Annotated in this window: 58 protein-coding genes, 1 other RNA gene and 1 pseudogene (2 of these 60 cut by a window edge); 32 read left to right on the plus strand and 28 right to left on the minus strand. The window is 38.5% G+C overall.

The genetic code is table 11. The annotated features are described in order from the left end of the window. The 4 genes from ftsA to GO621_RS04265 all read left to right on the plus strand — a co-directional run. Positions 1-154, plus strand: the end of a protein-coding gene (ftsA, locus tag GO621_RS04250) for a cell division protein FtsA (RefSeq protein ID WP_157564499.1). Its footprint begins 1,196 nt before the window's first position; 154 of the gene's 1,350 nt are visible here — the last part of the coding sequence; the start codon falls outside the window, past its left edge; its stop codon occupies positions 152-154. A 111-nt stretch (positions 155-265) separates the two neighbouring features. Further along, positions 266-1,891 (plus strand): cell division protein FtsZ, encoded by a 1,626-nt coding sequence (gene ftsZ / locus GO621_RS04255; RefSeq protein ID WP_157564501.1) that lies wholly within the window; start codon positions 266-268, stop codon positions 1,889-1,891. Between the two features lie 142 nt (positions 1,892-2,033). After that, positions 2,034-3,275, plus strand: coding sequence for an aminotransferase class I/II-fold pyridoxal phosphate-dependent enzyme (locus GO621_RS04260; RefSeq protein ID WP_157564502.1), 1,242 nt, complete (start codon positions 2,034-2,036; stop codon positions 3,273-3,275). 182 nt (positions 3,276-3,457) lie between these two features. Further along, positions 3,458-3,649, plus strand: coding sequence for a histone H1 (locus tag GO621_RS04265; RefSeq protein ID WP_157564504.1), 192 nt, complete (start codon positions 3,458-3,460; stop codon positions 3,647-3,649). A gap of 46 nt (positions 3,650-3,695) precedes the next feature. Here GO621_RS04265 and dapA read toward each other — a convergent pair whose 3' ends face one another. Both dapA and GO621_RS04275 read right to left on the minus strand, forming a co-directional pair. Further along, the gene (gene dapA / locus GO621_RS04270; RefSeq protein WP_157564506.1) at positions 3,696-4,577 is read right to left on the minus strand and encodes a 4-hydroxy-tetrahydrodipicolinate synthase; all 882 of its coding nucleotides are present in this window, start codon (positions 4,575-4,577) and stop codon (positions 3,696-3,698) included. 433 nt (positions 4,578-5,010) lie between these two features. Beyond that, entirely contained in the window at positions 5,011-5,502 is a 492-nt protein-coding gene (locus tag GO621_RS04275) for a GNAT family N-acetyltransferase (RefSeq protein WP_157564507.1), read from the minus strand. 586 nt (positions 5,503-6,088) lie between these two features. Between GO621_RS04275 and GO621_RS04280 the strand changes: the two genes are divergently transcribed. The 3 genes from GO621_RS04280 (at position 6,089) to GO621_RS04290 (ending at position 9,786) form a co-directional block, all read left to right on the plus strand. Next, complete coding sequence (locus tag GO621_RS04280) at positions 6,089-6,895, plus strand: DoxX family protein (protein ID WP_157564509.1); 807 nt, start codon at positions 6,089-6,091, stop codon at positions 6,893-6,895. Then, positions 6,896-8,059 (plus strand): DUF1624 domain-containing protein, encoded by a 1,164-nt coding sequence (locus GO621_RS04285; RefSeq protein ID WP_157564510.1) that lies wholly within the window; start codon positions 6,896-6,898, stop codon positions 8,057-8,059. Between the two features lie 458 nt (positions 8,060-8,517). Continuing rightward, positions 8,518-9,786: a hypothetical protein gene (locus GO621_RS04290; protein WP_157564512.1), complete on the plus strand. Its 1,269-nt coding sequence runs from the start codon at positions 8,518-8,520 to the stop codon at positions 9,784-9,786. A gap of 46 nt (positions 9,787-9,832) precedes the next feature. Here GO621_RS04290 and GO621_RS04295 read toward each other — a convergent pair whose 3' ends face one another. The 3 genes from GO621_RS04295 to GO621_RS04305 form a co-directional block, all read right to left on the minus strand. Further along, positions 9,833-10,195: a YybH family protein gene (locus GO621_RS04295; protein ID WP_157564513.1), complete on the minus strand. Its 363-nt coding sequence runs from the start codon at positions 10,193-10,195 to the stop codon at positions 9,833-9,835. Between the two features lie 61 nt (positions 10,196-10,256). Continuing rightward, positions 10,257-10,679 (minus strand): rRNA adenine methyltransferase, encoded by a 423-nt coding sequence (locus tag GO621_RS04300; RefSeq protein ID WP_157564515.1) that lies wholly within the window; start codon positions 10,677-10,679, stop codon positions 10,257-10,259. Beyond that, entirely contained in the window at positions 10,676-10,936 is a 261-nt protein-coding gene (locus GO621_RS04305; protein WP_157564517.1) for a hypothetical protein, read from the minus strand. Before GO621_RS04305 ends, GO621_RS04300 begins: the two co-directional genes overlap by 4 nt. Positions 10,937-11,614: 678 nt before the next feature. Here GO621_RS04305 and GO621_RS04310 point away from each other — a divergent pair. The 4 genes from GO621_RS04310 to GO621_RS04325 are packed head-to-tail and all read left to right on the plus strand — an operon-like array spanning position 11,615 to position 13,293. Then, on the plus strand, positions 11,615-11,953 hold the full coding sequence (locus tag GO621_RS04310) for an ArsR/SmtB family transcription factor (RefSeq protein ID WP_157564519.1): 339 nt from the start codon (positions 11,615-11,617) through the stop codon (positions 11,951-11,953). Positions 11,954-11,982: 29 nt separating this feature from the next. Beyond that, positions 11,983-12,405, plus strand: a complete 423-nt coding sequence (locus GO621_RS04315; RefSeq protein WP_157564521.1) for a VOC family protein — start codon at positions 11,983-11,985, stop codon at positions 12,403-12,405. A 4-nt stretch (positions 12,406-12,409) separates the two neighbouring features. Continuing rightward, entirely contained in the window at positions 12,410-12,796 is a 387-nt protein-coding gene (locus GO621_RS04320) for a DoxX family protein (RefSeq protein WP_157564522.1), read from the plus strand. Between the two features lie 20 nt (positions 12,797-12,816). Then, positions 12,817-13,293, plus strand: coding sequence for an SRPBCC family protein (locus GO621_RS04325; protein ID WP_157564524.1), 477 nt, complete (start codon positions 12,817-12,819; stop codon positions 13,291-13,293). A 37-nt stretch (positions 13,294-13,330) separates the two neighbouring features. Here the strand turns inward: GO621_RS04325 and GO621_RS04330 are convergent, their stop codons facing one another. Further along, entirely contained in the window at positions 13,331-13,657 is a 327-nt protein-coding gene (locus tag GO621_RS04330) for a VOC family protein (protein ID WP_157564526.1), read from the minus strand. A 221-nt stretch (positions 13,658-13,878) separates the two neighbouring features. Between GO621_RS04330 and GO621_RS04335 the strand changes: the two genes are divergently transcribed. Continuing rightward, entirely contained in the window at positions 13,879-14,754 is an 876-nt protein-coding gene (locus GO621_RS04335; protein WP_232335587.1) for a GlxA family transcriptional regulator, read from the plus strand. Positions 14,755-14,859: 105 nt separating this feature from the next. Continuing rightward, entirely contained in the window at positions 14,860-15,444 is a 585-nt protein-coding gene (locus tag GO621_RS04340; RefSeq protein ID WP_198170128.1) for a GNAT family N-acetyltransferase, read from the plus strand. Positions 15,445-15,518: 74 nt separating this feature from the next. Here the strand turns inward: GO621_RS04340 and ligA are convergent, their stop codons facing one another. From ligA to GO621_RS04370, 6 genes are all read right to left on the minus strand, one after another. Further along, entirely contained in the window at positions 15,519-17,534 is a 2,016-nt protein-coding gene (gene ligA / locus GO621_RS04345) for an NAD-dependent DNA ligase LigA (RefSeq protein ID WP_157564531.1), read from the minus strand. A 147-nt stretch (positions 17,535-17,681) separates the two neighbouring features. Continuing rightward, positions 17,682-18,074, minus strand: a complete 393-nt coding sequence (locus tag GO621_RS04350; protein WP_157564533.1) for a DUF1634 domain-containing protein — start codon at positions 18,072-18,074, stop codon at positions 17,682-17,684. Continuing rightward, positions 18,071-18,907 (minus strand): sulfite exporter TauE/SafE family protein, encoded by an 837-nt coding sequence (locus tag GO621_RS04355; RefSeq protein WP_157564535.1) that lies wholly within the window; start codon positions 18,905-18,907, stop codon positions 18,071-18,073. The genes GO621_RS04350 and GO621_RS04355 overlap by 4 nt, the downstream gene beginning before the upstream one ends. Positions 18,908-18,955: 48 nt before the next feature. Further along, a complete protein-coding gene (locus tag GO621_RS04360) occupies positions 18,956-20,053 on the minus strand; it encodes an oxygenase MpaB family protein (protein ID WP_157564537.1) in 1,098 nt (365 codons plus the stop codon). A gap of 80 nt (positions 20,054-20,133) precedes the next feature. Beyond that, positions 20,134-20,436: a transposase gene (locus GO621_RS04365; RefSeq protein ID WP_198170129.1), complete on the minus strand. Its 303-nt coding sequence runs from the start codon at positions 20,434-20,436 to the stop codon at positions 20,134-20,136. A 334-nt stretch (positions 20,437-20,770) separates the two neighbouring features. After that, positions 20,771-21,856 (minus strand): mannose-1-phosphate guanylyltransferase, encoded by a 1,086-nt coding sequence (locus GO621_RS04370; protein ID WP_157564541.1) that lies wholly within the window; start codon positions 21,854-21,856, stop codon positions 20,771-20,773. Between the two features lie 234 nt (positions 21,857-22,090). On the opposite strand from GO621_RS04370, the gene recQ reads away from it, so the two are divergent. Further along, the gene (recQ, locus tag GO621_RS04375; RefSeq protein ID WP_157564543.1) at positions 22,091-24,283 is read left to right on the plus strand and encodes a DNA helicase RecQ; all 2,193 of its coding nucleotides are present in this window, start codon (positions 22,091-22,093) and stop codon (positions 24,281-24,283) included. Positions 24,284-24,396: 113 nt separating this feature from the next. Here the strand turns inward: recQ and GO621_RS04380 are convergent, their stop codons facing one another. Beyond that, positions 24,397-26,289, minus strand: a complete 1,893-nt coding sequence (locus GO621_RS04380) for an OmpA family protein (RefSeq protein ID WP_157564545.1) — start codon at positions 26,287-26,289, stop codon at positions 24,397-24,399. Positions 26,290-26,323: 34 nt separating this feature from the next. After that, positions 26,324-26,947 (minus strand): 7-carboxy-7-deazaguanine synthase QueE, encoded by a 624-nt coding sequence (locus tag GO621_RS04385; RefSeq protein ID WP_157564648.1) that lies wholly within the window; start codon positions 26,945-26,947, stop codon positions 26,324-26,326. A 119-nt stretch (positions 26,948-27,066) separates the two neighbouring features. On the opposite strand from GO621_RS04385, the gene GO621_RS04390 reads away from it, so the two are divergent. Both GO621_RS04390 and GO621_RS04395 read left to right on the plus strand, forming a co-directional pair. Then, positions 27,067-27,831 (plus strand): hypothetical protein, encoded by a 765-nt coding sequence (locus tag GO621_RS04390; RefSeq protein ID WP_157564547.1) that lies wholly within the window; start codon positions 27,067-27,069, stop codon positions 27,829-27,831. Then, positions 27,831-28,157: a Rieske (2Fe-2S) protein gene (locus GO621_RS04395; RefSeq protein WP_157564549.1), complete on the plus strand. Its 327-nt coding sequence runs from the start codon at positions 27,831-27,833 to the stop codon at positions 28,155-28,157. The genes GO621_RS04390 and GO621_RS04395 overlap by 1 nt, the downstream gene beginning before the upstream one ends. Before the next feature lie 120 nt (positions 28,158-28,277). Here the strand turns inward: GO621_RS04395 and GO621_RS04400 are convergent, their stop codons facing one another. Further along, the gene (locus GO621_RS04400) at positions 28,278-29,159 is read right to left on the minus strand and encodes a bifunctional 5,10-methylenetetrahydrofolate dehydrogenase/5,10-methenyltetrahydrofolate cyclohydrolase (RefSeq protein ID WP_157564551.1); all 882 of its coding nucleotides are present in this window, start codon (positions 29,157-29,159) and stop codon (positions 28,278-28,280) included. A 90-nt stretch (positions 29,160-29,249) separates the two neighbouring features. Further along, complete coding sequence (lepA, locus tag GO621_RS04405; RefSeq protein WP_157564553.1) at positions 29,250-31,037, minus strand: translation elongation factor 4; 1,788 nt, start codon at positions 31,035-31,037, stop codon at positions 29,250-29,252. 330 nt (positions 31,038-31,367) lie between these two features. Between lepA and GO621_RS19365 the strand changes: the two are divergent. The 3 genes and pseudogenes from GO621_RS19365 to GO621_RS04415 all read left to right on the plus strand — a co-directional run. Continuing rightward, positions 31,368-31,442: pseudogene (locus tag GO621_RS19365) on the plus strand (hypothetical protein); the annotation flags it as partial. Positions 31,443-31,526: 84 nt separating this feature from the next. Next, positions 31,527-31,646 (plus strand): type II toxin-antitoxin system YoeB family toxin, encoded by a 120-nt coding sequence (locus tag GO621_RS18995; protein WP_317163389.1) that lies wholly within the window; start codon positions 31,527-31,529, stop codon positions 31,644-31,646. Between the two features lie 88 nt (positions 31,647-31,734). Continuing rightward, positions 31,735-32,622 carry a fructosamine kinase family protein gene (locus GO621_RS04415; RefSeq protein ID WP_157564555.1) on the plus strand — a complete coding sequence of 296 codons (888 nt, stop codon included), beginning with the start codon at positions 31,735-31,737 and terminating at the stop codon, positions 32,620-32,622. A gap of 135 nt (positions 32,623-32,757) precedes the next feature. Here GO621_RS04415 and GO621_RS04420 read toward each other — a convergent pair whose 3' ends face one another. Both GO621_RS04420 and GO621_RS04425 read right to left on the minus strand, forming a co-directional pair. Next, complete coding sequence (locus tag GO621_RS04420; protein WP_157564557.1) at positions 32,758-33,951, minus strand: TlpA disulfide reductase family protein; 1,194 nt, start codon at positions 33,949-33,951, stop codon at positions 32,758-32,760. A 55-nt stretch (positions 33,952-34,006) separates the two neighbouring features. Next, the gene (locus GO621_RS04425; RefSeq protein WP_157564559.1) at positions 34,007-34,228 is read right to left on the minus strand and encodes a type II toxin-antitoxin system HicB family antitoxin; all 222 of its coding nucleotides are present in this window, start codon (positions 34,226-34,228) and stop codon (positions 34,007-34,009) included. A gap of 93 nt (positions 34,229-34,321) precedes the next feature. Here GO621_RS04425 and GO621_RS19270 point away from each other — a divergent pair, with 93 nt between their 5' ends. Next, positions 34,322-36,826, plus strand: coding sequence for an HRDC domain-containing protein (locus tag GO621_RS19270; RefSeq protein WP_317163385.1), 2,505 nt, complete (start codon positions 34,322-34,324; stop codon positions 36,824-36,826). Positions 36,827-36,832: 6 nt separating this feature from the next. Here the strand turns inward: GO621_RS19270 and GO621_RS04435 are convergent, their stop codons facing one another. Continuing rightward, positions 36,833-38,125: a DNA polymerase Y family protein gene (locus GO621_RS04435; RefSeq protein WP_317163386.1), complete on the minus strand. Its 1,293-nt coding sequence runs from the start codon at positions 38,123-38,125 to the stop codon at positions 36,833-36,835. A 197-nt stretch (positions 38,126-38,322) separates the two neighbouring features. On the opposite strand from GO621_RS04435, the gene GO621_RS04440 reads away from it, so the two are divergent. Both GO621_RS04440 and GO621_RS04445 read left to right on the plus strand, forming a co-directional pair. Further along, positions 38,323-38,481, plus strand: coding sequence for a hypothetical protein (locus tag GO621_RS04440; protein WP_157564560.1), 159 nt, complete (start codon positions 38,323-38,325; stop codon positions 38,479-38,481). 42 nt (positions 38,482-38,523) lie between these two features. After that, on the plus strand, positions 38,524-39,117 hold the full coding sequence (locus GO621_RS04445; protein WP_157564562.1) for an NUDIX domain-containing protein: 594 nt from the start codon (positions 38,524-38,526) through the stop codon (positions 39,115-39,117). Between the two features lie 40 nt (positions 39,118-39,157). Here the strand turns inward: GO621_RS04445 and GO621_RS04450 are convergent, their stop codons facing one another. Continuing rightward, the gene (locus GO621_RS04450) at positions 39,158-40,042 is read right to left on the minus strand and encodes a 3-keto-disaccharide hydrolase (RefSeq protein ID WP_157564563.1); all 885 of its coding nucleotides are present in this window, start codon (positions 40,040-40,042) and stop codon (positions 39,158-39,160) included. A 219-nt stretch (positions 40,043-40,261) separates the two neighbouring features. On the opposite strand from GO621_RS04450, the gene GO621_RS04455 reads away from it, so the two are divergent. Further along, positions 40,262-40,639, plus strand: a complete 378-nt coding sequence (locus GO621_RS04455; protein ID WP_157564565.1) for a group III truncated hemoglobin — start codon at positions 40,262-40,264, stop codon at positions 40,637-40,639. 241 nt (positions 40,640-40,880) lie between these two features. On the opposite strand, the gene GO621_RS04460 is transcribed toward GO621_RS04455, so the two are convergent. The 3 genes from GO621_RS04460 to rnpB form a co-directional block, all read right to left on the minus strand. Beyond that, on the minus strand, positions 40,881-41,231 hold the full coding sequence (locus tag GO621_RS04460; RefSeq protein WP_157564566.1) for a phage holin family protein: 351 nt from the start codon (positions 41,229-41,231) through the stop codon (positions 40,881-40,883). Positions 41,232-41,430: 199 nt separating this feature from the next. Beyond that, complete coding sequence (locus GO621_RS04465; RefSeq protein WP_157564568.1) at positions 41,431-42,810, minus strand: sigma-54-dependent transcriptional regulator; 1,380 nt, start codon at positions 42,808-42,810, stop codon at positions 41,431-41,433. A gap of 112 nt (positions 42,811-42,922) precedes the next feature. Beyond that, an RNA gene (gene rnpB / locus GO621_RS04470) (RNase P RNA component class A) lies at positions 42,923-43,310 on the minus strand. A gap of 241 nt (positions 43,311-43,551) precedes the next feature. Here rnpB and GO621_RS04475 point away from each other — a divergent pair. Both GO621_RS04475 and GO621_RS04480 read left to right on the plus strand, forming a co-directional pair. Next, positions 43,552-44,151: a DUF4142 domain-containing protein gene (locus tag GO621_RS04475; RefSeq protein ID WP_157564569.1), complete on the plus strand. Its 600-nt coding sequence runs from the start codon at positions 43,552-43,554 to the stop codon at positions 44,149-44,151. A gap of 260 nt (positions 44,152-44,411) precedes the next feature. Next, positions 44,412-45,956: a S53 family peptidase gene (locus GO621_RS04480; protein ID WP_157564571.1), complete on the plus strand. Its 1,545-nt coding sequence runs from the start codon at positions 44,412-44,414 to the stop codon at positions 45,954-45,956. Positions 45,957-46,092: 136 nt separating this feature from the next. Here GO621_RS04480 and GO621_RS04485 read toward each other — a convergent pair whose 3' ends face one another. The 4 genes from GO621_RS04485 to GO621_RS04500 all read right to left on the minus strand — a co-directional run bounded on the left by GO621_RS04485 (position 46,093) and on the right by GO621_RS04500 (position 50,162). Continuing rightward, entirely contained in the window at positions 46,093-46,923 is an 831-nt protein-coding gene (locus GO621_RS04485; RefSeq protein ID WP_198170130.1) for a hypothetical protein, read from the minus strand. A 102-nt stretch (positions 46,924-47,025) separates the two neighbouring features. After that, positions 47,026-48,354 carry an MBOAT family O-acyltransferase gene (locus GO621_RS04490; protein WP_232335588.1) on the minus strand — a complete coding sequence of 443 codons (1,329 nt, stop codon included), beginning with the start codon at positions 48,352-48,354 and terminating at the stop codon, positions 47,026-47,028. Between the two features lie 235 nt (positions 48,355-48,589). Then, the gene (locus GO621_RS04495; RefSeq protein WP_157564576.1) at positions 48,590-49,342 is read right to left on the minus strand and encodes a YdcF family protein; all 753 of its coding nucleotides are present in this window, start codon (positions 49,340-49,342) and stop codon (positions 48,590-48,592) included. Between the two features lie 100 nt (positions 49,343-49,442). Beyond that, entirely contained in the window at positions 49,443-50,162 is a 720-nt protein-coding gene (locus GO621_RS04500) for a glycosyltransferase family 2 protein (protein WP_317163387.1), read from the minus strand. 331 nt (positions 50,163-50,493) lie between these two features. Between GO621_RS04500 and GO621_RS04505 the strand changes: the two genes are divergently transcribed. The 7 genes from GO621_RS04505 (at position 50,494) to GO621_RS04535 (ending at position 56,501) form a co-directional block, all read left to right on the plus strand. Next, the gene (locus GO621_RS04505) at positions 50,494-50,697 is read left to right on the plus strand and encodes a hypothetical protein (protein ID WP_198170131.1); all 204 of its coding nucleotides are present in this window, start codon (positions 50,494-50,496) and stop codon (positions 50,695-50,697) included. A gap of 148 nt (positions 50,698-50,845) precedes the next feature. Continuing rightward, positions 50,846-53,197: a TonB-dependent receptor gene (locus GO621_RS04510; protein WP_157564579.1), complete on the plus strand. Its 2,352-nt coding sequence runs from the start codon at positions 50,846-50,848 to the stop codon at positions 53,195-53,197. Positions 53,198-53,201: 4 nt separating this feature from the next. Further along, positions 53,202-54,710 carry a PepSY-associated TM helix domain-containing protein gene (locus GO621_RS04515; protein WP_157564581.1) on the plus strand — a complete coding sequence of 503 codons (1,509 nt, stop codon included), beginning with the start codon at positions 53,202-53,204 and terminating at the stop codon, positions 54,708-54,710. A gap of 13 nt (positions 54,711-54,723) precedes the next feature. Further along, on the plus strand, positions 54,724-54,930 hold the full coding sequence (locus GO621_RS04520) for a heavy metal-binding domain-containing protein (RefSeq protein WP_157564582.1): 207 nt from the start codon (positions 54,724-54,726) through the stop codon (positions 54,928-54,930). Positions 54,931-54,985: 55 nt separating this feature from the next. After that, the gene (locus GO621_RS04525) at positions 54,986-55,429 is read left to right on the plus strand and encodes a hypothetical protein (RefSeq protein WP_198170132.1); all 444 of its coding nucleotides are present in this window, start codon (positions 54,986-54,988) and stop codon (positions 55,427-55,429) included. Beyond that, positions 55,426-56,079 carry an SCO family protein gene (locus GO621_RS04530; RefSeq protein WP_157564585.1) on the plus strand — a complete coding sequence of 218 codons (654 nt, stop codon included), beginning with the start codon at positions 55,426-55,428 and terminating at the stop codon, positions 56,077-56,079. The genes GO621_RS04525 and GO621_RS04530 overlap by 4 nt, the downstream gene beginning before the upstream one ends. Then, the gene (locus GO621_RS04535) at positions 56,076-56,501 is read left to right on the plus strand and encodes a c-type cytochrome (protein WP_157564587.1); all 426 of its coding nucleotides are present in this window, start codon (positions 56,076-56,078) and stop codon (positions 56,499-56,501) included. The genes GO621_RS04530 and GO621_RS04535 overlap by 4 nt, the downstream gene beginning before the upstream one ends. Positions 56,502-56,600: 99 nt before the next feature. Here the strand turns inward: GO621_RS04535 and GO621_RS19015 are convergent, their stop codons facing one another. Next, positions 56,601-56,982, minus strand: partial view of a protein-export chaperone SecB gene (locus GO621_RS19015; RefSeq protein ID WP_157564589.1) — the 3' portion only. It continues 35 nt past the right edge of the window; only the last 382 of its 417 coding nucleotides appear in the window; its start codon lies off the right edge, out of view; the stop codon is at positions 56,601-56,603.

Here is a 56,982-nt window from a genome sequence, read left to right on the forward strand (position 1 = left end):
AGATACAGAAGTACAGCCGGTTACAGAAGTAAAATCTCAGGTTAAACCCGCAAGTGTTACTTCGGAGAAAAAACATGGTTTACTTTCCAGGATGTTGGAGAAGGGAAAGATTTTTATCAAAGATGATATCAAAGATGAAGATTTCTTAAAATAAAAGTTTATAAATCAAAGGTAAATTCATTATAAAAAATAATTTGTAAAAACGTAATATTACGTTTTGTTAATTGAGTCGTCAATATATCTATATAGCTTAAGATCAGGCATTATGCAATTTGAAATGTTAAAAGAAAAGTCGTCTATCATCAAAGTAATTGGTGTAGGCGGCGGCGGCGGCAACGCAGTAAACCACATGTACAAACAGGGTATTACCGGTGTTGATTTTATTATCTGTAATACAGATGCACAGGCTTTAGAGTTAAGCCCGATCCCCAATAAAGTACAGTTAGGTGCAAGCTTAACAGAAGGAATGGGTGCAGGCTCGATCCCGGAAGTTGGTAAAAACTCAGCTATAGAAAATATTGACGATATTAAGCAGATGCTGGGTACTAACACTAAAATGCTGTTTATTACAGCAGGAATGGGCGGCGGCACAGGTACAGGCGCCAGTCCGATTATTGCACAGGCAGCACGCGAATTGGATATTTTAACGGTAGGTATTATCACTACACCTTTTTCTTTTGAAGGCAAACGCCGTAAAATGCAGGCCGAAGAAGGAATGGAAGAACTGCGGAAATATGTAGATTCTTTCCTGGTGATTTCTAATGACAGGCTACGTGAAATTTTTGGCAACCTGACTTTAGGCGCTGCCTTTGCACAGGCAGATGATATTTTAACTACTGCAGCGAAAGGAATTGCAGAGATAATTACACTTCCGGGTTATATCAATGTTGACTTTAAGGATGTGCGTACGGTAATGAAAGACAGCGGCGTCTCTATTATGGGAAGTTATGCTTCTGCTGGCGAGAACCGTGCTTATGAAGCCGTAAGAGGCGCTTTAGCTTCACCATTATTAAAAGATAATGAGATTGAAGGTGCACGATATATTCTCTTAAATATCAGTTCCGGCTCTAAAGAGGTAACGATGGATGAAGTAAGTATCATTACCGATTATATTCAGGAAGAAGCAGGTTTAATGGCAGATTTGATCTGGGGTAATTGCAAGGATGAAAACCTGGGCGAAAAAATCTCGGTAACAATTATTGCTACCGGCTTCCAAACCAAGGATGAGCGCGAGAAAGTGCAAAGCAGCAAAAAAGTTGTTTCGCACCTGATTACCGATAATCAACCTTTGGTTAAAGCAGTAAACGAATTTACGGTTAATACCGGAAGGGAGAATAACCAGGAGCCGTTTTTGAAAGTCAATGATGAAAATCAGGGAAACCAGATGAACAACCCTTTCCAAAAAAGGGAAGAAGCTTCCAGACAAGAACAAAGCGGAACGATCAGATACAAACTTAATGAGGATGATAAAAAGCAGGAAACCGAAAAGGATTCGTCAGGCTTTAGCTTTAAAGTTGCAGAACCGTTAAGTTTTGATAAACCTGCAGAAACTTCCTATATTGCAGAAGCAGGCAGGCCGGAACCGGTAAAACCAGAACCACAACCTGTTGCTTCCGGTGCCGATGATCAGAAAACGGATGAATCTATCGAAGAACAATTGCGTAAATCCAGGGAACGTATTATGCGTTTAAAAGATTTAAGTATGAAATTGAGAAGCGGTAACATCCAGGAACTGGAAAATGTACCGGCATATAAACGTAAAGAAGTTGCTTTACAGCAAAATACACATTCATCAGAATCGCAGGTTTCCAGGTTTTCTTTATTAGCTGATGAAGACGGAAAAACCGAGATCAGGCCAAATAATTCTTTTTTGCACGATAATGTAGATTAAACTTATTGGCCTTAACTTACAGGCCTTTGTTTAAACAAAGGCCTTTTTTGTTGGTTTTAAGTAAGAGTTGCTTGCTTCTTTTGCTGATAAAAAATATTACAGCTATTTTTACCGGGTTACTGTTACATTAAAATAAACTGTTTTGGATTTATTTGATAAAATACAAAAAAATATGGGGCCATTAGGTCAGCACCAAAGCTGGTCGCATGGTTATTTCTCATTCCCGAGATTGGAAGGCGAGATCGATGCCCACATGATGTTCAGGGGAAAGGAACATTTAGTTTGGAGTTTAAATAATTATTTAGGCCTGGCCAACCATCCCGAAGTACGAAAAGCTGATGCAGAAGCTGCCGCTGCTTACGGTATGGCTTACCCAATGGGCGCCCGGATGATGTCTGGCAATTCCACTCAGCACGAAGCTTTGGAGAAAGACCTGGCTAAGTTTGTAGGCAAAGAAGATGCTTTTCTGTTAAATTATGGCTATCAGGGCATGGTTTCTATCATTGATAGTCTGGTTGATAGAAATGATGTTATTGTTTATGATGGCGAATCGCATGCGTGTATTATAGATGGCGTCCGGTTACACATGGGCAAACGCTATGTTTATCAGCATAATGATATTGTCAGTCTGGAAAAGCAGCTTGAACGGGCGGCTAAACTAACCGAACAAACAGGCGGCGGCATTTTGGTAATTACCGAAGGTGTTTTTGGGATGTCTGGTGCCCAGGGAAAAATCAAAGAAATTGTAGCCTTAAAAGATCAATATAAATTCAGGCTGTTAATTGATGATGCGCATGGATTTGGAACGATGGGAAAAAGTGGTGCCGGTACGCACGAAGCTCAGGATTGTATTAATGAGGTAGATGTTTACTTTGGTACTTTTGCAAAATCGATGGCTGGCATTGGTGCTTTTGTTGCTTCAAACCAAACCATTGTTAATTTTTTGCGCTATAACATGCGTTCTCAAACCTTTGCAAAAGCCCTGCCTATGCCAATGGTAATTGGTTTAAGAAAGCGGTTGGAATTGCTGATTAACCGCCCGGAATTGCGCGAAAAACTATGGACCATTGCTACTGCGTTACAAAGTGGTTTAAGATCGCGCGGGTTTGATTTAGGTGTTACCAACACCATGGTTACACCAGTGTTTTTAAAAGGCGATTTAAATGAAGCAACCAGCTTAACAATGGACCTTCGGGAAAATTACAGCATATTCTGTTCGATTGTTGTTTACCCGGTTATTCCAAGAGGCTTGATAGAGTTACGTATTATTCCTACTGCAACCCATACTTTAGAAGATGTACAGCTAACTTTGGATGCTTTTAGCCAGGTTTCAGAAAAGCTAAAAAATGGTTATTACAAAGAAAACAAGTTTGCTTTGGCTTAAAAAATCTGTAATGCTTCTTTTATCGGATAAAAATTAGGAATTATTAATATTTGTACATCTTTAAAAGTTTTAAAAAATACCTCATTAGAACTTATATTCGATTGACTTTTATTCAAAAACAATATATATTAGCTTATACAATTTATTAAAATAATTATTATAAAGCCTAACCCATTATCTTGATGAAAAAATTTGAAGAAGTTAAAAAATTGATAGAAAGTTTGGAAGCAGATGCCGACAAATTTTATAACAAAGGCAATAGTGCAGCCGGAACACGAATTAGAAAAGGCATGCAGGATTTAAAAAATATGGCTCAGGCCATTCGCTTAGAAATCCAGGACACTAAAAATAATGCAGAAGCTGAAAAAAAGTAATGCTTCTTTTATCACCTAAAAATCCGGTCCACCGATCGGATTTTTTTTATGAATTTAAGTTTTTCAGTTCTGCAGCAATCAGGCCGGAAACTTTAGGGCTAACATTAACCAAAGGTAATCTCAGTGTGTTTTCGCATAATCCGGTTAGTTTTAATGCTTCTTTTACACCTGCCGGGTTTCCGTCTATAAACATCAGCTTGGTAAACTCAATTAACTGGTAATGGATAATTCTGGCTGCTTCCCATTTTCCATCCAAACAAAGCCGTACCATATCCGAAAAAAGCTGCGGAACAGCATTGCCAATTACAGAAATTACACCAACGGCACCTAAAGCAATCATTGGTAAAGTAACCGGATCATCGCCGGAGATCAGCATAAAACTTTCCGGTTTGTCCCGCATGATCTGGTTAAACTGGTCAAAATTTCCTGATGCTTCTTTTATGGCAATAATATTTGTACAATCGTGGGCAAGCCTTACAGTTGTTTCTGCAGAAATATTACTTCCGGTACGGCCTGGAACATTGTATAAAATAACAGGCAGTTCAGATTGGGCAGCAATGGTTTTATAATGCTGATAAATGCCTTCCTGTGTTGGTTTATTGTAATATGGACTAACCGAAAGAATGGCATCAAAGCCTTGTTTATCCAGGTTTTTTATGTTTTCTACAACTGCCGCTGTGTAATTTCCGCCAACACCTGCAACTAACGGAACTCGTCCTGCAACAGTTTGTGCCGTAAACTTCCAGATTTCTTTCTTTTCTAAAGAAGTTAAAGTGGCACTTTCACCAGTTGTTCCCAAGGAAATCAGGTAATCAATGCCATTGCCAATCAGGTTTTCAATAATATTTTCCAACCCGGAAAAATCAACAGAACCATCAGTTTGAAACGGAGTAACAATTGCTACGCCGGTACCATAAAATTTTTTCATCAATAAAATAAGAAGCCGCTAAGATAAGATTTTGCGTTTTTACAGGAAGCTAATGTTAAACAATTATTAAGATTTAAGTGACTGATCCATTAAACTTCTAAAAACTTTGATTTGGTGTAATTAAATAGGTGCAATAGTTTGCTGTAACAGTTTAAGAATGAAAAGATAAACTTTTAATGGCCGGATCCGGATGACACAAATATGTTCGTTTTTTTGTAATACTTACAAGTAAATAAACGTGCCTGGATAACTTGCTATTGTACATGGATTTCTAACAGACTTTGTTAATTGGGGCTTATGGCAAAAGTTTGGAATTTGTCTTACTTGACGTGTAAGTAAAAAGGCCGTTTTATTGACGATAGGTTTTGAATGAGTAAACAAGTAAAGTAGCCTCAAATGTCTGTTCTTGTCCTTACGGAACCTAAGGAAGCTATCAGCTGTTGGAATAAATATGTAGTGTCTGATTTGCTATCTCAAGCTTCTTTTGAAAATGAAATCCAAGTTTATTCAGAAGCTTAATCGAATTTACATTACCGGGAATTGTTGTTGCTAAAACTGGATCGCACGCATTAGCTGAGCAAACGATCGATAATATTTCTTTCGTTGCCTCGCAGGCATAACCATTCCCCTGGAATTCTGGAAGAAAAGCAAAACCAATATCAAAGAACTCCAGATACTCCCGTTTAAGAAATGATATTATTCCAATCGGAGTATTCTCCTCCTTTATTCTAACTACCCAATAGTATAAATTTTTTGTGTTCAAGATTTTACCAATATAAGCCACTGCTTCTGCCTTTGAATGAACCTTTCTGTCGCCTATAAATTTGATCCATCCTTCGGAGTTAACCAGTAAGGCCATAAATACATAGTCTTCTTCAGTTAAGGTACTCAGGAAAAGCCTCGTAGTTTCAGCGCTGTTTTGCATCTTAATATTAGGTCTCTTTTTTGGACACTCTTCATTCCCGCAGTTATAGCTTCATGATCACTATTTACAATTGTAAATATTATGAGCCTGTTTAAATTTTATTCAATTTATTTTATATGCTTCTTTTATCAGGCAAAAAACTATAAATTTCTGTATTTCTTGTATCGATGTCATCTCAAAAAACAGAATTTATAGGCATAAAAGAAGCACTGTAATTTTTTAAGATAATAATTTGAACAGGCTCTATGTAAAGCAATTAAAATTAATTAAAAAAATCGCTGTTGAGTAATATCTAACATCATTTCAATGAATTTCGTTTTCAAAACAATCTGTCTTTAAGGAAAGGTCACAGTCGCTTAATTTATTCAATAGAATATTCGATTGCTTCCATTTCAAATTTCCCATTGGTCTCAAAGCTACGAATCAAATTTCCGATTATATATGAGTATTTCCAGTTTAAAACTATTTGAAAAGACGTAATCAGCCACTTTTCCCACTTTGTTCTAACTTGTTCCAATAAGAACAAGCTGGTTATTTGTATTTTATTCTGTTATGCTTGAGATTTGACGGATTAACCTAAGGGTCAATGAATATTGTAACTAAAATGGGCTGCATATTTTATGCAATTGCCACAGCAACGATTGCCGTTCAGCAGATGTTTTATGCAGACTTTTGCCCGATTTTTTTCCCTCCCTGGCCAAATCCAATTCCGGGCTATGCTTTATTTGCTTATCTGTTCAGTCTGACATTAATGGCCGCCTGCTTTTTCATTATCAGAGATAAAAATGCGTATGTGCCCTCGCTTTTACTTGGCGGACTATTACTGCTGATGCTGTTTTTAGGGCAGGTTCCATGGGAATATCTGGTCTTCCCGCATAAGAAGACACATTTAGGTGTATGGGGATTACCACTAAAGGAATTAGCCTGGGCAGGTGGGGCTTTCTGTATTGCGGGAGCCGTTGCGCCAAAAGGTAATTCTGGATGTACCAAATTCCTGACAGTGCGATTTTTAGAGAAATTAGTCCCGTTTGGCCCTTTGTTCTTTTCGACCACCATGATACTTTTTGGCGTGTGCCACATACTTTACACCCAAGGGATTGCTGATATGGTGCCTGCATGGATACCATGGCACTTTTTCTGGACTTATTTTTCCGCCGTTGCTCTAATTGCAGCAGGAGTTTCAATTATAATAAGGGTGTGGATAAGAATATCCAGTCTGCTACTGGGAATAATGATTTTCCTTTGGTTTGTGCTGCTTCACATTCCGGGCGCGTTAAAGTATCCTTTTGCAGACAAAGGCAACCTGGTATTCAGTGCTTTTTCAGCGCTTGCATTTAGCGGGATAGCCCTCGTTATCGCAGGCGCAAATAGCGACAAAAAAATAGTTTATTGAATGAAAAGAATTTATAGTATTGATGTTACCCGAGGTTTGGTTATGGTCATCATGGCCCTTGATCATACGCGTGATCTTCTGCATGTTGATTCAGTAGCTCATTCACCCACCGACTTAAACACTACGACTCCAATCTTATTTTTTACAAGATGGATAACTTACCTGTGTGCCCCCATATTTGTATTTCTGGCAGGGACATCAGCCTATCTTTCACTTAGGAGGAAAAACGATATTGCTCAAAGCAGAGATTTTTTGCTTAAACGAGGAGCCTGGCTTATCGTACTTGAATTTACGGTGGTAAATCTTGGCCTCTTCTTTGATCCTGGTTTTCATTTGGTTCTTTTTGAAGTAATCGCAACAATTGGCTTTGGATTTATCATTTTGTCCATGTTACTCAAGATATCGCCTATAATGCTGGCTACCATCGGCTTGATTATCATCTCCAGCCATGAACTCTTTACTGCCATTCCGTTTGCCCAAGGTTCGCTTGCGTCTAAAATACTTTCACCATTATTTACCCTTACACCATTGCCATTATTTCCAGGCCATTTAATGCTTGTTGCTTATCCCCCAATTCCGTGGCTTGGCATTATGCTAACAGGGTTTGGGGCGGGCCGATTGTTTGAATTGTCAGAAGAGAGGCGCAAATCCCTGTTCCTCCGGATCGGTTTAGTATCGCTGGTATTATTTGCGGTGATCCGTCTTATTAACAAATATGGCGATCCAGTCCCTTGGTCTTTCCAGAAATCTCCGGCATATACCTTTCTGTCAATTATGAATATTAGCAAATATCCACCTTCACTCTTATTTACTTTAGTCACACTGGGGATTATGTTTCTAATCCTTGGTACGGCGGAAGGACAGAAAAATAAAATAACTGATATTGCCTGCGTTTATGGAAAAGTACCATTGTTTTATTTTATCCTGCACTTTTATGTCATTCATACATTATTGTTAATCATACTTTTTGCCCAGGGATTCCATTGGGCCGACATGAGTTTTACAACCGGGACTTTCGGAAGACCAAAAGGTGCTGAATGCGGAGTTCCGCTGTGGGCAGTATATCTGATATGGTTAGGCGTTGTTGCAGTATTATACAAGCCTTGCATCTGGTTTGGAAAGTACAAAGCCAAATATAACTCCTGGTGGATCCGTTACCTTTAATATAAAACTGGCGGTAAAGTATCATTATTAATATTAATCCGATAGCTTAAAATCAACTCGTTTACTTTTAAACTTTAGCATAAAAAGAAAGTTCTGTCGCTGAAACAGCAGTTTTGGGGGTGATATTTGGTGAATTACAAGATCAGTTCGGAATAAAATGGATACTGAATTGTGATAAATAGCTGATTGGATAAAAAAGCGAAACTACTCATATTCCAATCAAGATTCCGTCAAAATAGGGAAGTGTTTCTATTATTGAGCCACCCATGCTAACAGTATTTGAACATGTAGCATAAGATTTTTATTAAAAAAATAGCAGCCTTCTTCGCTTGTTTACCGTTTTAACACAATTAGCTGGCACAAAACCAGCTGATTGTGCTCCTTGCTAAATCAATTCAACATTAGGCTTATATATTTTAATAACTTCACTTAGTATTTAATATTAAGATTGCTGATATATGTATAAAGATGAAGTATTACTTCAGAGGGCAAAAAAATTGATTGAAGCCAAGTTGGGTTGGGGAGGCAGCAAAAATTGGGTCAATCAGGATTTCATCGCTCTTAGTAAAAGAATTAATGAGGAGACCGGCAGTTCAGTAAGTCATATCACTCTTAAAAGAATTTGGGGAAAGGTGAATTACGATGGGCTTCCGCAGACTTATACTCTAAATACCCTTGTTAAGTTTATCGGTTATGATAGTTGGCGCGATTTTATTGTAAAAAACGATGAAAGCATGGTATCGGCCGAGCTGCAAACAGAAGCTGAACCAGGGCCGGTTATAAATGGCCGGGTAAATAAACGGGCAAGTCTCATCCTGATGTTTATTGTTGTAGGACTTAGTTTTGCCACGTTTAAACTGGTGCGTCATAAAACCCCCAATCCGGTGGAATACACCTTCAGCAGCCACACCACGTTAAACGCGGGAATACCAAATTCTGTTATTTTTGATTATGATGCTACAAAGGCCCCCGATGATTCCGTGATCATACAGCAGTCGTGGGACACACGCCTGCAGCGAAAAGTTTCAAAAAATGACCATCAGACCACGCTGATTTATTACTTCCCCGGATTTTTTAAACCCAAACTAATAGTAAGCAGCAACATTGTTAAAGAGCAGGATTTGCTGCTTAAATCGGACGGTTGGGTTGCAGCATTACTGGATAAAGACGTCCCTATTTATTTTAAAAAAAACGACGTAATGAGGGATGGAAAAATGTCTTTACCGATAGAAAAAATTAAATCTCAACACATTGGCCTGGCACCTAAGCCACCAGTGCTGTCTTTCTGTAACGTACAGGACTTTGGAGAATTGTATTCGGATGATTTTGAGTTCGAAACTTCTTTGAAAAACGATTACCGTAGTGAATCGTCAGTATGTCAGATGACCAATATTTATCTGCTTTGCAAAGGTACTGCCATTAATATTCCGCTTTGCTCTAAAGGTTGCGAGTCCGCTTTAAACTTCTTTTTTACTACATATGAAGTTTCAGGCAAAAAAAGAGACTTATCCGCTTTTGGCGTAGATTTTAATTCATTTACAAAAGTGAGGGTCCAGAGTAAAGCGGGCAAAGCAAAAGTTTTTTTGAATGATAAACTGGCTTTCGTAGTCGATCATGGGATCACCAAATCAAAAATTATTGGTATTGATATCGCATTTCAAGGCACAGGTAGTGTGGATTATGTGAAACTTAGAAATGAAAAAGTGAGCTTTGAGGATGGATTTTGATCAAAATGAAAGTCCTTTGACTTGAGTTAGAATATTCTGTTCAAAACTAAAGTGTATAGTTGACTATCACTTTAGTTACTTTTTGATTGCTGTCGAAACATAACATTTCAACTGCCCTCTTATTGGTTGCAGTATTTAGATAATAAATAGACAGGCTGTCAATACCGACAAGCAAGTCCAACAACTTAAAATGCAAATCCGGTCGTCTTTTCATAGACGTTCTCCAATAGTCTCTTATCGCTTCTTTTCCGAACACTTTTCCGCCAGAAGTGGGCACCACCTCTAACGCCCTTGGAGTTTCAATCCAAAAATCATCTCGATATTTTAACAGAACCCGATCAATATCATGCGCATTCCAGGCATTAATCCATTCCGCTGTAAATGCTTCGGCAAATTCCTTTGTTATCATTGTCTGTATATTTGTAGTATTTGATTAACACACCCTTAACCATATGCTTGTATCCTTCTACCTAATGCGTACGTTCAATTGCGCGTTTAATTCCTCCGTTAATCATGTTCCCATAGTCATCATCCGGCAGAAACTCGGCCCAATTATGGGCCAGCTGATAATGTTCTTTAGCCTTAATATGGTCATGTAGACACTCATAGCCTTTGCCAACATTTAAGTAAAGGGACGGCAGGCTTGCTTTTATACTTTCATCCTGTATTTGTAAAGCAAGATCCAATGCGATTTGGTCCCATCCGAGCTTGTCAGCTAAGGTCTCCTGGAGTCGTGCAACGTAATGAGCAGCCGTAAACTTCTCAAAATTATTAGAAGCCTCGTCCCATGCCTGCTTAAATAACTGTAAGGCTTCTTGTGTTTTTCCCTCACCTTCTAAAGTCATTCCTTCTGTGCAAAGTTTAACTACCAGATTATTTGGATCAAAGTTCATGTGGTGTATAGAGTAAAAGAAATATCATAAGAAAAGGTCACTTCTTCGGTTATATTTTGTTTAATCGTAAAAGTCTGTATCGACTTGATTGTTGTACCATCTGCACTTTTGAACCTGTAAACGTCATAAAAAGAAAAGGCTGAATTGTCAGCTGCTATTATATGTCCGTTTACCAAGGCATCAGGTCCATGGGTTATTATCGCGTCGAGGGCAAGTTCTTTTACTTTCGAAGTTTTATTATTTTCAAGTTCTGCCAAAAAGTTTTCTTTTCCGGAATTTTTTCTGTCCGACTATATTTCCAAGAAGATTTTCCGGAATAGTGTCTGTCATAAAAGCCAATATCTGCATTTGCAATATATAAGTTTTTAAGGATAATTTTTCTGGGTACATTTCTACAGCCTGGTTGTATACTAGTTTTTGTCATTGCTATCAAGATCTATCAATCATCTACTCTACTAGTCAACGGTAATAGAATTTCCAGAAACGCTTAAAAGCTTGCTTCAAAATTAAATTGCAACGCTTTTAATAACAAACAAACATCCTTTTCTTATTGATACAAGGCCGTACAAAGTGGAACAAACGATTCATTCCGTCTATTAAATGCCTTCTGCTTCGAAATTATAATCTTAAACTGCTGAATTGACGCAGTAAAAAAGTGCAAAGCAAAATGCGTATTTTGAATAGCTATAAGCTATAAAAAAACTTGAGCTTCTGTCTATAACTACTTGAATTTTATTATGCAGATGTTTTTTCAATAAGAAACCCTTTATGGACATTAACTCAATACAGGAAAAAACTTGCGTACATTTATGATTTAATGCTCATTATAAAGTGTCACTCCATAATCTTGTCACGTTTCAAGTTTTAATAAAAACTTGAAAAAAAATTTGCGCAGTTAAATAACTGCATTATATTTGCAGTCAAATAACTGCATAATGGAAATTCGTAGAGATGTATTTCAAGCCATAGCTGATCCAACCCGCAGGGCGATATTAAGTTTGGTGGCTTTAGGGGCAATGACGCCGGGTGCGATTGCCGAAAACTTTGATTCGTCTAGACAAACGATCTCAAAGCATATACAAATCTTAAGTGAATGTGAACTGCTTAATCAAACCCAATCCGGCAGGGAAATTCATTATCACTTTAACCCCAATAAAATGAAAGAAATAGCAGAATGGCTGGAGCCATACCGCAAAATGTGGGATGACCGGTTCACAGCAATGGATGATCTATTGCGGGAAATGCAGGAAAAAAAGCAAAAAACTAACAAATAGCTCAATACTAACAAATTAAAACCAATACTATGACAAAACAAATGTATCCTTGCTTATGGTTTGATGGTCAAGCCAGGGCAGCAGCAGATTTTTACTGCACCATTTTCCCTAATTCTAAAGTAATCAACGACTCTGGGATGGTTGTAAATTTCGAACTTAACGGCGAGTTCTTTATGGGCTTAAATGGTGGCGATAACATTAAATTTAATGAAGCCGTTTCTTTTGTTATCCCTTGTAAAGACCAGGAAGAAATCGATCACTATTGGTACAAACTTACTGCAGATGGGGCTGAGGAACAGTGTGGCTGGTGTAAGGATAAGTTTGGCTTGTCCTGGCAAGTAGTGCCAACCATATTAGGCGAACTCATGTCAAATCCTGAAAAGGGGCAGCGTGTTGTGCAGGCATTTATGAAAATGAAAAAATTTGATATTGAAGCATTAAAAAATGCCTAATGCCATGAAAAGTAATAAAATTATTTATTGGATTAGCACAGGATTGTTCTGTGCTTTTCTCTTACTAACCAGTATTTCATACCTCACTGATCCGAAGTTTGTGGATATTTTCAAACATTTAGGATTTCCTCAGTATTTCCGCGTAGAGCTTGCCGTTGCAAAAATTTTAGGTGTATTAATCCTACTTCTTCCGAAAATAAAACCAAAATATAAAGAGTGGGCTTACGCAGGTTTTGGGATTACTTTAATTTCAGGTTTAATTGCTCATTTTAACAGTAGCGACTCAGTTGGGTACATTATTAATGTTCTTTTCTGGTTTGCTCTTTTAGTAATTTCATATAGCTATTGGCACAAAAGAACCAATGAACGAATAAATTCCTCCATCACTTAATTATTGTAAATAAACTAAATATGGCTAAGCAAATAGAAGTTACAAAAATCTTTAATGCCCCAATTGAAATGGTTTGGCAAGTTTGGGTAGATCCCGAACTTGTTAAGCGCTGGTGGGGACCAAAAAACTTTAGTTCTCCTATGGCAAACATAGATTTTCGGGAAGGTGGCAAATCATTAGTAAGTATGCAGGCACCGAAAGAAATGGGAGGGCAGGAATGGTATTCCATTTGGAATTATGTAAAAATTATACCGATGGAAACAATTGAATTTATTCAAAGCCTGGCCGACAAAGATGGCCATAAAACTGACCCTACTAAAGTAGGTATGCCGGCTGACTTTCCCCTGGACATTAGAACTGTTGTAACTTTCAAAGAACTTACGGATAGTAAAACCGAAATGAAGGTTACCGAATTTGCCGATTTCGGCATAATCAGCAACCTTGCACAAATTGGTTTGGAACAAAGCCTTGACAAGATGGCTGCTATTTTTAGTTAGCGGTAAGCACTAAAAGACAGCCCCTAAAACTGACAAGTCATTTTTCATGAAGGCATAAACTGTTTTCGTCCAAATCTTTCAGCCACGCAAAGCGACCCCAAGGAGTGTCATCAATTTTACCGGCTTCAATCCCCTTTACTTTTAACTCTTTAATTTCATTTTCAATGTTATCCGTTTCACAAACAATACCCTGAAAACTTGCAAGCGAAATGGTAGTATCGCTACCGGGAAGACCCATTTGTATCCACGTTTCACCGTGGGCAGCAGGTGCTTCAATAATTACCTTGAAACCTAATTTAAGATAAAATTCTTTGGCTCTTTGCCTGTCCTTTACAGGAATCATAATAATTTCTACTGATTTCATTTTATTCGATTTATTAAATTATTTTATAAAAATACCGTCATTAAACAAGTAAACCACAGGGTTAAAACGACAAACTTACCCGCCGTTTGCGACAGGTAGTTTTTATATTTGAGGCATAAATATCATGCGGAATGAAGCACGTATCCATCTTACCATTATATGATGCAACGTTGACAAGCATTGACAGCAGTTATCAACTGTTTAGCAGAGTTAACGACTTTATGAAGTATCAAGGAAAGCCGCCTTTTTATAAAATTGAGGTTACAGGGTTAACGAAGAGTACAAAATTTTCAAACGGGCTTTATAAGATTAGTACGCAAATGACTGTTAACCAAATAAAAAAGACAGATGTAATTGTATTGCCCTTACTCTGCGGAAACTTTAAAAAAGCAATTCAGGAAAACAAGAAATATACCGATTGGCTCATTGCTCAATACCATAGCGGTGCAGAAATTGTTTGCCTTTGTGTAGGCTCATTTTACCTTGCTTCTACTGGACTATTGAATAACAAAAAATGTGCTGTTCATTGGGCTGCAAAGAATGAGTTTAAGGAAATGTTTCCAAATGTAAAAATCATAGACGACAGCATTATTACGGATGAACGAGGAATTTATACCTGCGGTGGCGGATATTCTTATTTAAATTTGCTACTATATATTTTTGAAAAGCATTTAGGAAGGGAAATATCTGTTCTTGCCTCGAAAATGTTTGAAATTGACATTGAGCGAAAAAGCCAGAACCCTTACGCAATATTTATAGGACAAAAAAAGCATGGAGATGAATTGGTGCTGAAAGCACAGGAACTTATAGAAAATAACCCTACTGAAACTTTAACGGTTGATAGTATTTGCGAAAAATTCAACGTAGGAAGAAGAACCTTTGAAAGAAGGTTTAAAAAGCATACTGGTAATTCAATACTGGAATATATTCAAAGAGTAAAAGTTGAGTTTGCCAAAAAATATTTAGAAACAGGACGAAAAACAGTGAACGAAATAATTTATGAAACAGGCTATAACGACATTGATGCCTTTAGAAAAATTTTTAAAAGAATTACCGACTTGTCCCCGATTGATTATCGGAAAAAATATTCGGTTTGACACTTGGCATAACTAGAGTGAATAATGTGTCTGCCGCTAATACTGGGTAAAAGGCCGTACAGCAGCAGTACACTGACCATTAGCTTAAGTAAAACATCAAACACAATGACATTCCCTTTTGACGAAGAAATTATACTTGAAAACTCATTTGCATTATTAAGACCTCTGCAATTTTCGGACGTTGATAATTTGCTAAATGTTGCCATAGGTGATAAAGACTTGCTTCAATTTTCGCCAATGCCGGTTTATACAAAGGAATTGCTACAACAATATATCGATAAGGCCGTTAATCACAGACAAAGCAAAATTCGTTACGCTTTCAGCATATTTGACAAAACGAAAAATGCCTTTGCTGGCAGTTCAAGTTTTCTAAACATTTCAAATGTTGACAGCAGGCTTGAAATTGGTGCAACCTGGATTGGCAAAGAATTTCAAAAAACAGGACTAAATAGAAACTGTAAATACTTAATGCTAAATTACGTATTTGACAACCTCAACGCAGACAGAGTTGAGTTTAAAACAGATGAAAGAAATTTAGCATCAAAAGCAGCGATTGAAAAAATAGGCGGACAATTTGAAGGCATTTTAAGAAGCCATACTGTATTAGCTAACGGCTTTAGACGAAATACCGTTTATTATAGCATTTTGAAAAATGAGTGGACAAACTTGAAGCAAAGGTTTTTTAGTTAATCCTGATTACTGTTTAACAGCCATAATAAAAATAAGAGGCTAAATTAATAGAGGAATGAAGATCAGCTTAACAATCAACCCTCGATCATTCCCACTAGTTCCTGTTCAGAAATAATCGGGATATTTAATTTCTGTGCTTTTTCCAGTTTTGCCGGCCCCATATTTTCGCCGGCAACCAAATAATCCAACTTGGCAGAAATGCTGCCCAGGATTTTCCCGCCATTCTGTTCGATCTTCTGCTTCAGTTCTTCCCTCGAAAATTTCTCAAAAACACCGGAAATAATAAAGCTTTTGCCCGCTAACTTTTCGCTTTGCAGCTCATTTACTTCTTCTTTTATAGCAAATTGAAGCCCTGCTTTTTTAAGCTTTTCAATTTGTTCCAAATGCTGCGGAACAGTAAAATATTCAATCAAACTTTCGGCAATCCGGTCGCCAATCTCATCCACCAAAATTAGGTCGGTAAAAGAAGCATGCTGCAAAGCTTCAATGGTTTTAAAGTAACGCGCCAGTTTCCGCGCTACGGTTTCGCCTACAAAACGGATCCCCAAACCAAATAACACTTTTTCGAAAGGCATTTCTTTTGATCTTTCAATGCCCCGGACCATGTTGGTGATCGATTTTTCGCCAAAACGTTCTAATGTTCTTAGCTCATCAATATGCTGATGCAGTTCGTACAGATCACTAATATGATGAAGAAATCCTCTTTTATAGAAATTCTCTATCGTTTCGTCGCCTAAGCCATCAATATTCATGGCTTTTCTTCCAATAAAATGCTGGATCTTGCCTACAATTTGCGGCGGGCAACCTTCGTCATTGGGGCAATAATAAGCGGCTTCACCTTCTTTTCTAACTAATTCAGTTCCGCATCTCGGGCAGTTGCTGGCATATTCAACCGGTTTTAAATCGGGCGTTCTTTTATCTAAGTTAACACCGGTAATTTTAGGAATGATCTCGCCGCCTTTTTCTACAAAAACGGTATCGCCTTCATACAAATCTAATCTTGCAATTTCATTTGCATTGTGCAATGTTGCCCTTTTTACGGTTGTTCCTGCTAATAAAACCGGTTTTAAATGGGCAACCGGAGTAACAGCACCGGTTCGGCCAACCTGGTAACCTACGCTTTCTAAAATAGTTTCTGCTGATGCTGCTTTGTATTTATAGGAGATGGCCCAGCGCGGCGATTTTGCCGTGAAGCCTAATTCTTCCTGTTGCTCAAAACTGTTTACTTTTAAAACAATGCCATCAATATCATAACTGAGTTTAAAACGCTCGGTTTCCCAAGTTTTAATAAAGATTAACACTTCTTGAATATTACTGCAAAGCGCCGTATGTTCACAAACCGGAAAACCCCAGGTTTTTACCGTTTGTAAACTTTCCCAGTGAGTTTTAAACTGATTTTTATGGGCATAAAAGAAGTACAGGAAGCAATCGAGCGGGCGTTTAGCTACTTCGGCAGAATCCTGGAGCTTTACTGTTCCTGAAGCAAAGTTGCGCGGATTGGCATAAGTAACCTCACCGTTATCCAAACGTTCCTGGTTTAACCTTTCAAAAGCTTTTTTGTGCATAAAAACTTCGCCCCGGATCTCAAATTCAGCAGGATAATTTCCCGGTTTTAAATGGTGCGGAATAGCATGGATGGTTTTGATATTGTTAGTTACCTCATCGCCTTTTGTGCCATCGCCGCGGGTAACGCCGCGAACTAATTTTCCATCTTCATACGATAAACTGATGGAAAGCCCGTCAAACTTTAACTCAACCACATATTCAAAATTGCTGCCGATTGCTTTCTGGATGCGCTGATCAAAATCCAGCAAATCCTGTTCGTTATACGTATTCCCCAAAGAAAGCATCGGCCATTGATGCTTTACGGTTTGAAATTCTTTGGTAATTTCTCCGCCTACTTTTTGTGTAGGCGAATTTGGATCGAGCAGTCCCGGATACTGCTTTTCCAATGCGGCAAGTTCCTTTAGTTTATAATCAAAATCCTGATCAGAAATAGTTGGCTGCGCCAGCACGTAGTAATTGTAATTGTGTTGTTTCAGTTCGGCAGCTAAGGTTTCCACCCGCTCTTTGGCTTCTGTAAAAGTCATAGCACGAAGATACCTTTTAAGTTGTAAGTTGTAAGTTTCGAGTTGCAAGTTTCTTTCGCCTTTCAACCCTTAACCTTTCGCCTTTAACCTTTCAACCTTTCACCTTTCAACCTTTCACCTTTCAACCCTTCGCCTTTCCGCCTTTCCTCATCCCCCAATCCCGCTTAACATGCTAAATAAGATTATACCAAAAACAATCAGTGTAATTACAACATACAAATAATCTTTTTCAAGCACAAAACTTACTATCGAAAGTAGTATGCGGGCAATAGGCGTAGCAATCAGCAATAAAATGCCCAATTGTATGATTGCCCTTCCTTTTATGGCGGCCACGCCCTGTAAAATACCCGAAATTGTTTTTAAAAAGCCGGGTTCGCCGTTAAAAGTATGGTAAGCAGGCTTTTCTTGTCCGTGCCGGTACACGTAAATTATACCTCCTATAAAAACAACCGACATGGCCAGGATAACGCCCCAGCGCAGCAGCGAACCAATGTAAAACTGCACATCAGACTCTTTAAAAACCTTTTTTTCGCGGCTCATATTTTTCCGGTTAGTCCTTTATAAATCATTTGTATGGCCACTACGGAGATCACGATAGCAAAAATGACTTTAAGCGATTTGGAATTTGCTTTTACCAGGATTTTTGAACCGGTAACTGCGCCTAAAACTACGCCTAACATTACCGGCATAGAAAGTCCGGGATCAATATAACCACGCTGCAAATAAACCACTGCGCTTGCTGCTGCGGTAACGCCGATCATGAAATTACTGGTCGTGGTAGAAACTTTAAAAGGAATGCGCATGATGTTATCCATCGCAACCACTTTTAAAGAACCGGAACCAATGCCTAATAAGCCAGAAATCATACCGGCAAAACTCATCAGTCCAAATCCGCCAAAAATATTACGGACACTGTACGCAACCATTTTTCCATCCTGGCCCGGATAAGTATTAGCGAGTTTAAAAAAAGTTGCCGGTTTGCTTGAGGTAGGATCGGCCTGCGAATTTTTCTTTACAAAAGACATGATAGCCGAGAAAAGCAAAATCAAGCCAAAAATAACAGCAATGGTTGGTGCAGAAATATAACTTGCTAAATAAGCACCTAAAACAGCGCCAACAGTGGTTGCAATTTCCAGGAACATACCTAAACGCATGTTCGTAATGCCTTCTTTTACATACGCTGCAGCCGAACCGGAAGAAGTTGCGATAACCGAAACCAGCGATGCGCCGATGGCATAATGAATATCTACATCAAGCACCAGCGTAAGAAACGGAATGATAACAACACCGCCGCCTAAACCAGTTAAAGAGCCGAGCAAACCGGCAAAATATGCGCCAAGCAAAATATACAGGGTTAAAAGAAGTATGGTCATTCCGGTTGTAAGATTAATACTTTAAATGCTTCTTTTATCGATGTTTTTTTAAGAAGTTAAACCAGCAGGTAAAGTGTAAGGCTGAGGTTTTGGAATGAGCGGTAAAGAGCGCGTTTTTTTAAAGGCAAAACGCTGCTGCTGGTAAGCAAACCTGGAACTTGTTTTTCCTAATAATTGAAAGTTATTAATCAGCTTTAAAAAATAGACTGTTGAAAGTGGTGCTGATTGCGGCGGAAGTGCCAATAAATCTGCAACTTCATTTCCTAACAGATAACGCATCAATTGCATGGTTTCTTTTTGAGGAAAAGATGCATCAACAGATGAAAAATAATTAATTAAAGACCGGGTTAAAGCCTGGCCATGAGCAGAACTCTTAAAATTCCTGGTGCTGATCGCTTCGTCCAACAACAACGCTTCTTTTCCGGTTTCCGGCAGCAAACGTTCATCTACACCAAGCAAAAAGCCAATTACATTCCACAAGTGCATAAATGCTTGCTGGTCTTCGTAATTTATAGATAAACCGAATTTTCGTAAACCTCTAATCGCCAATAATGAAAAAGAAAGATTTGTACCAGCCATATCTTCCTGGTTTACCGGTAAGCCCCAATCATCATTCCATTTGCTACTTTTACCGGTATAAAACCGGATGGCTGCATGCATTAACCGTACTTTTAAAATGCTTACAAAGCCTTTTCCTTCGGGTTTAAAGGCGTCTGGCGCCATTACCTCCCAAACAAAATCTGCTGTTTCGCCTAAACGGTGTTCTGGTTTATTTTTAATCCGTTCTGATAAATCCAACACACGCGCACCATCGGCCGCAGCGTAACAATAGGGGAGGGAAAGCAAACCAAGCAAATTCATGATGGCTGTGGCATGAACAGCAAAAAAAGCTGTGCCTCGCTTCATCAGCTTTTGATCTGCCCAGTCAGGTAATTTTGTTGGTTGGACAAATGCTTCTTTTAGGGCATAAAAATCATCAACCTGATTGAGTTGGGTATTGGAATTTAAAGAATCAAGTATTGACCTAAAAGCTGATTTTTGGGTATCATCAGTAAAAACTTTTGAAATGAGACTGTCGGCAGCTAAATCTCCCTGTCGGTGCATGGAAGAAAGAAAATCATAACTATAACTTACTGCTGGCTTCATTTCACAAGTTTATTGATAAAATGAATACCAGCAGAAATAGTTTGATTTGAAGAAAAGAGATATTAAAATATGCTAACTACTTAGCCGGACTTTAGCCAAATCAGGTAATGAGAGGGGCGTACCGAGCCGCGGTAAATGCCTTTGGCTTTTATCTTTGCGCCCCGTCTGCGCTCTATCGTTTCATCTATGCCAAACACCAAAGGCCCATCTGGCCTGCAGAAATTTTTAGCCAGCAGGCCAAGCAAGATTCGGGATGCTTTCGGGCCGCCCCACTTTGTCCTGCTTAAAAAGCGGTGGTACTTATGAAAAGCTTTCTCTGTTCCTAAGCCGCAAAAGCGCAATGCTGTACAAATAGTCCTGGGGCCCGGTTGCCAAAAGGGCACCTGGCAAAAGCGTTTGCAACAAGATAAAAGTCCGCTTGGTAAAAACAGAACGAAATGATATTATTGTATTTGGCCCTCGGCCCGTAGTGCTGCCATGTTTTAAAAGTTTAACCACTCCTTAAACACAAGGGGCCACTTTCGGTTGAAGGGGGCCCCCTCTTTTTTGGCTAAAGTCCAGCTAAGTTTATTTTTTTTGTAAACAACAAAAAGGAGATCTAAAAAATAAAATTAATCTTAAAGTATCTATCACAACATTTATTTAAAAGCTGTATAAGTACCGTTCTGTTATTTCGTAAATCAACCCTCGCATCTCAGGCTCCACTCCCCGCACCTCTCAAATATAAACCGTTCCGAATTTCTGCTTCACATCAGCAACTACCTTTTTTACATTTTGCTCCTGGTCTCTAGGGCAGATGAGCAGAGTGTTATTGGCTTCGACAACGATATAATCGTTCAAGCCCTGAATGATCACTAATTTTTCATCCGGCACATTGACCATACAATTAGTTGAATTATACAGAATTACTTTTTCGGATGGGATTGCTGCATTTCCTTCATTGTCTTTTTCTGCCAGTTGATAAATAGAAGCCCAGGTGCCTAAATCAGACCAGCCAAACTCTGATGGGATTACATAAACATTATCAGCTTTTTCCATAATACCATAATCAATTGAGATGTTGGTACATTGTTGGTAAACCTGAGAAACATAAGCTTTTTCAGCATCCGTATTATAAACAGCATTAGCTTCATCAAAAATCTCGTGCATCTCCGGCAAATATTGTTCAAAAGCTTTAGTAATAGCTTTGGCCGTCCAAACAAAAATCCCTGCGTTCCATAAAAAATCACCACTTTGAATAAAGGTAGTGGCAATATCAAGGGTAGGTTTTTCGGTAAAGGTTTTTACCTTATAAAAAGAGCTGTCGATAGCTTCTTCAGTATATTGAATATAGCCATAACCAGTGTCTGGCCGTGAAGGTTTAATGCCTAAAGTAATCAGGCTTTGGTGCCTTTCTGCAGTTACTAACGCCTGGTTAATCGTATTTACAAAGCCTGCTTCATCCAAAATTAAATGGTCTGAAGGCGCAACGGTAATTACCGCATCAGCATCAGCATTTAAAATTTTAAAACAGCCATAAGCTATACATGGTGCCGTGTTGCGCATAACAGGTTCGCCTAAAATCTGGCTGTATTCCATGTCTGGCAATTGCGTTTTTACCAGATCAATATAAATATCGTTGGTAACTACATAAATATTTTCTTTCGGACAGATTTTTAAAAAGCGGTCGTAAGTACTCTGGATCAAAGTTTTTCCGGTACCTAAAATATCTATAAATTGTTTGGGATAAGAAGTCCTGCTGATGGGCCAAAAACGGCTTCCAATGCCACCGGCCATAATAATGGCATAATAATTCTTATTCATAGAAGTTAAATATTGCAGATAAATTTTGATGTGAAGATGTGAAAAAATATTAATAACAATGTATTTATTCAATAGCCTTGCTGCTGATTCAGCAAAATTTATCATCATTTTACGGTATAAGTTTAAAAAGGGTACTGGTTTTATTGAGCAAAAAAGTTAAATTCGCATACGATTTTTCTTTCAATTAATTCGTTTTAAATTGAAAGTTAATAACTCAATAATTTTTAGGAGATAATGACAGAGACAAAACAATCGCTTTTTGATAATTTACAGAACTTTTTTGGTTTCAATAATTTCAAAGGCGATCAGGAAATAATTATAGAAAACATTTTGGCAGACAAAGATACATTTGTTATTATGCCAACAGGCGGCGGCAAATCTATGTGTTACCAGTTGCCCGCTTTAATGAGTGAAGGAACAGCCATCGTAATTTCTCCTTTAATTGCGCTGATGAAAAACCAGGTTGACCAGTTGCGTTCCTTCGGCGGATCGGATAGTATTGCGCATTTCCTCAATTCATCCTTAAACAAAACAGAAATTGCAAGGGTAAAAGAAGATGTAATTACAGGCAAAACCAAACTGCTTTATGTTGCACCGGAATCTTTAACCAAACTGGAAAATATAGAATTTTTGCAACTGGTTAAATTATCATTTGTTGCGGTTGATGAAGCACATTGTATTTCTGAATGGGGACACGATTTTCGTCCGGAATACCGAAAAATCCGTCAGGTTATTAGCAATATCGGCGAAAATATTCCAATTATCGCTTTAACAGCAACCGCTACGCCGAAAGTACAGCAGGATATCCAGAAGAACCTGCAAATGAACAATGCTTTGCTGTATAAATCTTCTTTCAACCGTACCAATTTATATTATGAAGTCCGCGCTAAGCGAAACGTGATCAAAGAGATTGTGCGTTTTGTAAAGCAGCATCAGGGCAAATCTGGCATTATCTATTGCCTCAGCCGTAAAAAAGTAGAAGAAGTTGCAGAAGCTTTAAACTTAAACGGTATCAAAGCTTTACCTTATCACGCTGGTTTAGACCCTAAAGTCCGTGCAGACACACAGGATAAATTCCTGATGGAAGATGTGGATGTAATTGTTGCTACCATTGCCTTCGGGATGGGAATTGATAAACCGGATGTTCGTTACGTAATCCATCACGATGTGCCTAAAAGCATGGAAGGTTATTACCAGGAAACCGGACGTGCCGGACGTGATGGCGGCGAAGGCATTTGTTTGTCTTTTTATTCTGAAAAGGATATTGATAAACTGCAAAAGTTTATGAAAGATAAACCGGTTGCCGAGCGCGAAATTGGTACGCAGATTTTAAAAGAAGTAATTGATTATGCAGAATCTGCTGTTTGTCGCCGCAAACAAATCCTGCATTATTTTGGCGAGAACTTTGACGCAAAAGACTGCCACAACATGTGCGATAATTGTCGGGCACAAAAAGAATTTTTTAGTGTAGAAGGGCCCTTAATTAAAGCTTTAAAATTAGTGCAGCAGTTAGGCGAAAAGTTTGACGATCAACATATCATCAGCGTTTTAATGGGTGTTGATGATCCGCAGATACATAATTACGAACATCATTTGCTGCCGGAGTTTGGCTTAGGGAAAGAAGATGGCGAGAACCTTTGGAAATCTCTGATGCGCCAGGCTTTGCTTAATAATTACCTGGCAAAAGATATTGATTATTACGGATTATTACGCTTAACAGATAAGGGTAAAGAATATATTGAAAACCCTTACGAATTAAAATGGGTTTTAAACCGGCCAATGGGCGCAACAGATGATGATGCAGAAGATGAAGCGCCGCAAGGTTCTGGTGTTTTAGACACGCAACTTTTGCAAATGCTAAAAGACCTGCGTAAAAAAATCGCGAAGCAAAAAAACCTGCCGCCGTTTGTGATTTTCCAGGATCCTTCCTTAGAAGAAATGTGCACGCATTATCCAATCACTTTGGATGAGATGAAACAGATTTCGGGCGTTGGTTCCGGAAAAGCCATGAAATTTGGTACTGCTTTTACCGAGCTGATTAAGAAATATGTAGAGGAAAACGACATCGACCGGCCGATTGATCTGGTGATTAAATCTGCTGCCAATAAATCTGCTATTAAAGTTTCCATCATTCAAAATATTGACCGGCAAATCGCTTTAGAAGATATTGCTTCTTCCAAAGGTTTATCTTATGAAGATATTTTGCGCGAAATAGAATCTATCGTAAACTCTGGTACGAAGTTAAATTTGAGTTATTATATTGATGATTTAATTGATGAAGACCGGCAGGAAGAAGTTTTCGGTTACTTCCGCACAGCCGAAGCTGATTCTATCGAAGATGCTTTAAAAGAATTGGGTTCTGATGATTATACACATGAAGAATTGCAGTTGATGCGCATTAAATTTATGTCGGAATTAGGAAATTAATATCGATAAAAGAAGCATTGCATTTATGCTAATGCTTCTTTTATGCCTGTAAAATTCATATCAATTACTAAAATACAGCTTATTGTTTTTTAGGTGATAAAAGAAGTATCAGCTTAATCAGACACAACCTTAAATTCTGTCCGGCGGTTCCGCCTTCTGCCTTCTTCTGTGGTGTTTGATGCCATCGGTTGAGTAGCGCCGTAACCTTTAAAAGTTAACCTTGCTGCAGCAATTTTATTTGTAACTAAATATTGATAAACTGCTTTTGCCCGGTTTTCTGATAGTAGCTGGTTTGATTTTGCATCGCCAACATTATCTGTAAACCCTGAAATTTCAATAATAACTTTCGGATTTATACTTAAAAACACAATCAGTTTTTCCAGTTCCGATTTTGATTCCGGTTTTAAAGTAAACTTATTTGTATCAAAAAAAATATTTCTAAGCACCGACTTTTTGCCGGCTTCTATTCCCTGCAAGTCAACATCAATTAAAAATGGTTTTCCTGTTTTTTGATTGCTGAGTGAAAAATTCTCCGAATAAAACAAGTAGCCCGGACGGGAAATATTTAAACCATAATCTTTTCCAACATTTAGCGTAGCTAAAAACTGTCCTTGGTTTAGGGCATTTACATTTTTAAAGATGGTTTGGTTCGTTTTCAAATCTACAATTTGCACATCCGCATCAATTGGTTGTTTGGTTTTTGCATCTTTTACCGTGCCTTTTACATAAGTTACCATGTTTGGACGAAGCTTTTCAGGCAATTCAAAAGTATAAATATCATAACCGCCGGCACCTTTTAAATTATTGGACGAAAAAAAAGCATAAGCACCATTTGCCGTAAGCGTTAAACCGTTTTCATCTCCGCTGGAATTTATTGGATAACCTAAGTTTTCCGGCTTTTGCCATTTTCCGTCTGCACCTTTTCGGCTTAAAAACAAATCTTTACTGCCTAAACCCGGCCAGCCGTTGGAGGAAAAATAAAGTGTCTGGTCATCAGGATGAATAAAAGGCGATTGCTCATCACCAGGCGTATTAATGTTTGGGCCGAGGTTTTCCGGTTCGCTCCAACCTTTATCCGTAATCGTCGATTTCCAAATATCATATCCACCATAACCACCTTTTCTCAAACTTACAAAATATAAAGTCCTCCCATCCGCACTAATAGAAGGCTGCGATTCCCAGCCAGGCGTATTTATTGGCGGACCTAAATTAAAAGGTTTGTCCCAATCGGTACTGTTTTTATGGGATAAAAATATATCACATCGACCTAATCCATCAGGACGCATACAACCTGTAAAAAAAAGGTACTGGCCATCCTGCGTAAGCGATTGCGCACCTTCGTTATAATCTGGCGTATTAATATTTCTGCTTAATCCAGTTGCAGTTGTCCACTTTCCATTCAGCTTTTTGCTTTGATAAAAATCTTCATTATTGCCAATTTTACGGGTGAAAATCAAAGTGCTTTCATCCGCCGTAACATTAGGCAAATATTCATCCGCATTGGTATTGATGGAAGTTCCCAGATTTTCAGGTTTAAAAATAACCGGATGCTGTATAGCCTGTATGCTAAAATCACAATCTGCAATTAGCTTCTGTGCCGTTGCCCTGTCTTTCGCCATGATTTCATTAAAGCTGGTATATTTTTGTAAGGCTTCTTTTGCGTCTGCATATTTGCCTAACATGATATCAACGTTGCCTAAATTTAAATAAACAGCACGGTTAAAATTGGGGTTGAGGGCAATGGTTTTGAGATATTGGGCCCATGCTTCGGGGTACTGCTGCGTATAGAGATAAACTGCGCCCAATTGGTAATGCGCTTCTGTAAACTGATCGTCCGCAGCTATTGCCTGTTTAAGCAACTCGGCAGCCTTTTCGTATTGCTGATAATTTATACTTTCGTCAGCCAAAGCATAAAATTTTATAGCTTCTTTATTATTAGTCGAATATTGCCGCTGTGCAGAAGCACAAAAAGGAAGGGATAAAAGAAGCATCAACAGATATCGCATAATACAGGTTTATACGAACCAAGTTAGAAACTTATTAAGGAATGTTCAAATATTTATGTGTTTGCAGCGAAACTTCCCATTTCGGGTTTTGCATCACGTAATCTACAATCATCGGTGTAACAATTGCCGCTTTAGACCATTCTGGCTGCAAGTATAATTTGCAGTTTGGAGAAACCAAAGCAGCATGTTCTTCGGCCCATTTAAAATCCGACTGGTTAAAAACGATCACTTTCAGTTCATCAGCAACAGCTAAAACAGAAGGTGTTGGTGCTTTAAATTTCTTCGGAGAAAGACAAATCCAATCCCAAAAACCAGAGATTGGATAAGCGCCGGAAGTTTCAATAAAAGTTTTAATGCCGTTCCTTTTTAATTCGGCAGTCAGATAATCTAAATTGTAAATCAAAGGTTCGCCGCCGGTAATCACAACTGCTTTTGCCGGATGTTTTGCAGCATTTGCCACAATCGTATCTGCGGAAGTAAGCGGATGCCGGTCCGCATCCCAGCTTTCTTTTACATCGCACCAGGGGCAACCTACATCGCATCCACCTAAACGGATAAAATAAGCTGCTTTTCCGGTGTTAAACCCTTCGCCCTGAATGGTATAAAATTCTTCCATTAAAGGAAGCATTGTTCCGGTTGCCGGTATGGTTACTGTCATTTCCAAGCTGCAAATATAAACATTCTGCCTGCAACGGTTTTGGGCGAGAAAGTTTTCCGACATTCATTTTACTTAAATACCCATCAAAGTTGTATAATTACTTCCAAATTAGAAATTGGATGAAGAAACTTTACTTTTTGGTGCTGATGCTTCTTTTATCGGTAATTTCTTCGTGTGTGAACGTGGAGGAACGATACACTTTTTTAAAAGACGGCGCCTGTAAAATCGATTACCGTTTTAATATGGGCAAAGCAATTTCGGTACTTTCTAATTTGCTGCCAGATTCTGTTAAGCAAACGCCTTCATATCTTGTGGCAAAAGATACAGCCATTAATTTTTTGAGTGATCTTTCGGATAGCACACGCAGAAAGTTAAGCAGTGAACAGGTCAACTTAGCGCGCGCAACCATGCTTCACCTTAAAATAAACCTGAAAAACAACCTAATGCTGGCCACGTTGCAATATGAAGCCAAAAGTCCGAAAGAGGTCAAATATTTTTTAACCCATATTTCTAAACTCGCACAAAAACAGCAATTAGGCCAGCTGCTTAATAGTCCGCAAATGGTTTCGCCGGCAACCAGCAGGGGTATGGTTATCAGTCAGGATTATTTTAATTACGATATCAGCAGCAAACGGTTTTTCCGAAAGGTAGATACGGTTAAGTTCAGGAAATATTTTAAGCAGAATGAAGCCATGTTTAATATGGCAAAAGCAGCGCTGATTGATATGCCTTACAGCGTGGTGATGCATTTTCCGCGGCCAGTAAAAAAGACTGGAAACATCAGGGCAAAATTATCGGCAGATAAAAAACAACTTACTTTAAGCACCAACCTGGAAGAAATTTCCAAATCACCACAGATCATGAATTTAAAAGTGGAATACTGATGCTGGAATGGGTAAAGGTTTCTGAAAATATAGGGATAAAAGAAGCATTTATCAAAAAAGTAAAAGCCGGAAACCGTCATGTTTGTTTAGTTGGTTTTGAAGGAAAAATTTATGCAGTTTCGGCACAATGCCCACATGCAGGAGGCGAATTAGCCGAAGGCTGGTGCAAAGATGGACAAATTATTTGTCCGGTCCATCGTTACCAATATGATTTAAAAACCGGAAGGGGCGCCAAAGGACAAGGTGATTATATCGATACTTTTCCGGTAGAAGTACGGGAAGACGGAATTTATGTGCAGGTTAAAAAGCGATGGAATTTGTTTTAATCGATTGTCATCTCCGCAGGGAGAGATTTTCTTCAAAGCAGTTCAATGATGTATTTATAATTCGATGAAGATTTCTCCCGTTAGCCGAAACGACAGAAATGCTTCTTTTACCACCTCTTTTTAAGCATAAATTTCTTTTCGTGCCGATGCCAGCGTGTTTTTTAACAAACCAATAATCGTCATTAAACCAACTCCGCCCGGAACCGGCGTAATCCAGGAAGCTTTTGGCGCTACGTTTTCAAAATCGACATCGCCATACAATTTATAGCCTGATTTAGTTACGGTTGATATTTCCCGGTTCATTCCAACATCAATTACAATTACGCCATCTTTTACCATATCAGCCGTAATAAAATTCTTTTTACCGATGGCAACAATCAGAATATCAGCTTCCAAAGTATATTTCTTAATATCCGGTGTGCGGCTGTGGCAAATGGTAACGGTACAGTTTCCGGGATGTGCATTACGCGACATCAACACACTCATCGGCGAACCAACAATCGTGCTTCTGCCAACCACAACACAATGCATTCCTGTCGTTTCAACACCATATTCTTTCAGCAATAAAGTAATTCCATAAGGCGTAGCCGGAATAAAGGAAGGTAAATTGCGCAGCATTCTGCCCAGGTTTACCGGATGAAAACCATCTACATCCTTGCGGAAATCAATCAGATCAGTTACTTTATCAGGATTGATGTGTTTAGGTAAAGGCAATTGTACAATGATTCCGTCAATTGTATCATCAGAATTTAATTCAGCAACTTTCTCCAGTAATTCTTCTTCAGTTACATCATCTTCATACCGAAAAAGAGAAGATTTAAAGCCAACCTTTTCGCAGTTGCGCATTTTGCTGGCTACGTAAGTTTCGCTGCCGCCATCATGTCCAACTAAAACTGCTACCAAATGTGGTTTGCGGCCAATTTGTGTTAAAACCTCAGCAGCTTCCTGCGCGATTTCAATTTTTAGTTTTTCGGATACGTATTTACCGTCGAGGATTTGCATTGTTTAAGTTGTAAGTTATGAGTTGTACGTTGTAAGTTAGAGGTATAAGTTTTCAACTTAAAACCTGCAACTTACCACTTAAAACTCTTCTCAATCTAATTTCAGTACCGCCATAAACGCTGATTGCGGAATTTCCACATTACCAACCTGGCGCATTCGTTTTTTACCTTTTTTCTGTTTTTCCAGTAATTTACGTTTACGGGAAATATCACCGCCGTAACATTTTGCCGTTACATCTTTACGTAAAGCTTTTACGGTTTCGCGGGCGATAATTTTTGCACCGATAGAAGCCTGGACGATAATTTCAAACTGTTGGCGCGGAATCAGTTCTTTTAGTTTTTCGCAAATTTTCTTGCCAAAATCATAGGAATTACTTCTGTGGATTAAGGAAGAAAGCGCATCAACCGGCTCACCGTTTAAACGAATATCCAAACGAACTAAATCTGATTGACGATAACCAATTTGTGTATAATCAAAAGAAGCGTAACCTTTGGAAATCGTTTTGAGTTTATCGTAAAAATCAAACACAATTTCCCCCATTGGCATTTCAAAAATCAGTTCAACACGATCAGAAGTCAGGTAAGATTGGTTCACGATCGTTCCACGTTTTTGGATACAAAGCGACATCACCGGACCAACAAATTCTGATTTCGTAATGATATTAGCTTTGATATAAGGTTCTTCCACAAAATCCAGTTTACTTGGATCAGGCAAATCGGATGGATTGTGAACTTGCAATTCATCGCCTTTGGTAGTATAAGCTAAGTAAGAAACGTTAGGGACCGTGGTAATTACCGTCATGTCGAACTCGCGTTCCAAACGTTCCTGGATAATTTCCATGTGCAGCATCCCCAGGAAACCGCAACGGAAACCAAAACCCAAAGCCGCAGATGATTCCGGTTCAAAAACCAATGAAGCATCGTTCAGCTGCAATTTGGCCATGCTTTCGCGCAGCTCTTCGAAATCATCTGTATCAACCGGATAAATTCCAGCAAAAACCATCGGTTTTACTTCCTCAAAACCCTGGATCCCTGCAGTCGCGGGACGTTCGATCAAGGTAATGGTATCACCTACTTTAACTTCACGTGCTTCTTTTATGCCCGAAATAATGTAACCTACATCGCCGGTTTTTATAACATCTTTCGGAACCGGGCTTAACTTTAAAGTTCCCACTTCATCAGCAATATATTCTTTGCCGGTAGCCATAAACTTCACCTTGGTATTTTTCCTGATCTCGCCGTTCACCACCTTAAAATAAGCAATAATACCACGGAAGGAATTAAAAACAGAGTCGAAAATTAATGCTTGTAAAGGAGCATCCGGATCGCCAACAGGAGCCGGAATGCGTTTTACAATTGCTTCCAGAATTTCGTGCACACCCAAACCGGTTTTACCGGATGCAGCCAAAATATCGTCGCGTTTGCAACCAATCAGTTCCACAATCTGGTCTTTCACTTCTTCCGGCATTGCGCCCGGCAAATCCATTTTATTTAAAACCGGAATAATCTCCAAATCGTTTTCCAGTGCCAGATACAAGTTAGAAATGGTTTGTGCCTGAATCCCTTGTGAAGCGTCCACAATCAGCAAAGCGCCTTCGCAGGCAGCAATGGAACGGGAAACTTCGTACGAAAAATCAACGTGGCCGGGCGTATCGATCAGGTTTAAAACATAAGGTTGCCCGTCCAAAACATAATCCATCTGGATGGCGTGGCTTTTGATGGTGATCCCGCGTTCGCGCTCCAGATCCATATCGTCAAGCAATTGCGCCTGCGATTCGCGTTTGGTAACTGTGTTGGTATATTCGAGCAGACGATCGGCCAAAGTACTTTTACCATGATCAATATGTGCGATGATACAGAAATTGCGGATGTGCTTCATTTGAACCGCAAAAATAGCGTTTTAGAGGGATAATCTAAGGTTATTCTTTTGGATGATTTATAAACAACTTATAAATGATTTTACAGCATTTTAGCTAAGGAATTTTTGATAATGAATGTTGGTAACCGTGTTCACCTTATTTTGATGCTTCTTTTAGCATTAAAAAATTGTGGTTGAACTACAAACAATTATTAAATTTGATTTATGGAAACATTGATTGTTCGCCCTAAAAATCAAAAGCAATTAGCAGCTGTTGAAGCAGTTTTATAGGCTTTAAATGTAGCTTTTCAAAAAGAAGAAGAAAATGATTACAATCCCGTTTTTGTAGAAAAAATTAAAAGGTCTGAAAAAAACTTTGAAGAAGGCAAATATACTATTCTGAAAGTCGAAGACTTATGGAAGTAGCTTTCGATGAGATTGCTTTAGAAGACTTAAAAATTTTGGAGAAAATCAGGAAATCTGGTTGTTCAGAAGAAAATTCAAAAACTAATTTTAGCTATAAAAGAATCGCCTTATACAGGTATCGGCAAACCGGAAGCATTAAAATATTCTCTTAGCGGAAAATCGTCAAGGAGGATTGATGAAGAACATCGCATTATTTATATATAAAGTTGTTGAAAATGTACTCTATATCTATTCGTTAAGAGGGCATTATAAAATTTAAGGTTTTCCTGCTGATGATTTTAACAGTTAGATCATGAAAAATTTTACAGCAGCGTTTAAAGGGGAACTGGAAAGTATATTACACCAAAAATCAGGTGGTAAAAGCAGCATCCACGAAATTATAGAAGTTCCGGGCGGAAGCATTAATGAAGTTTACCGTTTGCAAACGGCTGCCGGTTTTTTCATTTTAAAGCTGAACAATGCCCAGCATTACCCGCAATTATTTGAACGCGAAGCAGCAGGTTTGGCAGCCATCCGCCAAACCCAAACAGTTGCCGTACCGGAAGTGATTGCAGCCGGGCATTTGGGTTACAACAGTTTTTTGCTGATGGAATACGTGGAAACAGGAAGTAAAACGCCTGCTGCCATGCAGAAATTAGGTTTGCAATTAGCGCAAATGCACCAAAATACTGCCCCTCATTTTGGTTTTGAAAAGGATAATTACATGGGTTCATTGCCGCAATCCAATCAAAAACATACAACCTGGAAATCGTTTTTTATAGAAGAGCGTTTAAAGCCGATGGTGAAACTGGCTTTTGATGCTTCTTTTATCGACCAAAAATTGGTGTCGGATTTTGAGAAACTGTATGAAAAGCTGGGCGAACTTTTTGAGGAAGAAAAGCCATCCTTAATCCATGGAGATTTATGGGGAGGAAATTATCTGATCAGCAGTGAAGGGAAACCATATTTAATTGATCCTGCCGTCAGTTTTGGTTTCCGGGAGTTTGATCTGGCCATGACGCATCTTTTTGGTGGTTTTAACACTGATTTTTATCAGGCATATCAGGAAGCGTTTCCTTTGCAGAAAGGCTGGCAGCAGCGTGTTGATTTATGGAATTTATATCCGCTGTTGCTGCATTTGAATTTATTTGGAACAGGATATTTAGGGCAGGTGAGGAGTGGGTTGAAGAATTTTATTTGAAATCAGTTTCAGTTAATCCAGCTTGTTTTAAAATTGAACGAAATGTTCCGATAAGCATTTCTTTTAGTTCTGCCGGAATGATAACGGTTAAAGTTGGTTCTCCAAATTTATGCAGCTTGATATATTAAACAAAATTTAAACCGGCTTATGATTTTTTAGTTTTATTTTGTTCGATTCCATAATTCTTTTGATGCTATCCAAACTTACATCTCTCCCGATAAATTTACCATCGCTATCGATTAAATAATTTGACGGGATACTTTTTATTACAAAGTTTCTGATGTTTTTAGAATCTTCCTGTTCCTTTAGTTCACTAATGTTGTACCAAGGTAACTGATCAATAGATGAGGCATGTTTCCACTTTTTGACATCTTCATCAATGGAAACGGATATAATTTCCAAGCCTTCTGCTTTGTATTTCTTGTATAACTGTTTAAGTTCTGGCACTTGTTCGCGGCAAGGGCCACAATAGGATGCCCAGAAGTCAATCAACGTTATTTTATTCTTCTTGTAATCTATATTTAAAGGATTTCCCTTTACATCTTTTCCATAAATATCAGGAGCTTTAGCTCCTACATATATTTTTTTAACAGACCCCAATAGTTCAGCTGCCTCATCATAATATTTTGATTTTTTTACTTCAGGGCTTAATTTATCTAATATACTTTGATATAAAGAGTGATTCTCAAACAAATCTGAAAGCTTACTCATTAAATAAGGCGTAACTAGTGTTTTTGGATTGTTTTTTATAAACTGCTGAATACTTGCACGGTAAGAAAGGGAAAGCTTGTCATCCATCATGATTATCGTATCATTGTAAGCATTATAAAGCTGACTTTGGTTGCTTGTAAGAGCCTTATCAGCCAGGGTTAAATACAGCTTCTTTTTATAAATTAAAGAGTCTCTTATATGGTTATTTAGTATGTTAAATTCGTTCAGCTTTTTTTGATTAAAAGATGTGGTGTGCAAATTGTACCTTTCATAAAATATTGATGAAGGACCATTTGCAATAAGCTTGTATCTGGCATTATTTTCAATGTATAAAGCGATAAAACTCATCCATCCTGTAAGATGATTTATTGCCACTGGGTAAGTACATTTAAAATCTAATGTATAAAATCCATTTTCGGGAACGGTTGAATGAAGTGTAAATTTATTGTCTTTGATAATAGTCGAATCGTAAACTACTGTAAAATTATTATTTATTACTCTTACCAAAGTTCCATTTGCACTATCCACAACACCAACAATTGTAACTGTTGCGCTTTTTTTACAGGATAATAAAGAAAGGATTAATGATAAGATGATTAATACAAGTGGTGTTTTCATGATAAAGAATCAATTATAATTTAATTTGCAAAAATCACTGGAGCGAATGCAATACTCATGCTTGTTTTGATTCTGAAATGTCTAACGATTCCGTAGATTCAACCGGTGTTAAATCAATGACTTCTTCATCCTCAAAATACAACTCCAACGCTTCCTGTAAATTGGCCAAAGCTTCTTCTTTCGATTCACCAAAGCTGGAAACTTCCACATTTAAACATTTGGCAACATAATATTTATCTTCTTTCCAGACTATATTTTCTAACCCAACTGTCTTCATTGTTTTTTATTTGAAAATAGGAATTATTATCTGCAATGAAAGCACATTTCAAATGATATTTCTTTGAACGATAAAAAATTATGTTTTAAATGAATGCTAAATTCTTATCATTGCTTTATGCAGCAAAACCCGCAACTTGAACTCGCCAATAACTTTGTACAGCATACCAACCGTAACATTTTTTTAACCGGGAAAGCCGGAACGGGTAAAACTACGTTCCTACATCAGTTGAAGAAAACATCGCACAAACGGATGGCAGTGGTTGCGCCAACAGGTGTAGCGGCTATAAATGCGGGCGGCGTTACCATTCATTCGCTGTTCCAGCTGCCGTTTGGTCCGTATATCCCTCAGCAGGAAAATACAGACAGAAATAGTCAGTATAAAAAGCAGTTTAACCGGGAAAAAATCAACCTGATTCGCAGTTTGGATTTATTGGTTATTGATGAGATCAGTATGGTGCGCGCCGATGTTTTGGATGCTATCGATGATGTTTTGCGCCGTTACCGCAACCGTTCCAAACCTTTTGGCGGCGTGCAGTTGCTGATGATTGGCGATCTGCACCAGCTTTCGCCCATTGCAAATAAGGAAGAATTGCAATTGCTTAAACCTTATTACGATACCTTGTATTTTTTTGCGAGTAAAGCCTTGCAGCAAACACCATTAGTCAACATCGAACTAAAACATATTTACCGGCAGGCCGATACTGCTTTTATCGGTCTTTTAAATGCAGTTCGCGAAAACCGGATCAGCAAGCAGATTTTAGAAGATTTAAACCGGCGTTTTGTCCCTCATTTTAAAACAAATGAAGCTGAAGGTTACATCACTTTAACCACGCACAACAACAGCGCGCAGCGTTTGAACGATCAAAAGTTAGCGGAAATAAAGGAAACCACATATCATTTTAAAGCGGTGGTTCAGGGTGATTTTCCGGAATATGCCTATCCAACTGTTGCTGATCTGGAATTGAAAGTTGGCGCACAGGTAATGTTTGTGAAGAACGACAGTTCGCGCGATAAGCTTTTTTATAACGGTAAAATCGGTAAAGTTGTGCGTATTGCGGATGAAGTGATTTATATAAAATGTGCAGGCGAACAAGATGAAATTGGCGTTGGACCGATGGTTTGGCAAAACATCAAATACGCTTTAAATACAGCAACAAAAGAAGTTCAGGAAAACGTGATCGGCAGTTTTACGCAGCATCCGCTCCGGCTGGCTTGGGCAATAACCATTCATAAAAGCCAGGGTTTAACGTTTGAAAAAGCCATTATTGATGCGGAAGACGCCTTTACGCACGGACAGGTTTACGTGGCTTTAAGCCGGTGCAAAACATTGGAGGGCATGGTTTTAAGTTCGCCGCTAAAAAGTAAAAGTGTTATTACCGACAGTACGATTGCTGCTTATACAAGTGAGAGCGAACGCAATGAACCCAATGAAAATATCCTGAACGAAGCCAAAAAAACTTTCCAGGAAACTTTGCTTCGCGAATTATTTGATTTCAACCTGATGAAATTCAAATATTTTTCGCTTCTGAAATCAGCAGAAGAAAACGATCAGGCTTTAGTAGGAAACTTTGCACAAACTTTACATGAAATTAAAGCCGCTGCCGAAAAAGAAATTTATGCAGTAGCGCAAAAATTTCAAACGGAATTAAACCAGTTATTACAGCAGCCTGAGCTGCCGGAAAACCATGAAGCGTTGCAGGAACGTGTAAAAAAAGCAAGTACTTATTTTGCTTCCAAATTAGAGCAAATGCTGTTTTTACCACTAAAAAAAATGGCGGTAGAAACGGATAATAAAGCTATCCGGAAAAGTGTTCAGGGCGCATTGACTGGTTTAAAACAGGAAGTAACCGTTAAACTTTACATAATCAAGCAAGCAGCAATAAATGGTTTTAATGCACTGGCTTATCTGCAAAATAAAGCAAACGCAGCTATTGATTTAAGTACGGCTGAGGATAAAACCAGTGCTTCATCACAAAACCAAACAGCAGCAGCGGTTGTAAATGTAGATCATCCTGAATTATTTACCACACTTCGTAACTGGCGGAACCAGGTGGCGGATGAAAAGAATATACCGCCTTTCCATATTTTTTCGCAAAAAGTATTAACCGAAATGGTTACGCTTCTGCCATCTACCTTAGCAGAACTGGAAAGCATAAAAGGGATGGGGCCAGTTAAAGTAAAGCAATACGGCGAGGAGATTTTAAAGCTGATTAACGCTTATAGTGAAGAGAAGCAAATACAAAGGCAGCGCATTGATTTGAATGTTCCGAAGGAAAACGTAACATCAGAAACCAAACAAGTTTCTTTCGGTTTATTTCGGGCAGGAAAAACTATTGCTGAAATTGCTGCAGAACGCAACCTGACAGCAGGTACAATTGAAGGACATTTATTACATTTTGTTGCTTTAGGAGAACTGGAAATTTCACAGGTTTTTTCGCAGGATGTGGTAGCGCAGATCAGCAATTACCTCAGCAAAAACCAGCCGGAAAGTTTAACGGAAGCGAAAAATGCGCTGGGCGATGCAGTTTCTTACAACGCGCTACGCGCTGTACTTAAACACTTAAACTATCAGTACCCGCAGCGGGCAGACGGGTAAAAAAGGTTAATTCTCGCCCGGCATCAAATAATCCAGCTCGGTTAAATCTTTTACACAACCAAAACCAATTACATCGGCAACCACTTTGCCATCGGTCACTTCAACGGCACGTTTTAATTTATCGGCCCCAAATTTTTGCTGAATGGCATACATCGTTTTTCGCGCGGTTTCGCCCCGGTTTACATCTTCAAAAAGGCTGTACATCATTTTTCCTGTGTTTACAAAATCGGTTACCATGATCCGCAAACCGCTTATTTTATCGTTAAAAACAGGTGCAGCCTGGGTTTTTTCTTCAAACTGCATAATTCTTTTTTTGATCATCCGCATCAAACTGATTGCATCCTGGATTGGAATGCTGATCGAAAAGCCATCGTCCCAGCGGCTGTCATCGGTATATTTCACCGTAAAACCAATATTCTTACAATAAAAATGGTGATGCACCATGCGTTTTTCCAAGGTAGTGCAAAGTGTTAAAAACAATTGCTCAATGTATTCAGGATTGCTTCTTTTATCGGCAGAAATTTGTCGCATGGCCTGCATGCCTTTGTAATCTGTTACCGACATGCCGGTTTCGATAAAGTTGAGTTTATAATGCCAGTAAACGCCTTCAATACTTTTAAAAACTGCTTTCAACCTTTCTGGTGCGGTGTAGCGCATTTGCAGCGGCGTTGTAATTCCGGCACGTTCTAAACGGTAAGCCATATTTTTGCCGATGCCGGGCAGGTCGGAGAGTTTAAGCGAGGCCAGTTTATCATCGATATTTTGGGTGGTGATGATTTGCAAACCATCAAAACCGCCCATATCAGAACCTAATTTAGCCAGAAAAGCGTTCGGCGCAATGCCAATAGAACAGGTTAGCCAGTCGCCAACTTCCCGTTTAATATCTTCCTTAATTTTTTTGGCGATAAAAACAGCATCAGGGTAAACCATTTTGTAATTGGTGAGGTTAACGATGGCTTCATCAATACTTTTCGGAATTACTTCCGGACAATATCGTTTTAAGATATTGATAATTTTGGTATGATACTGCCGGTAACGCGGCGGATTGCTTTCCAGCGGGATCAGTTCCGGACAAAGTTTCATCGCTTCATTTAAACGCATTCCCGTTTTTACGCCCATTCTTTTCGCTTCTACAGAAAGGGCAATGGCAAAACCGTATTGGCCGGTATAAACGCAAACGGCAACTGGCCTGCCGCGTAGCCAGTAATTGTCCTGCTGTTCACATCGCGCAAAAAAGCTGTTCATATCTACAAACAATACGCGCGGTTCGGTTTGTACTTTGATGGAGTTCTGGTTCACAATAACAAAAATACTAATAATTTTAGTAAAAATAATTAATGTGGAAAAATTTATAGTAAAAGAAGTACTGGCGCCATGCTTCTTTTATCAAGGAAGTTGTTTAAACTTTTTTTCTGGCCGATGCTTCTTTTATCACCTAAAAAATCACTAAAGACCTATAAGGTTTTCAAAATTTTTTTCCATTTATTTTATTGGCGATGCTTCTTTTATCACCTAAAAATCAGAATATCCATTTGCTTTTTGTACAGGCAGTAAGTGATGAACAAAGATTTTATAGTGATAAAAGAAGCATCAGGATTTTTTCCCGGGACCAATTTAAACAGGAAATATTAACGGTTTCTTTTAAGGCAGGTTGAAACCTCGCTGCCGCAACTTTGTTCTGGATAAAAACGGTATTTATGTCATCTGTCAAAATCATCAAACGCGAAAATCTTGCTCCTCAAAGCAAATACAGGTTAGAAAATATTACGTACGAAACGTCTGGAAGAGACGGAAAGCCACAGGAAAACCAATGCGAAATTTATCACCGTCCATCTGGCGCAGTTTTGTTATTGTTTGATCCGACAAGGAAAAAGTTATTGCTAACCAAGCAATTACGTATTCCAACTTATTTTAACGGAAATGAGTCTGGCGATTTGATCGAAGTTTGTGCAGGAATTACAGATGAAGGCGAAACGGTGGAAGAAGGCGCTATCCGCGAAGCAAAAGAGGAATTGGGCTACGAGTTGAAAGGAATAACAAAAGTGGCAGAAGTATATCTTTCGCCCGGTGGCGATGTTGAATTAGCACATTTTTTTATTGCAGAATATCATCCGGATATGAAAGTTGGAAAAGGCGGCGGTTTGGAAGAAGAAGGCGAAGATGTAACAGCGATAGAAATGGACTATGCCGAAGCCCGGCAAAAGTTACAGCAAGGCGAATTTCGTGACGCTAAAACCCTGATTTTATTACAACATTTTTTTATGAATAATCCTGATTTTGCCGGATATTGATTTTCTGTCATGCCGAAAAAATTCAGCATGACAACGCGCACTACCGTTCAAAATAAGCAGCGTACTTTGCCGGAATTTCCTTAATGTTTTGTATTTGTATATCTTTATAAAACAACTCCGCAGCTTCACTTTGCAATTGGATTTTGCCATGCGTTAATGGTTTACGCTGATTGTCCTCTTTATAACTCGAATTGGTAAGCGCCATTACCACATGTCCGTTTACAATATGTAAGCTTTTGCCGCCAAAGCTAATCAATTCCAATTCGTTCCATTCGCCTTTCGGGCTTTCATAATTACCGCTGGCCATAATAAAATTTTTGCCGCTGCCGGTCGTAATCATTTCGCCTTTTGGGTTGAATTTAAGGGAATCTTTTTTGGGAGAATAATTAACACGGACATCGGCCTGCGAATTGGCAATGCACCAGTAATCGCCCATCGAATTGCCTTTTTCGTGTTCCGAAACCTGGAACTCCTGGCTCAGCATCCACGAATGCCAGTAATCTACTCCGGCCGGCCCTTGAGAATTGTATAAAATCCCGGAATCCATCGGTTCATTTAATCTTGGGACCCATTTTTTGTTTCCCCATTTTACTTTCAGCTTCAAATCGTAGTTTTCAAAATCCTGTTTGGTATAAATACAACCGTAAATTTCGCCGGTAATATGCAAAACCGGTTCGCCATTTTGCATTTCTACTGAAAATACTCTTGCTTCGTTTTTATTATAACCAATTGGCGGAACAGGTTTGCCGTTCGCATCCAGCAAAACTTCGCCTTTGTAACCCACTTTGTGACGGTAACTCTGGTAAATTTCCCATTTCGACAGGTTTTTATCCAGCAGGTCCGTCCATTCTTTTTGTGTTTGGAAGGACGTTGTTAGCAGGAGGAGGAACACGCTGGCAGATAGCAGTTTCAGGATTGGTTTCATTTGGTTTAGGTTGAAAGTAACAGAGGTTTACCTTTGGTTTATGTACTGGGTTCTATCGCACTAAACTAAAACTATTTTAATAGAAATTTGAAAAAAATTGATGGTTAGGCGCTTATTTTTCTATGCTAAAAGAAGCATCATAATGATGAAGTGCGGACATGCTCAATACTTATATCTTTGCTTAGCAAAGTTAAATTTGATCGGATTAGATTTGATAGTATGAAAGATATACAAAACAGGGAAGATATAATGCTTTTGGTCAATAGTTTTTATACCAAAGCAATAGCTGATCCTTTGATCGGACATTTTTTTACAGAAACCAATTTTTCGTTAGAAGGGCATATTCCAATAATGGTTTCATTTTGGGAAACGGTTTTGCTCGGAGGAAAATCTTATCATGGAAACCCAATGATTAAGCATTTTAAGCTGAATGATAATTACCCGATGCAAAAACAGCATTTTGAAAGATGGTTAATCCTTTGGAAAGAAACTATTTATGAAAACTTTAGTGGAGAAAATGCCGACGAAGCGTTGTTCCGCGGAAAATCTATTGCCCAGATCATAGACTATAAAGTAAACGGAGAACGCGTTCTTTAACAAGATTTTATGCCGATAAAAGAAGCATTGTAAAGTTTTAAAAATTTCTTCTACAGAAAATCCGGAAGGATCTTTGGATAGTTATCCTCTTTAATTATACTTCTTTTATAAAATAACACAAAAACCACTTAAAAAGCAGCAACACCAATTGTGCCCCATAATTTCGCCTTGCTATTTTAATAGGGTACCAGTGGGAAAAGTTGAACCTGCCGTTAAATATTTTAGCGACTAATAAGAATTTCTATCTAACCTGATGTTGCAAAGCAAAAGATAAAAAGCTGCCATCAATAGCCAAAGCAAAAGCCAAAACCAGGGCAGGTGTAAACCCTTTAATTTCAAAGCCGGAAAATATTGCGTCTGCTATTTTAACTACAATTGCGGTAACAAATAACCGGATCACAAAAGAGAGTAATCCAAGCGTAAGCAGGTTTAAGGGAAAGCGGATAACAGCGCCGATGGTTGCATTGAGCAAACCAATTACCAACGCAACCAAAATAGCGGTCCCGAAATTGCGGATGATAATGGTTGGCAAAAAATGAGAAAGCAACAGGATGATGCCCGCGTTTACAAATAATTCGATAATAAAGTGCATTGAAATTTTTTTTAGAATTTATAGTTAAGCAATGGTTAAAGCTAAAAATTTCTAGCATAAAAACTTCCACTGCTAATTCTTATCGAACTTTAACTGTTTCGGAAAGGTATCTGGCCCAGTAAAAGGTATTTAACAAAAAAGCCGGAAAAAATTCCCGGCCTTCACTAATTTTTAGTTGCTAAAAGAAGCATTGCCTATTTTAATTCTCGCCGCGCTTTAAACCATATTTTTCTATTTTACTGTACAAATGGCTGCGCTGGATGTCAATATCATCAGCAGTTTTAGATACGTTCCAGCCATTTTTTTCCAGCTTGAATTTGATGTATTCGCGCTCTGCAAAATCCTTGTATTCCTGGAAGCTTTTAAAGTTATCAAAATCAGGGTGCGCTGCAGCCACCTGATGTGTTTCTGCAACCGGGGCAGACGGATTGGCAAAAGTTTTTACATCTGCATCGGTAATGGTTTTATCACTTAAAATAATTAAACGCTCAATCATGTTGCGCAGTTCGCGGATGTTGCCCGTCCAGGGCAAAGCTTTCAGTGCTTCCATACCTGCTTCTGATACTTTTTTTGCCGGCATGCCGTATTCGGTACAAATTTCTTCCAGAAAACTTTTGGTAAGCAGCGGAATATCGTCCCGGCGTTCGCTTAATGGTGGCACATGGATCAGGATCACACTTAAACGGTGGTACAAATCCATTCGGAAATTGCCCGCTTCAATTTCTTTCTGCAAATCTTTATTGGTTGCTGCAATTACGCGTACATCCACATCAATTTCCTTTTCGCCGCCAACGCGGGTAATTTTATTTTCCTGCAAGGCGCGCAATACTTTGGCTTGTGCGGAGAGGCTCATATCGCCAATCTCGTCTAAAAATAAAGTACCGCCGCTGGCAGATTCAAACTTACCGATCCGTTGTTTTACTGCGGAAGTAAAAGAGCCTTTTTCGTGGCCAAAAAGTTCGCTTTCAATTAATTCCGAAGGAATAGCTGCGCAATTTACTTCAATTAAAGCAGCATTAGAGCGGTGCGATTTTTCGTGCAGCCAGCGGGCAACTAATTCCTTGCCGCTTCCGTTTGCGCCGGTTACCAGCACACGGGCTTCGGTAGGGGCAACACGGTCAATCGTTTCTTTTATCTTACCAATTGCCTGAGATCCGCCCAGGATTTCGCGTGTTTTAGAAACCTTTTTCTTTAAGACTTTGGTTTCTGTAACTAAAGAACCACGGTCTAAAGCATTTCGTACCGTAATCAACAAACGGTTCAGATCAGGTGGTTTGCTGATAAAATCAAACGCGCCTTTTTTACTTGCTTCTACCGCCGTTTCTACCGTGCCGTGGCCAGAAATCATGATAAAAGGAAGGTCGGGTTTATAAGCTAAACCATCTGTAAGCACTTCCAGCCCGTCCATACGGTTCATCTTGATATCGCACAGCACTAAATTATAATCCCCTCTTTTAATCAGGTTAAGCCCGTCAACGCCATTGTCCACATCATCCACCTGATAATCTTCGTACTCTAAAATTTCCCGAAGGGTACTTCGTATAGCACGTTCATCATCTATAATCAGAATTTTCGACATTAATTTTTATTGCTTAAAAGGAGTAGTGAATTTGGGCGCTAAGATAGAAGTTTTGTTAATTAAAAAGACAAACCCTTCTCCTGTTAGGGAAAAGGGTTTGATGTAAAAAACCGGATGCAAACCTGTAAGCCGGGTTCTGTGCCCGGTTTCCCGGGTTTCTGCCATTTATCTGGGATGATGGTTGCCCATCACCTCAATCAGCCTACCCGTTCCGGCGTTACTGCTGCCAGTAACGGAAGCGGGCCGCTTCCTGTAATTGCCGGAACCTATTTGGCCTTTCAGCTCCTGAGGTTTACCGCAAGGCATGTTGCCATGCCAGGCCGTGCGCTCTTACCGCACATTTTCACCCTTACCGGCATTGCTGCGGCGGTTTATTTTCTGTGGCACTTGCTGTCGCCCATCCGGAGTGGCGCCTTCCCGTTAGGAAGCAGGATGCCCTGTGCTGCCCGGACTTTCCTCCCCGAAGGAAAAACCAGCGGAGCGGCAGAACGTTTTGCTGTGGCGAAGATAGGAAATAGGTTTGAGAGTGGGGTGAGCGGTGAGCGGGGTGAGAGGAGCGGGGTGCGGGGTTTTGGGTTCGGGGATTTAGGGGAGAGAGCGACAGGCCGAATGCTAAAATTAAAGCAAAGGCGGAAAGATTATGCTCGTATTGGCCGCTCCTCGTTCCTCAAACCTCACTCCTCTAAAAACAAATCATTTTTAACTTAGTTATAGCATTCAGAACTGATAAAAAACTAAAACATGAAAAAATATAACCACATTTTACTGATTGCTGCTTCTGTATTTATTGTTTCTTGCGGGCAAAGTGATTCTAAAAAAGCTGAGGCACAAAAAGAAGCTTTGGCTGATACCACAAAAACAACGGATTTAGTACAGATAAATACTAATGATATGGGTTTTGTTAACGAAGCGGCACAAGGTAGCATGATGGAAGTACAATTAGGCCAATTGGCACAACGCAATGCTTTGAACCAGCAAGTAAAAGAATTTGGTGCGATGATGGTAAAAGACCATACCAAAGCAAGTGTTGAACTTAAAAATATAGCAAACGGTAAAAAATTAGGGCTTCCGGTTAGTTTGGATAAAGACATGCAAGACCGTGTAGATTCTATGAGTATGCAAAGCAGTGCGGGCTTTGATTTGAAATATATGGATATAATGGTTGCCGCGCATAAAAAAGATGTAGCTGCTTTTGAACATGCCACGACCGCTTTAAAAGATCCGGATTTAAAAGCTTTTGCGGTTAAAACATTGCCTGTTTTAAAAATGCACTTGGCAGATGCAGAAAAATTAGATGCTGCCATTAATAAAAAGAATACTGCCAACAATAACAAAATGTAAGCGTATTTAAGTTTGTAAAAGCGGCTGTTACTTATTTTAAAGCTGGATTTTCCTGAAACAATTATTTGTTTTTCGGAAGGTTCAGCTTTGTTTTTTTAGTTAATTTAGGGTAGATAAAAGAAGCAGGGCCAACGCCTGTTTTAGCCGGAAACCAATACTGTTTTTATCGGGTTAGTTTAACTTCTTTATCAAAAAAATAAATTGCTAATATTTTTAGTAAAACTCTATTTAAACCTTTACTTTTATAAAAAATTATCAGCATGAAAACACAACAAAAAGTTGCCCTTAAAGGAAGCTACCGCATGGCTCCGGAAAAAACAGAACTTAAAAAAGTAGATCCGGAAAAGTTTATAGAGGTTACAGTACGTATCCGCAGAAAAAAATCAATTGATGAAGCACTTGCTTCCGGGCAAACCATTAGCCGGGAAGATTATGAAAAGGAATTTGGCGCTTCGCAGGAGGATGCAGACGCAGTAGAAACTTATGCACAGGAACATCATCTTACTACTGTTGAAGTACATTTGGCCAGAAGAAGTGTGATTTTAAAAGGTAAAATCAGTGATTTTGCAGAAGCATTTGCTGTAGATCTACACGGTATTGAAAGTGAACCGGGTGTACAAACTCGTATCAGAACGGGTGACATTCATGTCCCTACAAACCTGGAAGCTATTATTACCGGCGTTTTTGGTTTTGATGAACGTCCGGCTGCAAGGCCAATGTTTCAAATTTATAAACAGGAAAATAAAATTGTGGACCATGCTGCAGCGCCTTCAGCTTATACAGCAGACCAGTTGGCAAAAATATACGGTTTTCCAACAGGCGTAACCGGAAAAGGACAAAGTATTGCCATTATCGAATTAGGCGGAGGTTACAAAACTGTTGATATTACCAACTACTTTAAAAGCCTGGGCATTAAAAAACCTACGGTAAAAGCAGTATCGGTTGATGGCGGAAAAAATGCACCGACAACGCCTGATAGTGCCGATGGCGAAGTTTTGCTGGATATTGAAGTAGCAGGCGCTGTAGCACCCGAAGCAACAATTGTAGTTTATTTTGCGCCAAATACTGATCAAGGTTTTTTAGATGCCATTACCAAAGCCGTACATGACACTACCAACAAACCTTCGGTAGTTTCTATTAGCTGGGGTTCGGCAGAAGTAAACTGGACGCAACAGGCGATGACCAACTTTAACGAATCTTTTAAAGCTGCTGCCCTGCTTGGCGTAACCATTTGTGTTGCTGCCGGAGATGCAGGTTCAAGCGATGGTGTAACAGATGGTAAAGTGCATGTAGATTTTCCGGCTTCCAGTCCGTATGCTTTAGCTTGCGGCGGTACAAAATTAACAACTGATGGCAGTAATAAAATCACTTCCGAAACCGTATGGCACGCTGCAAGCGATTCGGCAACTGGTGGTGGCGTAAGCGATTTTTTTCCGCTACCAGATTACCAGGCAAATGCAAAAATCCCGGTTTCGTTAAATACTAACTTTAAAGGCCGTGGTTTGCCTGATGTTGCCGGCGATGCTGATCCAAGTACAGGTTATAAAGTTTTGGTTGACGGGCAGCAATATGTAATTGGCGGAACCAGTGCTGTTGCTCCGCTAATGGCCGGATTACTTGCCTTAATTAATCAGCAGAAAGGAAAACCTGTTGGCTTTATCAATCCAACTTTGTATTCCACACCTAATTTATGCCGTGATATTACCAGCGGCGATAATAAAACTACGCAAACTAAAACTGGCTACGCAGCCGGCAAAGGATGGGACGCTTGTACTGGCTGGGGCGTATTATCGAAATTGCCATAATTTTTTAGTGGTAAAAGAAGCATCTGCAATAGGTGCTGTAAGAATAACGAAACCTTCTTCATTCTAATTAGGATTGAAGAAGGTTTCGTTGTTTTAAGAATTACTGTAGAATTTATTGAAAGAATAAAAGATCAGATTATCTTTTAACCACTTTTTTTAAATCTCCAATTAAAAGTCCGGTCCGGTAATCTACTCCTTTTTTGGTTAGATGATAAGGTGTATCAAACATTAAACTATCAGGCATCATGTATTCTTCAGGCGTAGAAATTAATAGAAACCGGTGTTCTTTTAATTGCTGTTCAACTTGTTTGATAGCTGCAACAGAAACTTTATAAGATGAATATTGATAGCCCGGAAAAGTTATATATAATTTTGCTTTTTTCTGCTCAACTGCATTTCTAAAATTGATCAAAGCTTTTAATGCATCATTGTTAAAACTTTTTGTAATTGCAGGGTATGGTTTTGGGTTTTCTCCGGGTAACTTCCAATGTACACAAGCATCGCCAAAAGTATTAAAAGCTTTGCGGTCATAAATCCCAACAATGGTATCTTTTGGATACTTGTAAAATAAAAATAAAGGTTGAAGTTTGGATTGTGCATACTCGGGAAGCAACAGCAGAAGTTTTAAATATTGCCTATTACCTAACAAGTTTTTACTTTTTGGTACAATATCCGTTACTAACGAAAAAAGTTCTCCTTCACCATCTGCCAAGTTTCCGTAAAATTGCTGGTATTCAGCAGCTAAAATAATAATATCGCCCTCTTTAATATATTGCAATGTATTAGAAAGCATATATTTTAAACCAATGTTAATGTGGATGCCTGTATTAATTGGATTTAAGTGTAACGAGTCTTTAATCAGTTTACTATCCAAACCAAAAGCCAGATTAGAACCACCAATAAATATTATCCTGGGCTTACGTGTATTTTTTAAAAGTTCATTTTTATCAATCTGGGTATAAAGCATATTTTCCCTGCTTTGTTTAACGGGCAAAAATATAGCTGCAACCAAAAATGCAAACAGGCTAAAGATTAGGATAAATGCTTTTTGAAAGAAAGTTTTAACCATTTAAAATTGGAAATAAATAAATTGCCTTTGAGAGAATTCCCCAAAAACAGCAATTAAAATTAATAGGATAAAATAAGCAGCAAATCGTATATAAACAGGCTTTTGTGCTATTTTTTGTGCCAGGTTTATTTTGATTTGCAAATATTGTACAAGTTCAAGAAACACGATAAGTAATACACATAAAGCTAAATCTTTGTTGTTTAGATTGTATCCTTCCATTAAATGTTGATGGTTTTTTAACAGATCAGGCATACCGGTAAAAATATGTTTAGCAATGTAAAAAGCAGTTTGCACGTTATCTGCCCGAAAAAATATCCATGCAAAACAAACCAACAAAAATGTAGTCAGCGTAGGCAGAAAGATAATTTTATCGATAAAAAGAGCATTACTGATTTTTTGACGGAAGTTTTTGGTAACCAAAGCAAAAATTAAGTAAAAGCCATGTAAAGCCCCCCAAATTACATACGTCCAGTTTGCGCCATGCCATAGGCCACTTACTAAAAAAACTATAAACAGGTTTAAATACCAGCGCGGAATAGTAACGCGGTTTCCTCCTAAAGAAATGTAAAGATAATCGCGGAACCAGGTGGATAAAGAGATATGCCAGCGTTGCCAGAACTCATGCAAACTTTTGGCCTGATAAGGTTTGTTAAAGTTAGTGAGCAGTTTAAAACCCATTACCCTGGCTATGCCAATGGCCATATCAGAATAACCGGAAAAATCACAAAAAATCTGAAAGGCAAAAAATACAGTTGCCAGAATTAAGCTGAAACTGTTGTAATCTTTTGGATGATTATAAACCGTATCAACAACAATAGACAAGCGGTCTGCAATTACTACTTTTTTAAACAAGCCCCAGGCAGCCAGTTTTAATCCGCCAGTAACCTGGTTATAATTAAAATCGTGCTTCTCCCTAAACTGATATAAAATGTTCTGTGGCCGCTCAATTGGTCCGGCTACCAATTGCGGATAAAACATTACATATAAAGCATAAATGCCAAAATGCCGTTCGGCAGGATGATTGCCGCGATATACTTCAATGGTATAACTCATGGCCTGAAAAGTATGAAAAGACAAGCCAATAGGCAACAAAATAGACAAGTATGGAAGCTGATAATTTATACCAAAACCCTGAAATAAGTAAGTAAGGTTATGATTAATGAAGTTGAAGTATTTAAAAAAAGCAAGTACGCCAATATTGGCAATTAAACTTAACGTTAAAAACAGCTTTCGTTTTTCCCCTTTTGCATTTTCAATCCATATACCTGCAAAATAATCTACTACAATTGTAAACCCTAAAATCAATATATAAACGGGTACAAATGCCATGTAAAAATAGCAACTGCTTAGCAGGAGCAGTAACCACCTTTTTTGATAAGGAAATATAAAATATAACGTGGTTACAATGATGAAAAAAACTAAAAAAGGGTAGGAGTTAAAAAGCATGTTTTCGGTATAGCTATTACCAATTTGTTAATCAAATTTAATTGTGCAATGGTTATAAAAATACGTTAAACTATTACTTTAAACCAATAACAAAGGTTACAGCAGACAAATATTATAATCAGTTTTTAACAGCAGTAACCACATAGCTAACCTGTTCTTTTAAATAGATGTTCCAATCAGCCAAGGTTTGTGCTGATGGAATATAATCACCAAAGTTTACAAGCCCTTTACCGGCAAAATAATTACAAGGATAAGGTACTGCGTTTATGCCTGCTTTTTTGCAGATTAACAAAGCCCGGCGCATGTGGAAAGCAGAAGTAACCAATACGTAAGGTGGCGGCAAATGCTTAGCTGTTAAAATAGTTTTTGAAAATTGTATGTTTTCTTTGGTATTACGTGATTTCTTTTCAAATAGTAAGGTGCTGTCTGGAAAATGAAAAGTAGTGAGTTCTGATCTGATCCAGTTACCTTCAGTAAAATTAAATTTATCGGGAAGAAGATTGGCACTTCCACCGGTGAAAAGCAAGTGCGTTACTTTTCCGGCTTCTTTAAGCTTGATTCCCTGGATAAAACGATCAGCAGCCCAATTTAAATAACCTTTACCGGTATCATCTTCCGATACATATCCGCCTAAAATAATTGCACAACTATAACTTGGGTTTTTTAAAGATACAGGCGCTACATCCCAATATTTAGCAAACTGGTTTAAAAGGGAAGTATTGGAAAAAATAAGCAGCAACACCAACGCCGTTATTAACAGCCTGCGTTTGTACTTGTTATTTTTGATAAAACAAGCACATAACAACAAGACTAAAACCCATGAAACAGGATAGAGAAAATAGACCAGTAATTTTGATAGTATAAAAAACATGCAATGTTTATTACATTTTTTAGTTAAACCTGATCCTAAAATTGGATAAAAACACTATGAATACTCGCAAATTTTAGGTTGATAAAAGAAGCATTAGAAGTTATATTTTTAACATGCCGTATTTAACAATGGCATAAATTGCACGAAAACCATCTTTCCATCCAATTTTTTTTCCTTCCAGATAAGTTCTTCCGTAATAAGAAATGCCTACTTCATAAATCCTGATTCCTGGAATACGTGAAATTTTTGCGGTAATTTCAGGTTCAAAGCCAAACCGTTTTTCTTTCAGGATTATTTTTTGGATAATATCTGTTTTAAAAAGTTTGTAGCAGGTTTCCATATCGGTTAAATTTAAGTTAGTACACATATTGGAAATAAAAGTTAAGAACTTGTTTCCGATAGTATGCCAGAAAAACAAAACACGGTGCGGGTTACTGCCCATAAAACGGGAACCAAAAACCACATCTGCAAAACCGGTTACAACAGGTTTAAGCAGATCATTGTATTCGTTCGGGTCATATTCCAAATCAGCATCCTGAACAATTAAATATTCTCCGGTAGCTTTTGATATGCCTGTATGCAATGCAGCGCCCTTGCCCTGGTTAAATTCATGTTTAAAATAAGTTATAGGCAAATCCTGATTGTTGGATATATAATTCAATAATACTTGTTCAGTAGCATCGGTCGAACAATCATTAATAATAATAATTTCTTTGCTTATATTATTTACAAGTTCAACTTGTTTTAATTTATTTAGAATGAGGTGTATGGTCGGTGCTTCATTATAAACTGGTATTATAACAGATAATTTTGTAATCACATCTAATGTTTAATAAATAATATTTTGATTGACGTATAAATTTCCGAAGATACATTTTTTGTCTTATTGGTTATACTTCAAGCTCTGGTGATTGGTACGCAATTGCTTTTTTTTACAATTCAGGTTTGATGTTAAACCTTTGCGGTTTACATTTGCACTTATGATGCTTCGGCGTGTAATATCCCTTTTTCTGCTTGTATCAGTATTATCTGCAAATTTTAGCAGGTTATATGTTTATGCTGGTTTTGAGATGAACCAAAAATACATCGCCGCAAATTTATGCGAAAACCGGGGCAAGCCATGGCTGCACTGTAACGGGCATTGTTATTTGATGAAAAAAATTAAGCAGGCCGAAGAGAAGGAAAGGAGCGAAGAACGGCAAATACAAAAAAAACTTTTTCAGGAAAGCGATTTTGTTGCTTCAGCTAAAATTAAGTTTCATACCTCGCTGCTCCAAATTATTGTAACACCTTATCAATCTGCTTCTCCGACACCAAATCCTGGTGCAATTTTTCGCCCTCCGCAAAAAGGATAAATACTTCTTTTAAGGCTATTATTTAATTACCGCTTATTTTTTATAAGCAGGATTATGCTTGTATGCTTTGCATTACAAGCCTGGCCTGTAATTGTTTAATTATTCTATTTACTGATCATATCCGGAAGGGTTTCTTCTAAACTGTTTCATGAAACGATACTTCTTTTACCTGTTCTTTTTTACATTTTCATCTGTTGCCAGCGCCCAGGATTTGCTGCGGGGATCGGTTACTGATGCCATTACCCACGAAGCTTTACCGGGTGTAGTGGTTAGTTTTACAAATACTGGTTCGGGTACTTTTAAAGATATTACCCAAACCAATGCCCTGGGTAAATATAGTTTGGCATTACCGGCAGGAGCGGTTAAAATCCGTTTTTCGATGACTGGTTATAATACACAAATAGTTGGTCGTACAGTATCAACATTAAATATTGAAATGAAACCAGCAATGCTTGATTTGCAGCCGGTTATTGTTTCGGCCAGCCGGGAACAGCAGGCAAGGCAAAATGCACCCATCGCCATTAGTAAAATCACTTCAACCCAAATTCAGGATACCAAAGCAACAGCGCCTTACCAGTTGCTTAATAAAGTTGCCGGTGTTTACATGGTTGATCTGGGCAACGAGCAGCACACCATGGCAATCCGCCAGCCTATTACTTACAATGCTTTGTATTTATATATGGAAGATGGTTTACCAATCCGCCCAACCGGGATTTTTAACCATAATTCTTTGTATGAAATTAACATGGCAGGCGTAAAGGATATTGAAGTGATCAAAGGGCCGGCATCGTCGCTTTACGGAAGTAATTCTATTGGCGGCGCCATCAATTTTATCACCCAAAACCCACCTGCCGGTTATGCTGGTAATGTGAGTGTTCAGGGCGACAATTACCATTACCGCCGGGTTGATGCCGATGCTGGTTTTACCAGTGGAAAATTTGGTTTGTTTGCTGGTGGTTACATTGCCCGTCAAAAAAACAGCTGGCAGGATTATTCTGATTTTGATAAGTATTCCGGCAATTTAAAAGCTACTTATGATTTTGATCGTGCTACGCGTTTAACTGCTGCTGCCAGCTACAATTACCTCAACACACAAACGCCCGGAACGTTAGACAGTGCACATTTTTATAACCGCAGCTATGGCTCCAACCAGCGTTTTACTTACCGCAAAGTTAACGCTTTCAGGGCAAGCGCAAGGTTGGATCATACCTGGAACGAAAAGAACAATACTTTTTTTACCGCCTTTTTCCGGGATAATTCTACCGCACAATTGCCCAGTTATTATATTGCTGATGTTCGGAACGCTGCCGGACAATACCAGAGTTCTAACGGACAAGTGAACGATCAGAAGTTTCGGAGTTACGGCTTTCTGGCGCAGCACCGATCTGATTTTGATTTCCTGCATGCCCGGTTAATTATCGGCGCTTACCTGGATGATAGCCCCAGTTCTTACTATGCGCAATACCTTAGCATTACTAAAGATGTAAAAAACAATTACTACACCGATTTTACCAATACAGGCACTTACCTGGATAATTATCAAATTAAATTATTTAACACTGCTGCTTATACACAAGTTGAGATAAAGCCAACTGATGCCTTGCGCATAGTAATGGGTTTGCGTTATGATAACGTGCATTACAATTTTGCAAACGGTTTGCCGCCAGGCAATACCAAATACAAACAGCAGGAAACCAACAACTTTAACATTGTTGCGCCCAAACTTGGTTTAACTTATGATTTAGGTAACAATAAAGGTTTTTACGCCAATTACAGTGTTGGTTTCCAACCACCGGAAACAAGTAATTTGTATAGTTCGCGGCAGTTAGTGCCACTTAAACAAGCTACTTTTAACAATTACGAATTGGGTGGATGGTTCTCGGCATTAAATAAAAAAATGTATTTCGAGCTGAGTTTGTATGATTTGGAAGGCAACAACGAAATCATCAGTCAGCTTTTGCCTGATAATACTACACAAAACCAAAACGCCGGAGCAACACGGCACCGCGGTATAGAATACAGCATTAATTTTTTACCGGTAAAAGAAGTATCTTTCCGTTTTAGCGGCACAAATGCCCAGCATACTTATGTTGAATACAGCGAAGTAGCAACTAATGCAGCCGGAAAAACTTATTCCATCAGTTACAACGGCAACCGCATGAACAATGCGCCGGCCTGGATTGCCAATTCTGAAATTACTTACAAACCTATGTATTTAGAAGGTTTCCGCATAGCAGGAGAGTGGCAGCATATTAATTCTTATTTTACCAATCCCGCCAATACTAAAACCTATCCGGGCTATAACATTTACACCCTGCGTTTGGGTTACAATTTTAATAAAGAGGTGCTAAAAGGGGCAGGCGTTTGGTTAAACATATTGAATTTAACCGATAAGCTTTATGCAACCACAGTTACCGGCAATTCTTACGGCGATACTTACAACGCTGCACCTCCCAGAATTTATACTTTAGGTATCAGTTATTCCTTTTCCAAACATTAATTTTATGTTGATAAAAACAGCATCCCCCATACTTTCTCCGCCAGAAAAAACCGGCAAGACTCAATCTCGTGCTAAACGTAATTTTTATAAATGGCACCGGGTTTTAGGTTTGATGGCGCTGGTCCCGGTAATTTTCTGGACGATTAGTGGCTTGTCGCATCCGTTCATGTCAAACTGGTTCCGCCCTTTTATCCCGCAGGAAGTGTTCAAGCCAAAATCACAGGCGGCAATGCAGCCGCAACTTTCTATTCAGGAAGTTATGGATCGAAACCATCTCACAGAAATTATGAATTTCAATCTGCTTAATTTTGATCGAGGCACTTTTTATCAGGTTTTAAACCGTGATAGTATCTATCAATATTATTCTGCTGATAACGGAAACGTACTTCCTAATGGTGATCGAATTTACGCCGTTTATTTAGCCAGATATTTTACAGGCGACAAAAAATCACCGGTAAAAGAAGCACGGCTGCAAACTTCTTTTGATAGGAATTATCAACCAATTAACCATTTATTACCTGTTTGGAAAGTTTCTTTTAACCGGCCCGATGGCATGGACATTTATGTTGAAACCAGCCAAAGCCGCCTGGCAACTTTTAACAACAATACACGAAAAGCTTTTTTGTGGGTTTTTGAACAGTTCCATACCTGGCAATTTCTGGCTGCAATCGGAGGCGAAAAATTCAGGATCATAGTGTTGTTAATTATCGTTAGCGTGATGTTTTTATCATTGCTGAGTGGTTTAACGGTTTATGGTTTGTTTTGGAAAAGATTTAAAGCCATCCAACAAAAACGAAAAACCGAAGGCCGGGAAGACAAACGTTTTCTACATCGTTTTCACCGGCAAATCGGACTGATTGTTTCTTTTGTGCTATTTACTTTTGTTACCAGCGGCGCTTTTCATCTTTTGGTAAAGCTGCACAATATCGGGCCCTCAAAAATAAATTATTCTCAAATTGTGAACAGAAAAGAGTTGATATTATCGAACTTAAAGCTGTCAGTTCCAGATTCTACTATTAAAAAAATTGCGGTTGTCCGTTTTCAAAACCGTGTTTATTATCAGGTTTTAAATGATCAGAAACAGATTTTATATTTTGATGCAGCCAATGGACAGGAATTGCAGAACGGCGATCAGCAGTATGCTGCTTTTATCAGTAATTTTTATAGAAGCGGTGGCCATCAGCAAAAAGGTCCTCAGCAGAAATTAAGCATTACGCAGATCAGGCAGTTTGATAACGAATATGGGTTTATCAATAAACGTTTGCCGGTAGAAAAGATCAGTTACCCGGGCCAGGAAAACTGGTATATTGAAACTACAACTTCAAAATTAGCCACAACTGTTGCGGGAATTGATCGGGCAGAAGGATTGTCTTTCATCTTTCTGCACAAATATTTTGGCATGACCTGGGCCGGAAAAGATGTTCGTGATCTGGTAAGTATGCTTTCTGCTCTCGGCGTTTTAGTAGTTTCGCTTTTTGGCTTTGCTTCTTTTATCAGCAATAAATCTGCTTAAAATATTTTTTAGCATGAAAAAAATAACTTTGTTTGCTTGTTTAATTATTTCGGTTTTGGCTTGTAACCAAAGCAATCAGCAGACTGCACAAAAACAATCAGATTCAATTTCTGCCGGTAAAAACAGCATTCAATATACTTGCCCGATGCACCCGAAAATTGTTAAAAATAAACCGGGCGTTTGTCCGAAATGCGGAATGGATTTGGTTGAAAAAGAATAATGCTTCTTTTATCAACCTAAAAACTGTATGAGTTGCTAAATTGCCTAATTAAATTATGATGAAAAATAAACTGATATTTGCCGCTTTGCTGCTGGTTTTTGCAGCTTGTAAAGACATTAAAAAAGAAGAAAAAGCACTGGAAAGCCAGGTGATGGACTTGCACGAAAAAGTAATGGCCGATGGTGAAACGGCAATGAAAAATAAGATGAAAATGGATACGCTCATCCTTAAAAAAGACAGTATAAAAAAAGCATTCCCGGCATTGGATACTTCCGCAGAAAACAAAACAATGCGTAGTTTAAGCAGCCAAATTGTTAAAGCCGATAATGCCATGAGCGATTGGATGCACAATTACAACCCGGATTTTACCGGAAAACCCCATCAGGAAATTATGCAATATCTGGAACAACAAAAAAAACAGGTCGGGCAAATCAATGTGGAATATAATTCCGTTATCCAGTTATCAAACCAATATTTGTTAAAGTATAAAAAGAAATGAAAAAACTGATGTGGCCTGTAATGGCCTTGCTTGCTTTTACAGCCTGCAATAATAAAGTTAAAGAAACCAAACTGCCCATTTACGGTACACGGGAACCTATTACCAAAATGGTTGGCGGCAAACAGGTAACCGATACGGTTTATGCCACCATTCCGCCTTTTAGTTTTGTTGATCAGGAACGGCAAACCATCACCGAAAATGACCTGCATGGAAAAATATATGTGGCCGATTTTTTCTTTACTTCCTGCCCGTCTATCTGTCCGGTTATGCAGCGCAATATGGTTTCTGTTGCTAAAGCTTACCAGGGCAAGCCAGATTTTAAACTGGTTTCTTTTACCATTGACCCGCGACATGATACTATTCCGGTTTTAAAAGAATATGCGGAGAAGCTGGGCGCAAAAGCCGATCAGTGGTATTTTTTATTAGGGAAGAAGGAAGATGTTTATCAGTTGGCCGAAAAAAATTATTTGGTTTCGGTTTCCGAAAGCAATACGGCGCCGGGCGGTTATGTACACCAGGGCTGGTTGGTTTTGGTGGATAAAAAAGGGCGTGTAAGAGGCGCTTATGACGGCACCGATAAAAAGCAGGTTGATCAATTAATTGTAGATGTTAAAGTGCTGATGGACGAAGAGGAAAACCCGAAAACATGAAGCGCCTGATCGTTCTCCTTTTACCTTTTACCTTTATCCTTACAACCATTTTCGTTTCCTGCCAAAGCGAATCAGAAATTGAATATAAAAGATATTACATTCAGGGACGCAATATTTATCAAACCCAATGTAAAAACTGCCATGCCGAAAACGGAGAAGGTTTAGGCGGATTAATTCCGCCGTTACAAGCAGCAGATTATCTCAAGAAAAATAAAGGGCAACTGGCCTGCATTATCCAAAATGGTTTAAAAGGGGCGATACAGGTAAACGGAAAAACGTATAACGGACAAATGCCTGCACAAACGCAATTATCGCCTATAGAAATTGCCGAAGTAATTACTTATATAAGCAATTCTTTTGGAAATAAGCAGGGGATTTATCAGGTTGAAAAAGTGAATGTGGATTTAGGAAATTGCCGATAAGTATGCTGTAAATTTTAGGTAGGTAAAAGAAGCATGTAGCAGTGTAAGGAGTTTTCTTTTACCTGCCTTATATAACCTTAATGCACAATCATAAGGTGTTTATTCCTCAACAATATTATTTTTTAGTGTTTCACCAAGATTTGATAAATTAAATGTTGGAATAGTTAAAACGGGAATGCCAGAAAGAGCAGTAAGATTTGTAATGTATGCTCTTAAATATGGAAAGACAATTGCAGGTGCGTTAATAACAAATAAGCTATTCTTATAAGATTCAAGATTAGCATTTGCTGTGTATTCAAAGATAGATTCTGTTTCTAAATGGATTTCAAACTTTTCTTCTTCTTCTTTAATATTAACACCAAGCTGTAATTGAAATTGATTAATGTCTTTGAAAACATATCCTTTTGCAGTAAAGCCAACAGAAATTTTTTGTTTTCCGGGTTCCTTAAAAGTAAGGTGGCTTTCCTTTACTAAAAAATTA

It is taken from the genome of Mucilaginibacter arboris (assembly GCF_009754915.1).
Lineage (GTDB): Bacteria > Bacteroidota > Bacteroidia > Sphingobacteriales > Sphingobacteriaceae > Mucilaginibacter_A > Mucilaginibacter_A arboris.

What these genes read in the sequence shown, in the direction of transcription:
- ftsZ (WP_157564501.1), top strand. Translation starts at nt 266, where the DNA reads ATGCAATTTGAAATGTTAAAAGAAAAGTCGTCTATCATCAAAGTAATT.
- GO621_RS04265 (WP_157564504.1), top strand. Translation starts at nt 3,458, where the DNA reads ATGAAAAAATTTGAAGAAGTTAAAAAATTGATAGAAAGTTTGGAAGCA.
- dapA (WP_157564506.1), bottom strand. Translation starts at nt 4,577, where the DNA reads ATGAAAAAATTTTATGGTACCGGCGTAGCAATTGTTACTCCGTTTCAA.
- GO621_RS04275 (WP_157564507.1), bottom strand. Translation starts at nt 5,502, where the DNA reads ATGCAAAACAGCGCTGAAACTACGAGGCTTTTCCTGAGTACCTTAACT.
- GO621_RS04280 (WP_157564509.1), top strand. Translation starts at nt 6,089, where the DNA reads ATGAATATTGTAACTAAAATGGGCTGCATATTTTATGCAATTGCCACA.
- GO621_RS04285 (WP_157564510.1), top strand. Translation starts at nt 6,896, where the DNA reads ATGAAAAGAATTTATAGTATTGATGTTACCCGAGGTTTGGTTATGGTC.
- GO621_RS04290 (WP_157564512.1), top strand. Translation starts at nt 8,518, where the DNA reads ATGTATAAAGATGAAGTATTACTTCAGAGGGCAAAAAAATTGATTGAA.
- GO621_RS04295 (WP_157564513.1), bottom strand. Translation starts at nt 10,195, where the DNA reads ATGATAACAAAGGAATTTGCCGAAGCATTTACAGCGGAATGGATTAAT.
- GO621_RS04300 (WP_157564515.1), bottom strand. Translation starts at nt 10,679, where the DNA reads ATGAACTTTGATCCAAATAATCTGGTAGTTAAACTTTGCACAGAAGGA.
- GO621_RS04310 (WP_157564519.1), top strand. Translation starts at nt 11,615, where the DNA reads ATGGAAATTCGTAGAGATGTATTTCAAGCCATAGCTGATCCAACCCGC.
- GO621_RS04315 (WP_157564521.1), top strand. Translation starts at nt 11,983, where the DNA reads ATGACAAAACAAATGTATCCTTGCTTATGGTTTGATGGTCAAGCCAGG.
- GO621_RS04320 (WP_157564522.1), top strand. Translation starts at nt 12,410, where the DNA reads ATGAAAAGTAATAAAATTATTTATTGGATTAGCACAGGATTGTTCTGT.
- GO621_RS04325 (WP_157564524.1), top strand. Translation starts at nt 12,817, where the DNA reads ATGGCTAAGCAAATAGAAGTTACAAAAATCTTTAATGCCCCAATTGAA.
- GO621_RS04330 (WP_157564526.1), bottom strand. Translation starts at nt 13,657, where the DNA reads ATGAAATCAGTAGAAATTATTATGATTCCTGTAAAGGACAGGCAAAGA.
- GO621_RS04335 (WP_232335587.1), top strand. Translation starts at nt 13,879, where the DNA reads ATGAAGTATCAAGGAAAGCCGCCTTTTTATAAAATTGAGGTTACAGGG.
- GO621_RS04340 (WP_198170128.1), top strand. Translation starts at nt 14,860, where the DNA reads ATGACATTCCCTTTTGACGAAGAAATTATACTTGAAAACTCATTTGCA.
- ligA (WP_157564531.1), bottom strand. Translation starts at nt 17,534, where the DNA reads ATGACTTTTACAGAAGCCAAAGAGCGGGTGGAAACCTTAGCTGCCGAA.
- GO621_RS04350 (WP_157564533.1), bottom strand. Translation starts at nt 18,074, where the DNA reads ATGAGCCGCGAAAAAAAGGTTTTTAAAGAGTCTGATGTGCAGTTTTAC.
- GO621_RS04355 (WP_157564535.1), bottom strand. Translation starts at nt 18,907, where the DNA reads ATGACCATACTTCTTTTAACCCTGTATATTTTGCTTGGCGCATATTTT.
- GO621_RS04360 (WP_157564537.1), bottom strand. Translation starts at nt 20,053, where the DNA reads ATGAAGCCAGCAGTAAGTTATAGTTATGATTTTCTTTCTTCCATGCAC.
- GO621_RS04370 (WP_157564541.1), bottom strand. Translation starts at nt 21,856, where the DNA reads ATGAATAAGAATTATTATGCCATTATTATGGCCGGTGGCATTGGAAGC.
- recQ (WP_157564543.1), top strand. Translation starts at nt 22,091, where the DNA reads ATGACAGAGACAAAACAATCGCTTTTTGATAATTTACAGAACTTTTTT.
- GO621_RS04380 (WP_157564545.1), bottom strand. Translation starts at nt 26,289, where the DNA reads ATGCGATATCTGTTGATGCTTCTTTTATCCCTTCCTTTTTGTGCTTCT.
- GO621_RS04385 (WP_157564648.1), bottom strand. Translation starts at nt 26,947, where the DNA reads ATGACAGTAACCATACCGGCAACCGGAACAATGCTTCCTTTAATGGAA.
- GO621_RS04390 (WP_157564547.1), top strand. Translation starts at nt 27,067, where the DNA reads ATGAAGAAACTTTACTTTTTGGTGCTGATGCTTCTTTTATCGGTAATT.
- GO621_RS04395 (WP_157564549.1), top strand. Translation starts at nt 27,831, where the DNA reads ATGCTGGAATGGGTAAAGGTTTCTGAAAATATAGGGATAAAAGAAGCA.
- GO621_RS04400 (WP_157564551.1), bottom strand. Translation starts at nt 29,159, where the DNA reads ATGCAAATCCTCGACGGTAAATACGTATCCGAAAAACTAAAAATTGAA.
- lepA (WP_157564553.1), bottom strand. Translation starts at nt 31,037, where the DNA reads ATGAAGCACATCCGCAATTTCTGTATCATCGCACATATTGATCATGGT.
- GO621_RS04415 (WP_157564555.1), top strand. Translation starts at nt 31,735, where the DNA reads ATGAAAAATTTTACAGCAGCGTTTAAAGGGGAACTGGAAAGTATATTA.
- GO621_RS04420 (WP_157564557.1), bottom strand. Translation starts at nt 33,951, where the DNA reads ATGAAAACACCACTTGTATTAATCATCTTATCATTAATCCTTTCTTTA.
- GO621_RS04425 (WP_157564559.1), bottom strand. Translation starts at nt 34,228, where the DNA reads ATGAAGACAGTTGGGTTAGAAAATATAGTCTGGAAAGAAGATAAATAT.
- GO621_RS19270 (WP_317163385.1), top strand. Translation starts at nt 34,322, where the DNA reads ATGCTAAATTCTTATCATTGCTTTATGCAGCAAAACCCGCAACTTGAA.
- GO621_RS04440 (WP_157564560.1), top strand. Translation starts at nt 38,323, where the DNA reads ATGCTTCTTTTATCACCTAAAAATCAGAATATCCATTTGCTTTTTGTA.
- GO621_RS04445 (WP_157564562.1), top strand. Translation starts at nt 38,524, where the DNA reads ATGTCATCTGTCAAAATCATCAAACGCGAAAATCTTGCTCCTCAAAGC.
- GO621_RS04450 (WP_157564563.1), bottom strand. Translation starts at nt 40,042, where the DNA reads ATGAAACCAATCCTGAAACTGCTATCTGCCAGCGTGTTCCTCCTCCTG.
- GO621_RS04455 (WP_157564565.1), top strand. Translation starts at nt 40,262, where the DNA reads ATGAAAGATATACAAAACAGGGAAGATATAATGCTTTTGGTCAATAGT.
- GO621_RS04460 (WP_157564566.1), bottom strand. Translation starts at nt 41,231, where the DNA reads ATGCACTTTATTATCGAATTATTTGTAAACGCGGGCATCATCCTGTTG.
- GO621_RS04465 (WP_157564568.1), bottom strand. Translation starts at nt 42,810, where the DNA reads ATGTCGAAAATTCTGATTATAGATGATGAACGTGCTATACGAAGTACC.
- GO621_RS04475 (WP_157564569.1), top strand. Translation starts at nt 43,552, where the DNA reads ATGAAAAAATATAACCACATTTTACTGATTGCTGCTTCTGTATTTATT.
- GO621_RS04480 (WP_157564571.1), top strand. Translation starts at nt 44,412, where the DNA reads ATGAAAACACAACAAAAAGTTGCCCTTAAAGGAAGCTACCGCATGGCT.
- GO621_RS04485 (WP_198170130.1), bottom strand. Translation starts at nt 46,923, where the DNA reads ATGCTTTATACCCAGATTGATAAAAATGAACTTTTAAAAAATACACGT.
- GO621_RS04490 (WP_232335588.1), bottom strand. Translation starts at nt 48,354, where the DNA reads ATGGCATTTGTACCCGTTTATATATTGATTTTAGGGTTTACAATTGTA.
- GO621_RS04495 (WP_157564576.1), bottom strand. Translation starts at nt 49,342, where the DNA reads ATGTTTTTTATACTATCAAAATTACTGGTCTATTTTCTCTATCCTGTT.
- GO621_RS04505 (WP_198170131.1), top strand. Translation starts at nt 50,494, where the DNA reads ATGAAAAAAATTAAGCAGGCCGAAGAGAAGGAAAGGAGCGAAGAACGG.
- GO621_RS04510 (WP_157564579.1), top strand. Translation starts at nt 50,846, where the DNA reads ATGAAACGATACTTCTTTTACCTGTTCTTTTTTACATTTTCATCTGTT.
- GO621_RS04515 (WP_157564581.1), top strand. Translation starts at nt 53,202, where the DNA reads ATGTTGATAAAAACAGCATCCCCCATACTTTCTCCGCCAGAAAAAACC.
- GO621_RS04520 (WP_157564582.1), top strand. Translation starts at nt 54,724, where the DNA reads ATGAAAAAAATAACTTTGTTTGCTTGTTTAATTATTTCGGTTTTGGCT.
- GO621_RS04525 (WP_198170132.1), top strand. Translation starts at nt 54,986, where the DNA reads ATGATGAAAAATAAACTGATATTTGCCGCTTTGCTGCTGGTTTTTGCA.
- GO621_RS04530 (WP_157564585.1), top strand. Translation starts at nt 55,426, where the DNA reads ATGAAAAAACTGATGTGGCCTGTAATGGCCTTGCTTGCTTTTACAGCC.
- GO621_RS04535 (WP_157564587.1), top strand. Translation starts at nt 56,076, where the DNA reads ATGAAGCGCCTGATCGTTCTCCTTTTACCTTTTACCTTTATCCTTACA.